The 57,671-nt window shown below is 32.1% G+C and carries 62 protein-coding genes and 3 pseudogenes (2 of these 65 only partly in view); 2 read left to right on the plus strand and 63 right to left on the minus strand.

The window, feature by feature from the left end:
* The 56 genes and pseudogenes from L6651_RS02830 to L6651_RS03105 all read right to left on the minus strand — a co-directional run.
* On the minus strand, positions 1-777 hold the 5' portion of the coding sequence (locus L6651_RS02830) for an efflux RND transporter periplasmic adaptor subunit (RefSeq protein ID WP_237036542.1). It extends 615 nt beyond the left edge of the window; only the first 777 of its 1,392 coding nucleotides appear in the window; it begins with the start codon at positions 775-777; its stop codon lies off the left edge, out of view.
* Positions 770-1,336, minus strand: coding sequence for a hypothetical protein (locus L6651_RS02835; protein ID WP_237036543.1), 567 nt, complete (start codon positions 1,334-1,336; stop codon positions 770-772). Before L6651_RS02835 ends, L6651_RS02830 begins: the two co-directional genes overlap by 8 nt.
* Before the next feature lie 176 nt (positions 1,337-1,512).
* Entirely contained in the window at positions 1,513-2,007 is a 495-nt protein-coding gene (nrdG, locus tag L6651_RS02840; RefSeq protein ID WP_237036544.1) for an anaerobic ribonucleoside-triphosphate reductase activating protein, read from the minus strand.
* Positions 2,007-4,127 (minus strand): anaerobic ribonucleoside-triphosphate reductase, encoded by a 2,121-nt coding sequence (gene nrdD / locus L6651_RS02845; protein WP_237036545.1) that lies wholly within the window; start codon positions 4,125-4,127, stop codon positions 2,007-2,009. Before nrdD ends, nrdG begins: the two co-directional genes overlap by 1 nt.
* 242 nt (positions 4,128-4,369) lie before the next feature.
* Positions 4,370-5,275, minus strand: coding sequence for a polysaccharide deacetylase family protein (locus L6651_RS02850; protein ID WP_237036546.1), 906 nt, complete (start codon positions 5,273-5,275; stop codon positions 4,370-4,372).
* Between the two features lie 15 nt (positions 5,276-5,290).
* On the minus strand, positions 5,291-6,493 hold the full coding sequence (locus tag L6651_RS02855) for a S41 family peptidase (RefSeq protein ID WP_237036547.1): 1,203 nt from the start codon (positions 6,491-6,493) through the stop codon (positions 5,291-5,293).
* Between the two features lie 112 nt (positions 6,494-6,605).
* Complete coding sequence (gene udp, locus L6651_RS02860) at positions 6,606-7,382, minus strand: uridine phosphorylase (RefSeq protein WP_237036548.1); 777 nt, start codon at positions 7,380-7,382, stop codon at positions 6,606-6,608.
* Positions 7,383-7,390: 8 nt separating this feature from the next.
* Positions 7,391-9,703 carry a S8 family serine peptidase gene (locus L6651_RS02865; RefSeq protein ID WP_237036549.1) on the minus strand — a complete coding sequence of 771 codons (2,313 nt, stop codon included), beginning with the start codon at positions 9,701-9,703 and terminating at the stop codon, positions 7,391-7,393.
* A 44-nt stretch (positions 9,704-9,747) separates the two neighbouring features.
* Positions 9,748-11,592: an ATP-binding protein gene (locus tag L6651_RS02870; RefSeq protein ID WP_237036550.1), complete on the minus strand. Its 1,845-nt coding sequence runs from the start codon at positions 11,590-11,592 to the stop codon at positions 9,748-9,750.
* Complete coding sequence (locus L6651_RS02875; RefSeq protein ID WP_237036551.1) at positions 11,592-12,533, minus strand: DNA double-strand break repair nuclease NurA; 942 nt, start codon at positions 12,531-12,533, stop codon at positions 11,592-11,594. The genes L6651_RS02870 and L6651_RS02875 overlap by 1 nt, the downstream gene beginning before the upstream one ends.
* Before the next feature lies 1 nt (position 12,534).
* Complete coding sequence (gene rsmI, locus L6651_RS02880) at positions 12,535-13,359, minus strand: 16S rRNA (cytidine(1402)-2'-O)-methyltransferase (protein WP_237036552.1); 825 nt, start codon at positions 13,357-13,359, stop codon at positions 12,535-12,537.
* A complete protein-coding gene (locus L6651_RS02885) occupies positions 13,316-14,062 on the minus strand; it encodes a tRNA1(Val) (adenine(37)-N6)-methyltransferase (protein ID WP_237036553.1) in 747 nt (248 codons plus the stop codon). Before L6651_RS02885 ends, rsmI begins: the two co-directional genes overlap by 44 nt.
* Positions 14,063-14,123: 61 nt before the next feature.
* Positions 14,124-14,957: a pyridoxamine kinase gene (locus L6651_RS02890; RefSeq protein WP_237036554.1), complete on the minus strand. Its 834-nt coding sequence runs from the start codon at positions 14,955-14,957 to the stop codon at positions 14,124-14,126.
* Between the two features lie 87 nt (positions 14,958-15,044).
* Entirely contained in the window at positions 15,045-15,212 is a 168-nt protein-coding gene (locus tag L6651_RS02895) for a DUF362 domain-containing protein (protein WP_237036555.1), read from the minus strand.
* 57 nt (positions 15,213-15,269) lie between these two features.
* Positions 15,270-16,115 (minus strand): PSP1 domain-containing protein, encoded by an 846-nt coding sequence (locus L6651_RS02900; RefSeq protein ID WP_237036556.1) that lies wholly within the window; start codon positions 16,113-16,115, stop codon positions 15,270-15,272.
* Positions 16,108-16,923 carry an AAA family ATPase gene (locus L6651_RS02905; protein WP_237036557.1) on the minus strand — a complete coding sequence of 272 codons (816 nt, stop codon included), beginning with the start codon at positions 16,921-16,923 and terminating at the stop codon, positions 16,108-16,110. The genes L6651_RS02900 and L6651_RS02905 overlap by 8 nt, the downstream gene beginning before the upstream one ends.
* Before the next feature lie 2 nt (positions 16,924-16,925).
* Positions 16,926-17,204 (minus strand): cyclic-di-AMP receptor, encoded by a 279-nt coding sequence (locus L6651_RS02910; RefSeq protein ID WP_237036558.1) that lies wholly within the window; start codon positions 17,202-17,204, stop codon positions 16,926-16,928.
* A gap of 8 nt (positions 17,205-17,212) precedes the next feature.
* A complete protein-coding gene (locus tag L6651_RS02915; RefSeq protein WP_237036559.1) occupies positions 17,213-17,539 on the minus strand; it encodes a cyclic-di-AMP receptor in 327 nt (108 codons plus the stop codon).
* A gap of 2 nt (positions 17,540-17,541) precedes the next feature.
* The gene (gene tmk, locus L6651_RS02920) at positions 17,542-18,162 is read right to left on the minus strand and encodes a dTMP kinase (RefSeq protein ID WP_237036560.1); all 621 of its coding nucleotides are present in this window, start codon (positions 18,160-18,162) and stop codon (positions 17,542-17,544) included.
* Between the two features lie 79 nt (positions 18,163-18,241).
* Complete coding sequence (gene rplA / locus L6651_RS02925; RefSeq protein WP_237036561.1) at positions 18,242-18,949, minus strand: 50S ribosomal protein L1; 708 nt, start codon at positions 18,947-18,949, stop codon at positions 18,242-18,244.
* A 39-nt stretch (positions 18,950-18,988) separates the two neighbouring features.
* Positions 18,989-19,414: a 50S ribosomal protein L11 gene (rplK, locus tag L6651_RS02930; protein ID WP_237036562.1), complete on the minus strand. Its 426-nt coding sequence runs from the start codon at positions 19,412-19,414 to the stop codon at positions 18,989-18,991.
* An 88-nt stretch (positions 19,415-19,502) separates the two neighbouring features.
* Complete coding sequence (gene nusG, locus L6651_RS02935; RefSeq protein WP_237036563.1) at positions 19,503-20,054, minus strand: transcription termination/antitermination protein NusG; 552 nt, start codon at positions 20,052-20,054, stop codon at positions 19,503-19,505.
* A gap of 25 nt (positions 20,055-20,079) precedes the next feature.
* Positions 20,080-20,274, minus strand: a complete 195-nt coding sequence (gene secE / locus L6651_RS02940) for a preprotein translocase subunit SecE (protein WP_237036564.1) — start codon at positions 20,272-20,274, stop codon at positions 20,080-20,082.
* A gap of 20 nt (positions 20,275-20,294) precedes the next feature.
* Positions 20,295-20,444, minus strand: coding sequence for a 50S ribosomal protein L33 (rpmG, locus tag L6651_RS02945; protein ID WP_237036565.1), 150 nt, complete (start codon positions 20,442-20,444; stop codon positions 20,295-20,297).
* Between the two features lie 145 nt (positions 20,445-20,589).
* Complete coding sequence (locus L6651_RS02950) at positions 20,590-20,901, minus strand: CD1247 N-terminal domain-containing protein (RefSeq protein ID WP_237036566.1); 312 nt, start codon at positions 20,899-20,901, stop codon at positions 20,590-20,592.
* Between the two features lie 11 nt (positions 20,902-20,912).
* Positions 20,913-21,470, minus strand: a complete 558-nt coding sequence (gene efp / locus L6651_RS02955) for an elongation factor P (protein ID WP_237036567.1) — start codon at positions 21,468-21,470, stop codon at positions 20,913-20,915.
* A 74-nt stretch (positions 21,471-21,544) separates the two neighbouring features.
* Positions 21,545-22,036 (minus strand): MogA/MoaB family molybdenum cofactor biosynthesis protein, encoded by a 492-nt coding sequence (locus L6651_RS02960; protein ID WP_237036568.1) that lies wholly within the window; start codon positions 22,034-22,036, stop codon positions 21,545-21,547.
* Between the two features lie 9 nt (positions 22,037-22,045).
* Entirely contained in the window at positions 22,046-22,393 is a 348-nt protein-coding gene (locus L6651_RS02965) for a YraN family protein (protein ID WP_237036569.1), read from the minus strand.
* Entirely contained in the window at positions 22,383-23,006 is a 624-nt protein-coding gene (locus L6651_RS02970; RefSeq protein WP_237036570.1) for a ribonuclease HII, read from the minus strand. The genes L6651_RS02965 and L6651_RS02970 overlap by 11 nt, the downstream gene beginning before the upstream one ends.
* On the minus strand, positions 22,990-23,856 hold the full coding sequence (ylqF, locus tag L6651_RS02975; protein WP_255784615.1) for a ribosome biogenesis GTPase YlqF: 867 nt from the start codon (positions 23,854-23,856) through the stop codon (positions 22,990-22,992). Before ylqF ends, L6651_RS02970 begins: the two co-directional genes overlap by 17 nt.
* Before the next feature lie 50 nt (positions 23,857-23,906).
* Positions 23,907-24,251, minus strand: coding sequence for a 50S ribosomal protein L19 (gene rplS / locus L6651_RS02980; protein ID WP_237036571.1), 345 nt, complete (start codon positions 24,249-24,251; stop codon positions 23,907-23,909).
* A gap of 9 nt (positions 24,252-24,260) precedes the next feature.
* Positions 24,261-24,965: a tRNA (guanosine(37)-N1)-methyltransferase TrmD gene (trmD, locus tag L6651_RS02985; protein ID WP_237036572.1), complete on the minus strand. Its 705-nt coding sequence runs from the start codon at positions 24,963-24,965 to the stop codon at positions 24,261-24,263.
* Positions 24,962-25,456 carry a ribosome maturation factor RimM gene (rimM, locus tag L6651_RS02990; protein WP_237036573.1) on the minus strand — a complete coding sequence of 165 codons (495 nt, stop codon included), beginning with the start codon at positions 25,454-25,456 and terminating at the stop codon, positions 24,962-24,964. Before rimM ends, trmD begins: the two co-directional genes overlap by 4 nt.
* Position 25,457: 1 nt before the next feature.
* Positions 25,458-25,688, minus strand: a complete 231-nt coding sequence (locus L6651_RS02995; protein ID WP_237036574.1) for a KH domain-containing protein — start codon at positions 25,686-25,688, stop codon at positions 25,458-25,460.
* Positions 25,689-25,704: 16 nt separating this feature from the next.
* On the minus strand, positions 25,705-26,025 hold the full coding sequence (rpsP, locus tag L6651_RS03000) for a 30S ribosomal protein S16 (RefSeq protein ID WP_237036575.1): 321 nt from the start codon (positions 26,023-26,025) through the stop codon (positions 25,705-25,707).
* Positions 26,026-26,041: 16 nt separating this feature from the next.
* Positions 26,042-27,385 (minus strand): signal recognition particle protein, encoded by a 1,344-nt coding sequence (gene ffh / locus L6651_RS03005; protein ID WP_237036576.1) that lies wholly within the window; start codon positions 27,383-27,385, stop codon positions 26,042-26,044.
* Positions 27,382-27,735 carry a YlxM family DNA-binding protein gene (gene ylxM / locus L6651_RS03010; RefSeq protein WP_237036577.1) on the minus strand — a complete coding sequence of 118 codons (354 nt, stop codon included), beginning with the start codon at positions 27,733-27,735 and terminating at the stop codon, positions 27,382-27,384. The genes ffh and ylxM overlap by 4 nt, the downstream gene beginning before the upstream one ends.
* Before the next feature lie 214 nt (positions 27,736-27,949).
* Entirely contained in the window at positions 27,950-28,447 is a 498-nt protein-coding gene (locus tag L6651_RS03015) for a methyltransferase family protein (RefSeq protein ID WP_237036578.1), read from the minus strand.
* 13 nt (positions 28,448-28,460) lie between these two features.
* Complete coding sequence (locus tag L6651_RS03020) at positions 28,461-29,399, minus strand: alpha/beta hydrolase (RefSeq protein WP_237036579.1); 939 nt, start codon at positions 29,397-29,399, stop codon at positions 28,461-28,463.
* A gap of 277 nt (positions 29,400-29,676) precedes the next feature.
* Positions 29,677-30,078 (minus strand): GNAT family N-acetyltransferase, encoded by a 402-nt coding sequence (locus L6651_RS03025; RefSeq protein ID WP_237036580.1) that lies wholly within the window; start codon positions 30,076-30,078, stop codon positions 29,677-29,679.
* A 76-nt stretch (positions 30,079-30,154) separates the two neighbouring features.
* The gene (locus L6651_RS03030) at positions 30,155-31,045 is read right to left on the minus strand and encodes a Fic family protein (protein WP_237036581.1); all 891 of its coding nucleotides are present in this window, start codon (positions 31,043-31,045) and stop codon (positions 30,155-30,157) included.
* Positions 31,046-31,207: 162 nt separating this feature from the next.
* Positions 31,208-31,825: a class I SAM-dependent methyltransferase gene (locus L6651_RS03035; protein ID WP_237036582.1), complete on the minus strand. Its 618-nt coding sequence runs from the start codon at positions 31,823-31,825 to the stop codon at positions 31,208-31,210.
* 378 nt (positions 31,826-32,203) lie between these two features.
* Positions 32,204-32,710: a GNAT family N-acetyltransferase gene (locus L6651_RS03040; RefSeq protein WP_237036583.1), complete on the minus strand. Its 507-nt coding sequence runs from the start codon at positions 32,708-32,710 to the stop codon at positions 32,204-32,206.
* Between the two features lie 179 nt (positions 32,711-32,889).
* The gene (locus tag L6651_RS03045; protein ID WP_237036584.1) at positions 32,890-33,189 is read right to left on the minus strand and encodes a hypothetical protein; all 300 of its coding nucleotides are present in this window, start codon (positions 33,187-33,189) and stop codon (positions 32,890-32,892) included.
* 413 nt (positions 33,190-33,602) lie between these two features.
* Positions 33,603-35,357: pseudogene (locus L6651_RS03050) on the minus strand (recombinase family protein).
* 55 nt (positions 35,358-35,412) lie between these two features.
* The gene (locus tag L6651_RS03055) at positions 35,413-35,550 is read right to left on the minus strand and encodes a hypothetical protein (RefSeq protein WP_023054952.1); all 138 of its coding nucleotides are present in this window, start codon (positions 35,548-35,550) and stop codon (positions 35,413-35,415) included.
* 392 nt (positions 35,551-35,942) lie between these two features.
* Positions 35,943-37,334, minus strand: a complete 1,392-nt coding sequence (locus L6651_RS03060; RefSeq protein ID WP_237036585.1) for an ABC transporter ATP-binding protein — start codon at positions 37,332-37,334, stop codon at positions 35,943-35,945.
* Complete coding sequence (locus L6651_RS03065; protein ID WP_094230354.1) at positions 37,331-38,059, minus strand: energy-coupling factor transporter transmembrane component T; 729 nt, start codon at positions 38,057-38,059, stop codon at positions 37,331-37,333. Before L6651_RS03065 ends, L6651_RS03060 begins: the two co-directional genes overlap by 4 nt.
* Positions 38,059-38,649 (minus strand): MptD family putative ECF transporter S component, encoded by a 591-nt coding sequence (locus tag L6651_RS03070; RefSeq protein WP_019034321.1) that lies wholly within the window; start codon positions 38,647-38,649, stop codon positions 38,059-38,061. Before L6651_RS03070 ends, L6651_RS03065 begins: the two co-directional genes overlap by 1 nt.
* Positions 38,650-38,674: 25 nt before the next feature.
* Positions 38,675-40,399, minus strand: a complete 1,725-nt coding sequence (locus tag L6651_RS03075; protein WP_237036586.1) for an ABC transporter ATP-binding protein — start codon at positions 40,397-40,399, stop codon at positions 38,675-38,677.
* Positions 40,396-42,165, minus strand: coding sequence for an ABC transporter ATP-binding protein (locus tag L6651_RS03080; RefSeq protein WP_237036587.1), 1,770 nt, complete (start codon positions 42,163-42,165; stop codon positions 40,396-40,398). The genes L6651_RS03075 and L6651_RS03080 overlap by 4 nt, the downstream gene beginning before the upstream one ends.
* A 107-nt stretch (positions 42,166-42,272) precedes the next feature.
* Positions 42,273-42,887, minus strand: a complete 615-nt coding sequence (locus L6651_RS03085) for a TetR/AcrR family transcriptional regulator (protein WP_237036588.1) — start codon at positions 42,885-42,887, stop codon at positions 42,273-42,275.
* A gap of 228 nt (positions 42,888-43,115) precedes the next feature.
* A pseudogene (locus L6651_RS03090) lies at positions 43,116-43,280 on the minus strand (sigma-70 family RNA polymerase sigma factor); the annotation flags it as partial.
* 9 nt (positions 43,281-43,289) lie between these two features.
* Positions 43,290-45,026 carry an ABC transporter ATP-binding protein gene (locus L6651_RS03095; protein WP_002837021.1) on the minus strand — a complete coding sequence of 579 codons (1,737 nt, stop codon included), beginning with the start codon at positions 45,024-45,026 and terminating at the stop codon, positions 43,290-43,292.
* The gene (locus L6651_RS03100) at positions 45,019-46,737 is read right to left on the minus strand and encodes an ABC transporter ATP-binding protein (protein WP_002836940.1); all 1,719 of its coding nucleotides are present in this window, start codon (positions 46,735-46,737) and stop codon (positions 45,019-45,021) included. The genes L6651_RS03095 and L6651_RS03100 overlap by 8 nt, the downstream gene beginning before the upstream one ends.
* Before the next feature lie 4 nt (positions 46,738-46,741).
* Complete coding sequence (locus L6651_RS03105; RefSeq protein ID WP_002837004.1) at positions 46,742-47,338, minus strand: TetR/AcrR family transcriptional regulator; 597 nt, start codon at positions 47,336-47,338, stop codon at positions 46,742-46,744.
* Between the two features lie 292 nt (positions 47,339-47,630).
* On the opposite strand from L6651_RS03105, the gene L6651_RS03110 reads away from it, so the two are divergent.
* Positions 47,631-47,987, plus strand: coding sequence for a plasmid mobilization protein (locus L6651_RS03110; protein ID WP_002836960.1), 357 nt, complete (start codon positions 47,631-47,633; stop codon positions 47,985-47,987).
* A gap of 1 nt (position 47,988) precedes the next feature.
* Positions 47,989-49,320 carry a relaxase/mobilization nuclease domain-containing protein gene (locus L6651_RS03115; protein ID WP_237036041.1) on the plus strand — a complete coding sequence of 444 codons (1,332 nt, stop codon included), beginning with the start codon at positions 47,989-47,991 and terminating at the stop codon, positions 49,318-49,320.
* Between the two features lie 7 nt (positions 49,321-49,327).
* On the opposite strand, the gene L6651_RS03120 is transcribed toward L6651_RS03115, so the two are convergent.
* The 7 genes and pseudogenes from L6651_RS03120 to L6651_RS03150 form a co-directional block, all read right to left on the minus strand.
* The gene (locus L6651_RS03120; RefSeq protein WP_035112629.1) at positions 49,328-50,047 is read right to left on the minus strand and encodes a TatD family hydrolase; all 720 of its coding nucleotides are present in this window, start codon (positions 50,045-50,047) and stop codon (positions 49,328-49,330) included.
* Complete coding sequence (gene qatC, locus L6651_RS03125) at positions 50,034-51,326, minus strand: Qat anti-phage system QueC-like protein QatC (RefSeq protein WP_237036589.1); 1,293 nt, start codon at positions 51,324-51,326, stop codon at positions 50,034-50,036. The genes L6651_RS03120 and qatC overlap by 14 nt, the downstream gene beginning before the upstream one ends.
* 1 nt (position 51,327) lies before the next feature.
* Positions 51,328-52,071, minus strand: a complete 744-nt coding sequence (locus L6651_RS03130) for a hypothetical protein (RefSeq protein ID WP_035112631.1) — start codon at positions 52,069-52,071, stop codon at positions 51,328-51,330.
* A gap of 15 nt (positions 52,072-52,086) precedes the next feature.
* Positions 52,087-53,898, minus strand: a complete 1,812-nt coding sequence (locus L6651_RS03135) for a KAP family P-loop NTPase fold protein (RefSeq protein ID WP_237036590.1) — start codon at positions 53,896-53,898, stop codon at positions 52,087-52,089.
* Positions 53,899-54,056: 158 nt separating this feature from the next.
* Positions 54,057-54,257: a helix-turn-helix domain-containing protein gene (locus tag L6651_RS03140; protein ID WP_035112633.1), complete on the minus strand. Its 201-nt coding sequence runs from the start codon at positions 54,255-54,257 to the stop codon at positions 54,057-54,059.
* Positions 54,258-54,402: 145 nt separating this feature from the next.
* The gene (locus tag L6651_RS03145) at positions 54,403-55,059 is read right to left on the minus strand and encodes a DNA-binding protein (RefSeq protein WP_237036591.1); all 657 of its coding nucleotides are present in this window, start codon (positions 55,057-55,059) and stop codon (positions 54,403-54,405) included.
* A 1,495-nt stretch (positions 55,060-56,554) separates the two neighbouring features.
* A pseudogene (locus L6651_RS03150) lies at positions 56,555-57,671 on the minus strand (Eco57I restriction-modification methylase domain-containing protein); its annotated part runs 5,075 nt beyond the window's last position; the annotation flags it as partial.

The raw sequence follows: 57,671 nt of genomic DNA on the forward strand, positions 1-57,671 counted from the left end.
GTAGTCAAACTCTGAAACAGTAGAAACTATTTTAGTCTCTTTTGAAACTATTTTAATAAGTGGATCCGTCATACCTTGACTTTGTTCCGCCTTGCTCTTGTCTAAGTAAACAGTTCCCTTTACCTTTGACTTTTCAACTTCATACTGTTTATTTTTTAAATTTGCAATCTGTTCACTAACTCCGTCCATTTGTGCCTTCGCCTCTGACACAGCTCTTTTTGAAGGTGAAATTTGTGCTTCATAGGCCTTTACTTCTTGTTTCGCACCTTCTATTGAAGCCTTTGTCTGTTCAATGTCCATTTGCGCTTTAGCATACTCTTCTGGATTATCAGGATTTAAAGACTTGTTTAAAGTGTTAAGCTTGTCTTGAAGATTTGAAAGATTTTTCTTTGCCTCTGCATAGTCGGAGTTTGCTTTTGAAAGGTCACTATTTGCAAAACCCAATGAGTTTTTCATAGAGTCATATTGCCTTTGAAGCTCGTCGATTTGTTCTTTAACTCCAGGAGTTTCATATTTAAATAGATTTGCTCCCGCTTCCACATCGTCCTTATCCTTAACATAGTACTCTATAATCTTTCCCTTTGAAGGATCATAAAAAATATTTTCTGTTTCAATGGGAACTGAATTTCCAGTAAATGTAATTGGAGCTTTTTTGCTCACAGTGTATAGATCATACTCCTTTTTCGTCTTCTTTTTAGGTAAAAAAAGATTTAAAAGAGCAGCTGTAAGTAAAACTACAGCCACTACTGAAATAATTATTTTATTTTTCTTACTCATATACTTCCTCTTCTTCAGGTAACTTCTTTAATTTAGAATTTAAAACAAGCATTCTAATTGAAGGAAGTAGTTTTATTAAAAGTGCAATAAGGGCTATAAAAACTGCTATACCAATTCCTGCAGCTAATGCGCCTTTTGGTACGTTTTCCATTGACTTAGTAACTTCTTCACTCATATTTGAAGTAGCTGCTCCAGTTTTATTTATAGATGTGAAAATTCCAGATACAAAGCTATAAGCTGCCAAAATTAATGTAAGGGCATAAGGTATGATGTCAACTTTTACCTTTTCTATAATCCTGTTTCTGTTTTTAAAAGCCACAACCACACAATAAATACCAATAATTACAGTTAAAACAAGTATTATTTTATCAAATGTTGTTGGTTCAAAGTCTGCAGGATTAACTCCTAAGTCTTTAAGTTGTTCCAATTGTTTTAAGTAGGACTTTGTAATAAAGGTGTCTATTATACTCTTAATTCCAAATAGCGCCGATATTACTGCAATAACCAAATAAAAGTTATTCCAAAATCCCATTTTTTTATAAATTTCATCTCTTTTCATAATTAACCTCCTTAGTGTATTAGCATTATGATACATTAATCATAACATCAATTTTTATTTTTGTAAACAACTTTACACATATTTTGCAAAATTTTTTTAATTGTTGAGGCGGTATGTTAATTCATACCCCCCCAACAGTTTCTTTTGTTCCTAAAAAAAGAGATGGATAACCATCTCTAAATTTTTATTTCTATGACTTCATTTGCTTTTAAAGTTTTTTTCAAGTCAATTAACCTTTGGTTTGAAGAACCTCTAAATTTTAATTTCAAATCTTTTAAATCTTCAACAAATGGACCATCCACCAGCACATCACAGTTTTCTAAAATCTTTTTAGAGTCTTTGTCTTTAATGAGTTTTTCATAGACGTATCCGGAAAAGATCCAAATATTTTTATCAGTGTTTTCTCTTATATATTCTACCTTTTCACAAAGCTCATGTGCATTGTCAAATGGTTCTCCTCCCAATATGGTAAGGCCTTCCACTTCTTCTTTAGAAAGATTTCTTAAAATTTTTTCAGTAACTTCATCTGTCCACAAATTTCCAAACTCAAAGTCTTGGTACTCAGGGTTAAAACAATTTTTGCAGCCTATGGTACATCCCGTTACAAAAATTGTAGTTCGTATGCCTGGGCCATTTGCCACATCATAATCTCTAATCTGAGCAAATCTCATTAGATGTGAAGAACCCTTTCTTTAATCTCTTTAGTTCTTCCTTCGTTCCAGAAATTTTCTCCAAGGTAACCACAGGTTCTTCTTGTTACATTCATCTTTGAAGTGTCTTGGTTGTGACATTGTGGGCAGGTCCAGTTATTATCTTCGTCTAAAACTATTTCTCCATCGTATCCACAAACTTGGCAGTAATCTGACTTTGTATTGAACTCTGCATATTGAATGTGATCATAGATGTATGAAACCATTGTTTCAAGAGCCTCTAGATTATGTGACATATTTGGAATTTCCGCATATGAAATACATCCGCCCCTTGAAAGGTCTTGGAATTGTGCTTCAAATTCAAACTTTGAAAATACATCTATATTTTCTCTAACGTCAACGTGGAATGAGTTTATATAATATCCCTTGTCTGTAACGTCTTTAATAACGCCAAATCTCTTTCTGTCGATGGAGTTAAATCTGTGAGTTAGTGACTCTGCAGGTGTACCGTATAATGCAAAGCCAAGTCCAGTTTCAGCCTTCCACTCACTTACCTTTTCATTTAACTTTTTCATAACCTTTAGGGCAAACTCTGTCCCCTTAGGATCTGTATGGCTAACTCCCTTAGTTAGTAAAGTTGCTTCATAAACTCCGATGTACCCAAGGGTTACTGTGGCATATCCATTTATTAATAATTCTTGTATTGATTCGTGCTTTCCAAGTCTTGCTATGGCACCATGTTGCCAGTGAATTGGACTTGAGTCTGAATTTGCTCTTTGTAACAATTCATATCTTAGCATACAAACTTTTTTACAAAGTTCCAGTCTCTTTTCCAAAATATGGAAGAACTTTTCTTCATTTCCCTCTGCAAGAATACCAATTTGTGGGAGGTTTATTGTAACAACACCCATGTTGAATCTTCCATCAAATTTATAGCTGCCATGTTCATCTTGCCATGGTGAAAGGAATGCTCTACATCCCATTGGTGAAAATACATTGCCTTCATAGTTTTCTCTCATCTTCTTAGCTGAGATATAATCAGGGTACATTCTCTTAGCAGTACATCTTATTGAAAGAGCAGTTAAGTAGTAGTACTTGCTGTCCTTATGGATATTATTTTCATCCAATACATATATCAGTTTAGGGAATGCCGGTGTAACATATACTCCAACTTCATTTTTTATTCCCTCTATTCTCTGTTTTAAAATTTCCTCAATTATTCTAGCAACTTCTTCTTCGTATTCGCTACCCTCTTCAATATGCATAAATAGCGTAACAAATGGAGCTTGTCCATTACTTGTCATAAGGGTATTTATTTGATATTGAATTGTTTGAATACCGGACTCTAAATCCTTTTGAGTCATTTCTTCAGCCATTTTTTCAGCTAGAGTAAGGTCCTTCATAACATTAAGTGCAAGATTTAGATTTTTTTCATAAGATCTTCTTAAATACTTTCCTAAGCACTTGATGTCAATACTTTGACCGCCATATTGATTTGATGCAATCTGTGCAATTATTTGAGTCATTACATTACATGCAACTTGGAATGACTTTGGAGATTCTATCATCTTGCCATTAACTACAGTTCCATTATCCAACATATCCTTCATGTTGACTAAGCAACAGTTAAACATAGGCTGTACAATGTAGTCCATGTCGTGAATATGTATTGCACCTTCGTCGTGGGCTTGAATAAGTTCTACTGGAATAATCTTTCTTCTAGCTATGTCCTTAGAAACTTCACCTGCAATTAAATCCCTTTGAGTTGAAGCGATGTATGCATTCTTATTTGAATTTTCCTTCATCAACTCATCATTTTCAGTTTCAAGCAGTCCTATTATACTATCGTCGGTAGTGTTCTTTTCTCTCTTATATGTCTGTACCGCTTTGTAGTTTTCATATGATCTTGCTGTAGCAGGGTTGTTGTTTTGAATAAGTTTATAATAAACTTGGTCTTCTATATCAAAAATAGACATAGTTCTTCCAGTGGTTTTTGCAAAGTCTTCTATTTCAGAAGCTATCTTTTCTGCCAGTCCCTCTTCATAAATTCCTGTGCTGGAATTCATTGCCTTTTCAATTGCAACAATTATTTTGTTTTTGTTAAATTCAACTAAATTTCCATCTCTCTTTTTTACTTTCATTTTAATCACCTGCTATTATTTTATAGGAAATAACTACATATAGCAACCACAAGATGTAGGACACACTACATATAGTTATTTGTCCTATGCAGTTCTTATGAATAATATTTACATTTAAACTACCCTTCAGCCATTTGTCGTGAGTAAATATGCATATAAAATAGTTTTAACAAATTTTCCTTGTGGAATTTTTTTAAACACAAGAAAACCGACAATTTTTTCAATCGTCGGTGTCTTTAATATTATTTAAATTTTCCAAACTTATAACCTAGGTCTTTGTAGTAGGCTATAATTTGTGGTAATGCTTGTATGGTTAGTTCCTTTGAAACATTGTCATGCATAAGTATTACTTGCATATTGGTTGTTGAACCCTCTGTAAGTTGTTTAACCATGTTGAACATACCTTCAGCTGTGGAAGGTCTTCTTGACTTAGGCTCTGCATCACCTGTCATATTGTTCCAGTCAATCCACTCAACGCCTCTTTCTTTTAAAGCAGCGTCTGCTCCTTCCAAATTTTGCCATGACATGTGCCCACCTGGATATCTCCAAGTATAATATTTGAAATCATCTCCCAAATATTTTTTTGTAACTTGGTCTATTTGATTAAACTCAGAAATTATATTTTCTGTATTGCCAACTCTACCTGGATATAAATAGCTATAATCATGGCTATAGCTATGGGCTGCAATGGTGTGACCATCATCATGAATTTGTTTTAAAATGTCCTTTGTGTTGTCGTTTACATACTTACCTTGAACAAAAAATGTTCCCGGAACCTTATTGTCGTTCAATATTTTTAAAATCCTTGGAGAAGATGATGTGTCCGGACCGTCATCAAATGTTAAGAAAACCACTTTTTCACCAGTGTATTCCTTTTGTTTTCTAATAATGTCGCTAACTTCTCCCGCGTCGTATACCGCATCCGCATATGGATCTTTTAATTTTGGTTCTGTAGGTTTAGTTTCAGAAGGTTTTTCTGTTTCTTTTTCAGTTTCTTTTTCTTTCTTCGCTTTCTTCTCTTCAATTGCAATCTTTTTTATTTCAGCATCCTTTTCTGAAAAAGACTTCTGCTCCTTCATAAAAATTCCTACGATTAGGGCTAGTAGCACTAAAGATAATGCAATTATCGTTCCCTTTACCTTATTCAACTAATCATCTCCTAGTTACTTCAATATTTCTATAGCTTTTTGTAATTGTGTATCTGTGTCTATGAAATCTGGGCCGAAGTTTATTATATCGTCAGGAAGCTTTACTTCAATGTCTGGCTTAACACCAATTTCATGAATTTTATTATCCTTAGGTGTAAAGTACTCTTGTACCGTTAATTTTATTGCACCATTGTCATCAATTCCAAAGCTCTTTGCTGGAGCAATTGTTTGAACAATTCCCTTACCATAACTATTTTCTCCAACTATGGTTGCCTTCTTATAATCCTTTATTGCCCCTGACAAAATTTCCGATGCTGAAGCTGAACCTCCATTTATAAGGACTACCATTGGAATGTTTTCTTCTTTAGCATCTGACATATCAACTTCTTCTTTTTTATTCTTGTCAACGGTCTTTACTATTGGTCCCTCTGGAAGTAAATAGTCTGCAATCTTAACACAGCTGTCCTTTAATCCTCCAGGATTATTTCTAAGGTCAATAATAATTCCCTTAACATTTTGTGACTTAAGCTCTTCATAATTTTCTGTGAACTCTTTATAAGTGTGCTCACCAAACTGTGATATGTGTAGATATCCCAAATCATCAATAACTTTAGACTCAACTGTCAATAGTTTAATCTTTTCTACTTTTAAATCCATATCAATGCTGTCGTACGCGCCAGTAGAGTTCTTTCTCTTAATAACCAGCTTAACTTCATCTCCGTCCTTGCCCTTCATAATGGCAGTGGCTTCGTTTAGTTTGTCTCCTGGATACACCTTTCCATTTACAGAATAGATTATATCGTCTGGTTTTATTCCCGCTTTAAAAGCCGGCGAGTCCTTAATTGGAGACACAACTTGTATTAAGTTATCTTCCGTTACAGTTATAAAGATTCCTATTCCCTTGTACTCTCCAGAGGTTGATTGTTTAAAAGAATCAAACTCCTCTTTGGTTAAGTACTCGGAATATGGATCATTAAGACCTTTGAAAAGCCCTTTGTAAACTCCGTCTTCAAGTTTTCTCTCGTCTACGTCAAAGAGAAAGTACTTGTCTATTACTGCCTTCATTTGATTGGTCTTAGAGTATATATTAAAATCACTTTTATTTAAAATAACTTTGTCGCCTGTTGTTATTGCCATTTTATTCCCCAATAAAAATGAACCTAACATCAGTGCAACAACCAATAGCGTCATGAAGACATATTTAAAACCCTTTTTCATATTTCACCTCTATTTATAGTAACACAAATTTACATTTGTAAATATTACAAATTTCTTACAAATTTAATTTGCATTAACATCCTTCTATATTATTATACAAAAAAAGTGTGACTTAATCACACTTATCTTTTTTTATTTGAATCTTCAAAGCTTCTATGCCCGCTTTTATAACCAGGTCCACATCTTCAAAAAGTTCATTTGATAGGCCTTGCTTTTGTCTTTCTTGATTATTTATACATAGAAATAACGCGCCTGCCTTAACTTTTCTATATGAAGCCACTGTGAATAGTGTTGATGACTCCATTTCAGATGCTAAGCATCCCAGTCTTAGCCATGCATTCCACTTATTTTGAAGTTCGTAATAAACTGGCTTTGTTTCAGGACTATGTTGTCCATAAAAAGAGTCTTTGCTTTGAACAACTCCAACATGGTGTTTTAATTTTAATTTTTTTGCCCCTTCAATTATTGAGCTACATACTTCAAAGTTTGAAACTGCAGGAAATTCCATTGGTGCATACTCCCTTGAAGTACCGTCCATTCTAATTGCTCCCGTAGCTATAACCAAGTCTCCTGCTTCTACGTCCAAATCCATTCCTCCACAGGTTCCAACCCTTATAAAAGTATGGGCTCCAATGTTTGCAAGCTCTTCAACTGCAATTGCTGTAGAAGGTCCACCTATTCCAGTTGAGCAAACTGTAACAAGCTCTCCATCTAAATATCCATTGTAGATTGCATATTCTCTGTTGTTTGAAACTTCCACAGGATTATCGAAGTACTGTGATATTAACTTTGCTCTCTTAGGGTCTCCGGGAAGAAGTACATATCTTCCCACGTCCCCTTTTTTAAGTTTTATGTGAAATTGTTCATTTCCTAAAATCTCTTTTGCCATTTTTACTCCTATTTTGTTATCATCTCAAAAATATTATATGAGTTTTGTACTGTAATGGAATTTGTTCCACCAAGTATATAAAAATCTGAAATAGTCTTTCCTCTGTAATATGACTTTATTCCCTCTGGTAAATAATCTTGAGGAATAATTTGTAGTGGTGCATTAAGACGACCAAGAACCGGTCCTATGGAAAGTGCATCGGCAACATTGTAGCCATTTGCAAAGAATATTGGATTATATTCTTCATAATAATTTTCATTTACCTTTGTTCCTGTTAGGAATCTGTCCTTGCCACTTAGTCTCTTTACTTCTTTTATACCAATTGACTTTAATTCATTTTCAACTGAGGTAGATACTGCGGAGTTTCCTCCAACAATAGTAACCTTGTTAACACCATATGACTTCAACATATTCTTTGCTGAAGCGCTCATTTTGTCCTTTGCCGTAAAGATTACAGGTACACCATCTCTAGATGATACTGAAACTATATTTATGGAGTCCGCTTCAATATAGCCATTTACTAAAAATACTTCCTTTGTGTTTTCAATGTCTGTTTTTCTTGCGATTTCCAAAGATGTTTCAATTCTATTTTTACCTGAAACTCTCTCCACTTCTGCATAGGACTTAAGCTCACTTTCAAGAGATTTTCCAATTGTAGATTCCCCACCAATGATAATTATCTTCTTCGGTTGAAGTTTATTTAAAGTAACCTTTGTGTCTACAGTTAAGTTATGGTTTGGAATTAACAATAATGGTCCATTTTGAAGATTTGTAAGTGAACCCATGCTAAGTCCATCTGCAAATGAGTTTTGATTTGTTACATAAACATAGTCTGAATTGTCATAGAATTTGTTTGCAATTTTTAATGATGTTTCAGATCTATTCTTACCACTTATTCTCTGTTCACCAGAAAAATCATTATATTTTAATGATAACTCTACAGCCTTCGCTGCATCCACAAGGCCATATCCATATCCCATGTTAGGGCTTGTTGGAAACTGACTATCTGTAAGTCTTTTTGCAGTTAAGGTTAAAATACTCTTCATTTGAGCATTGTCTAGATTTTTGTTAGCTTCTAGCATAAGTGCCATTACACCTGTAACTGTTGGAGTCGCAAGGGAAGTACCCTTCCATAATGAATAGGTGTTTTCTGAGTCAGCTGCATATACATCAACTCCTGGAGCAACCAATTCTGGCTTTATAACTGACTTTGAGTCATCCAGTGGTGATGGCCCAAGTTTTGAAAAATATGCTAAATCATTATTTTTATCAACGGCACCTACTGCAATCGTCTTTAGGTTTGATGCTGGATAGTCTATTGTACCAAGCTTATTGTTTTGCTCCTTATTTCCCGATGCAAAAACAGGAATGATACCTGCGTTTATCCAAGCGTCAATCATAGGATCGAACCATTTTTCCAATGTGTTTTTACCCCATGAGTTATTTACTATATTTGGCGCAAGTTCCGCTCTTCCACCGGGCGCTAAGAACCATTGTGCCGCTCTTAAAATATTGCTATTATTTGTTGTCTTTTCTTTAAAGGCCCTTGCCGCAATCCACTTTGCCTTTGGTGCAACTCCAATATTTTTACCAACCGCCAGTGACACCACTGCAGTACCATGGCCAGAGCTTGAAGAAATTGGCTCTTCAGACTCATCAAAAACGTCATACCAAGATGTGGATGCACCTTCTGTGTGGCCTCTCCAGTTTTCATATATTTCACTGTTCTTATATGTGGATCCTTGTAAATCCACGCCGCTATCTAAAAATCCGATTACTATATCTGTTCCATAAAGTTTATATTTATCTCTAACTTCTAAAACTCTAGTATCTTTAAGACTGCGTGTTTTATCGACTGATGCATAGTTAGAACTTCCTTTTTCAAGGTCTTTAAGTTCTACTTCTCCATTTTCAACAACTTCAATAATATTATCTAGTTTTATAACTTCCTTTATTAAAGATGTGTCTGCCTTAAGTCTAATGGAGTTTGTAATGTAAAAAGACTCAACCTCTTGAACCTTTTCACTATTTTTCTCGATTATCTCTAAAGCTTCTTTTTGTGAAATATCAGCATTTTCTTTAAGCTCTTTAATAAATTCTTTCCTTTGATTTACCTGAGACGTTTTTGAACCTGAAAGGTCAACTTTATTTTTATTGTCCTTTTCATTTTCAAAAGTAATCAGTACGTCAATGGCCTCTCTACTTTCAATCTTATTTAAAAGCTCATCTGAAATTATAAATTCATTTCCCTTACTCACCGTTACTGTTATGGTTGTTAAAAAAATTGTCAACGCCATTATAAACGAAATTATTCTCTTCATGTACTTCTCCTAATAATTTTATTTTTTTCATTAGAATAAAAATTCTACTCATTTAACATGTACTTGACCAAAAGCCCTTTTTCTTTTATCAAGTAGCCCTTGTCAGTTAAGTCTTCTAAAATGTTCTTTAATTGTTCAACTGAGTATACCTGTCCCCTATTATCTTGGATGTCTTTACATACGGACATCAAATTAAGTTCATTGACAGGCAAAAAATCTTTAATCAGTTCTATCATATCAGAAACAGCTTGTTCTTGTCTATCGTAAAGTTCATCAAAAGGGTTTTCTCCATGTGGTGTAAGTGTGTGGGATGCCCTTACTCTTACATACATGGTCCTTCCTATGGCAGACTCTGACAAAAATACATCTCCCGTCTTTAAATATGGAAGTCTTGCCGTCTGTTCCACTGAAAGGTCCGTCTCTTCTTTTATGGTTTGAATGTCTGTGGACCTCGTAGTTCTATAAATAAATTTAGTGTTTAGCTGTGCTGTTATGGTGCTGTCAAGTAGTGATGGCCTTTGGGTCGCTAGGACCAAAAATACTCCATATTTTCTACCTTCTTGAGCAATCTCTCTTAAGATGTACTTCGAGCTTAAATCACCATTGCCATCAAAGCTTTGAGGTGCAAAGTTATGTGCCTCGTCGGTGATTATAAAAAATGGTGGAAAGTAGTCCATGCTCTTCTCATTAATAATGCTGTCCTTATAATCCCTTCTAAGGTCGTAGAGACTGCTTATTATATAGGTGGAATACACTTGAATTATCTTTACAGAGCCTTGGATAACAGCAATCTTTCCCATTTTAATGCAGTCGTAAACAAGATTTGAATCATGCTCAAAAATCTTTAGCTTTAGTAGTCTATTAAATCTCCAGCTCACACCAAAAACAGAACTTGGTGGGCATTTGTCATTGTAGATGTTGTATACCTTTAAAATCTCTTCTAGATTTCTTCTCTCTTCCCCTTCTGAAGACAAAGCCATGTCTTGAATCTTTTGCGAGTTTCCAATTTTTTGTCCATCAATTAAACGCTTTAGTCTATTTGAAAAGCTTTCAAGGGAATCATTTGGCTTATGAAGGCTTTCTATAACAGACTCCATGCCTTCCGTAAGTTTTGATGATGTTCCTATAAGGGCCTTAAGCTCCCTTGTATTTATGTCCGTGAATCTTATTCCAGTATTTTCTCCAATGACAAACTTCGAAAAGTTTGCACTATAGTCAGGGCCATATCCATCTTTGGACCTTAATGTAAAATCCATTTCGTAATGAGGATCTAAAATAATTCCTGGAACATTTTTTTGCATTAGCTCTTCTATTAAAACTCTCAGTCCATATGACTTTCCCGATCCTGACCCACCAAATATACCTATGTGTGGATATTGATGCATGCCATATAGATTTAATAGATATGGAAGTTCTCTTTGCTCTTTAAACTCGCCGTCTTCTAAAGTTTCACATAGATTTTTATATTCATCGGGACAGGTCTTAAAAATATCGTAGGTATTTCTAATTAAACCGATATTCAAAGATTTATTTAGTGACTCTGTCATAAAATATTTTTTTACTTCGTCAAATAGTGGCACCCTGCATGATGATCCTGTTTCGATTGGATAATTGCTCTCTTCCAATAGCCTTATCTTTCCAAGATAGACCGTATCTTCTTCCAAGTTGAAACCAAGGGCAACTAGGTTTTCAATAAGTTCTTGATTTAGCATTTCCCCTTCCTTGGGCATGGTGATATAACGGTTGTAAGTGTGAACCTCTACAACCTCTCCCAGAATATCTCCCATGGGGTCTTCTATTATTAAAAACTCATTTATCCTAAACTTTCTGTCATTGGAACCAACATAGGCCTCCTGTTGATCCGTCATTCCAATTATTTTAATGTCCATTACATGCTCCTCTTGTCTCTTTGGCTATGAAATAAAAGCTCAAATCTGCCCTTTGTAATATAGCTTTCCGATAAATACTTCATCTTCTTATTTGTAAGTCTCGCCTTCATATCCACCAGGTCCAATATATAGGGAATTCCTCTGCTATTTCTATTTGTTAGCGAAAGAACTAAACTTAATATGTCTTTGATATTTGAAAACTGTTCCTCCATCATATCAACGGCAATTACCGCAGGCTCAAAGGAAGATCTTATAAATGAGGACCTTATTTTATAGCTATCTTTTCCCGAGTCTTTTTCATTTGGGATGTAGGCTTCTTTGTATTCAAGGCAATTAAATAAGAATTCTCTATCATAGAAAAAATCAGAATTATAATCCTCTTTTATGTTTTCGTAAACTATATTGGTCTTTATGTCTTCAATAACTCCGACGATGTAAATATTTTTTTCTATTGCAATATTTTTTAGTTTTTCCCATTTATTTTCATTTAGTATTCTATATCTTATTAATGAACCATCCATCATTATTACAGCTGGATTATCTGAGGCAGCTTCTATGGCAGCTTCAAGTTCCACCGACGCAAGAAGCTTATCCAAGGTCTTGTTTTCTTCGTAAATGTCTATGTCTTCAAGTAGCGGACAGTAAACTTCCACCGACTCCTTGCTCTCTTTAATATCCTTAATGGCAAGGCCACGAAAAATTTGAATATAATGTGGAAAGGCTCCACCATATCTATTGGTTGATCCATCCACCCCATAGACTCCTCCAAGCTCTCTTAGCTTTTCAAGGCTTTCTTTATTCATTGGTTCTATATTTTCAAATACCCCAAAACCATTTAATATTTTCTTTTTTTCAGGAATACTGAAAGAGTCCAGTAGAAAATATTTCTTATTTAACTCTTCGTTTAGCGTCTTTAATTTGGATATGATTTTATCTTCCATGTTAATCCTCTAATTCCAAACTGGCTTGGTATACTTCATTTTTTCTAAGATTATATTTTTTTGATACCTCTTTTACAGCCATCTTCTTACTAAGTCCCTTTTCAATTTCCGATTTTAAAAGCTCTGCAACATCATAAGAAGTCTCTTCTGAAGAGGCTTCTAAAACTATTACAAACTCTCCTTTAATATTTTCCTTATGACTATACTCTTCGTAAACTTCTTTTAAAGTACCCCTTGTAACTTCTTCATAAACCTTTGTCATTTCACGAATAACTGCAACTCTTCTTTCAGGAAATTTCTCTGATAACAATTCAAGACATTCTAGAACCCTATGCACCGATTCGTATATTATAGAAGTTTCTTTTCTATCCTCAAGATTTTCTAAAAACACTTCCCTCTCTCCCTTTTTTCTAGGGAAAAATCCTAGAAAGCTAAAGCTGTCATTTGGAAGTCCAGAAAGAACTAGCGCAGTTACTGTGGCGCTTGCCCCTGGAAGAACTTCAAAGGGAAGGTTCTCTTTAATAAGCTCCTTTATAATTACATGGCCAGGGTCTGATATACCAGGCATTCCCGCATCGGAAACTAGGGATAGAACTTTACCACTTCGTAAATTTTCTACGATTTCATCTACTCTGCTCTTCTCGTTGTGTTCATGGTATGAAACAAGATTTGCCTCTATGTCAAAATGATTTAATAGTTTTATGGTGTTTCTACTGTCTTCACAATAGACTATGTCTGAAGCTTTTAACACCTCCAAAGCCCTTAGTGTAATATCTTTTAAATTACCTATTGGTGTTGGTACTACATATAACTTTTTTTCCATCATAAAGTTCAACTATTTCCTTTCTATACTCTTCCCCGTCATATATTACAAGAGGCTTTTCATAAGTAAAAAACTCTCCGCCCCTTTTTACAAACTCCATTAGTATAAACCTTGGCTTTTCATTTTCCCTGGACATAACTGGAATCATTCTCTTTGGTTCTATTTTATAAGTCCTACCCAAATGCATCATATCAACTAGCCTTTCAGGTTTATTTATCATATAGAGTTTTCCCTTTTCCTTTAACTTTGCACTTGAAAACCTAAAAATATCTTCAAGCTTTAAACACTTTTCATACCGCGATATTAAATGATTTTCACTTTTGTTGTCTATACCACAACCGTACTTAAAATAGGGTGGATTTGTTACAATGCCGTCTAAACTATTGTCTTTAATAATTTCATAACAATCATTTAAATCCCTATGTACTGCATGTATGGAGTCTGAAAGTTTATTCTCATCAATATTTTTCTGTAGTATTTCAAAATTGTCATCTTGAATTTCAACTGCATATATTTTTTCAGGATTATAAAGTGAGTGAACTCTTAATGCTATGACTCCTGTTCCTGAACCAATTTCCAAAACACTGTCTTTCTTTTTAAATTTGCAAAATGAAGAAATGAGTATGGCGTCAATGCCAAATGAAAATTTTGATTTATCAGAATATATATCTAAATCCGTTCCCGGAATATAATTTTTTGTAAGCATCTAATCACCTATTATAATTATAGTATGAAAAAAGAATAAAAAAAAGAAAGCGAAAGCTTCCTTAATCATTCTTTAACATATGCAAATATTTTTCAATACTTATTCCCTCAGTCCTGTCAATGTGCTTCCTCTTTTCAGATTCAACAATGGCATGATAAATAAAGTCCCTTGCAATTATGGAAGAGTCCTTTAAAGGGTAGCCTTTTAATGTGTAAGACAGTATAATCGCCGAAAAAATATCTCCTGTTCCTGGATAGTTTACATCGATTTTTTTATATGGAACTTTAAAGTATTCGTTATTCTTTTCATCATAGCCTGCGATAAAATAGTTTTTATTATTGTCACACACAGAAGTTATAATAACAGACTTTGAGCCTATATGCCTTATGCCGTTGATAAGATCTTTAAGTTCTTCGTCACTATCCACATCAACGCAGTTAAACTTTTCATCAAGAAGCAAATAGCTTTCAGTAATATTTGGTATTGAAAGGTCTGCAAAGGAGATTAACTCCCTCATTATCTCTATTCTATCTTTTTCGATGCCATTATATAAAGATCCATTGTCTCCCATAATAGGATCCACCATAACATATGGATTGTTTTGCTTTTTTATAACCTCTTCGCAGATTTCAATCTGTTTGTAATTTGTAGTGTAGCCTATTCCCATGGCAGATATATTAAATCCAAGCTCTTCCCAAACCCTTAATGCGTTTTCCATGTATTTTGTAGTATCCAGTATAGAAAACTTTCCATAGTCCAAAGTGTTTGAGATAACCATGGTTGGTAAGCTTAAAACAGAATATCCCATGTAATACATAATTGGATTCATGGATGAAAGGGCAACTCTGCTATAACCTGGCCAGTCATTTACTAATAACACATTATCTTTTCCCATATTTCCCCCATTTATCAAAGACTTTCTTTTTGCTTTTAATATCAAAAAGGAGCCCATAGGCTCCTCTTTAGTTTACTTATGTACCCCTTATTTTGCTTCAATAGCGTCTGTTGGACAAACGTCAGCGCAAGCTCCACAATCAGTACATGCATCAGCGTCAATTACGTAAATGTCTCCTTCAGAAATACAATCTACTGGACATTCTGGTTGACATGAACCACATGCGATACAAGCGTCAGTTATAAAATGTGCCATTTTGTTACCCCCTTTTTAATATCTTCACCAATATTATTACATATATTTATAATAAAATCAAGAAATTTCATCTTCATTTTTTTTAGATTTAAACTTCTTAAATTCTATTTCATCAACGTGAAACGGAAGTATCTCTTCAGTTTCTTCATCTATTTTTATTTTGACCTTCACAAATTCAGTAAGTGTATTTGTATCAACAACTTCTCCATGTCCTAGGTCGGTCTTTACATGGTAACCAATTTTTGGCATTCTCTTTAACTTTTCTTCATAGCCTTCTTGTTCATATCTCAAGCAGCACATAAGTCTACCACACATTCCAGATATCTTTGTAGGATTAAGTGAAATGTTTTGATCCTTTGCCATCTTTATGGACACAGGAGCAAACTCAGATAAAAATCTTGCACAACAACATTCTTGTCCACAAGTTGCAAGACCAGATACAATCTTTGCATGATCTCTGACACCAATCTGTCTAAGTTCAATTCTCATTCTAAATATTGCTGCTAAATCTCTAACAAGCTCTCTAAAGTCAACCCTATCATCAGATGTAAAGTAAAAAATAACTTTGTTGTTGTCAAAAGTGTACTCACAGTCAACAAGTTTCATATCGAGATTATGCTCTTTAATCTTCTCTTTACAAATCTCCATGGCTTCTTTAGATTTTTTTAAATTTTCTCTATTTATATATTTATCCGTCTCGTCCGCCATTCTCAAAACAGGTTTTAAATCGGAAATTATTTCATCACCTGAAACCTCTTTGGTTTCAATTACACAATAACCATATTCGATTCCCCTTGCTGTTTCAACAATAACAGGATCATTCAGTTTTATTTCATAACCGTTAGGGTCGAAATAATAAACTTTACCGGCTTTTTTAAATCGTATGCCAACGACCTTAACCATTTTGTTCCTCCATTATATATAGTAAAAGCTTCTCATATGAAAGCTGAAAATTTACATTAGTTTTAAAATTATCCCAAATTTCCACTATTTTATCGAGAATTAAATATATATTCTCACGATTGAAGTTCGAAACATTTTTGTATATGGAAATATTATTTGGAATTATTAGTTCTAAGTTCTTTTTACTTTCTGTTTTATACAGGTATAAGTCATAAAAGAAGCTGTAGATATAGTTGTAGAGTCTGTCCGTTTCAGTTTTTAAGCTATTTAAATACTCTTTTTCATCAAACATTTCTAAGATGTCCCTTTTAAAGCACCTAATAAGTATATCATTTATCTCTTTCCAAGATTCTAACTTTTCAGTTTCACTAAAAAAGAAATTTATAATCTGGCATCTTGAATAAAGTGTTTCAATAATTGCCATCTCGTTATTGGTCTGAAGAATGAACAGTGCATAGCTTGGTGGCTCTTCCAGCACCTTGAGAAGTGCATTGGCAGACTCCTTATTAAATTTGTGAGCCTCTTCTATTAAAATAATTTTACGCTCTTTAACCGTGGGAGCTGTGTTTAAAAATTTAATAGCATCTCTAATTGATGCAATTTTAATCACATTCCCATCTGGTTTCACTCTCAATAAGTCGGGACTATAGTAATCACTTAAGTTTTTTTCGTTTGATTCCTCTTTAAAGATTTCTTTAATAAACTTTGTCGTATTTTTTTCTAATAGCCCTTCATCATAAGATTGAAAAATATAAGCGTGACTCAAATTTTTATTTTTTATTTGTGCATCTAGTACTCTATTTAACACGACTAAACCCTTTTCATGCTTTCAAGGTCTAGCACAAATATATTTATATTGTAAGAAGTATCATCATCTGGATCTCTAAGTCTATTTTTACTCATATCATCCATAAGATTTAAAATTTCATCTTCCATGTCCTCTTCATAACCTATCATAAGTGTGGTGTTGCCCTTTCGAAGAGCTCCCCCTGTAGATGAAAGTTTTGTACATCTCACTTTGCTAATTGCTAGCATCTTTATAATATCATGAGCAATGTCATCTTCGACAATTGCAATCATCAGTTTCATTAAATCACCTAAAATCTAAAATATTTATCAACATCTAATACAAATACTGTTGCTCCGCCTATAGTCACTTCTACAGGATATGGAATATATGAATCAACTGGAGCAGAAATATTTAAAAGTGATGAATCTGCTTGTCTTGATTTGCAATCTTCCTCTATTATTTGTAAACATTCATCAAGTCTTTCATCTTCCACACCAATTAAAAGAGTAGAGTTTCCTATCTTTAAAAAACCACCTGATGAAGATAGTTTTGTCATTCTGAAATCTTTTTTAGCCAAGTCCTCTCTTAGTAAATAAAGATCTTGATCTTGTACTATTGCTACAATAAGTTTCATTTTTACCTCCTATAATTATCTAAAATAATGGAAATACAATATGATGTAATCTCCGAAATGCCTTTATTTGCATCAACTATATAGAAGTTTTCATCATCTTGAAATTTCTCCTTAATATAATTATACCCTTTATAGACCTTTTTGTGAAAGTTAAGTTCCTCTTTTTCTAATCTATCAGATGTGTTCCTCTTTTTTCTTCTACTTAAAAGATTTTCTTCAGTAACATCAAAAAACAAAATCATATCCGGTTTAGTACCTAGCGTTGCAAACTCATTGAGTTTAAGAATTTTATCTATTCCTAAGTCTCTAGCATAACCTTGATACACAAGGCTAGATATTACAAATCTATCACATAGAACTATCTTTTTTTCATTTATGGCAGGTATGATGAGTTCCTCCACATGTTGGCTTCTGGAAGCTGCCATAAGTAAACTTTCTGTCACAGCCGTAAGCTCTTTGTTGTTCTCATCTAAAATAATATTTCGAAGTTCTTCAGAAATTCTCGTGCCACCAGGTTCTCTAGTTTTAATTGCGGAAATGTCTAGGTCAATTAACTTTTCATAAACTTCTTTTAATATAGTCGACTTTCCACATCCGTCAGGACCTTCAAATGTAATAAACATATAGCCCTCCATCTATTTAATACTAAAAAACCCTCAATATTCGATAGGTTCAATAATCAAATATTAAGGGTTATGTTATCTATTTGCTTCTATTAACAAAGTTAGCTGGATTTAAAGTAATTCCAGGTCCCATTGTAGATGAAATGGAAATTGATCTTAGGTATTTACCTTTTGATGAAGCAGGTTTTGCCTTTATAATAGCGTCCATTAAAGCGTCTAAGTTGTCTTCAATCTTTTCTTTACCGAAAGATACTTTTCCGATTGGTGTATGAACAATGTTAGCTTTTTCAGTTCTATACTCAACCTTACCTGCTTTAATGTCTTTAATAGCGTCTTCTACATCAAATGTAACTGTTCCTGATTTAGGGTTTGGCATAAGTCCCTTTGGTCCAAGGATTCTACCAATCTTACCTACAATGCCCATCATGTCAGGTGTTGCAACGGCAACATCGAAGTCAAACCAGTTTTCGTTTTTAATCTTGTCAGCTAGTTCTTCTCCACCAACATAGTCTGCTCCAGCAGCTTCAGCTTCTTCAGCCTTTGCTCCCTTAGCGAAAACTAAAACCTTAACTTCTTTACCTGTTCCATGAGGAAGAACAATTGCTCCTCTAACTTGTTGGTCTGCATGTCTTGAGTCAACTCCAAGCTTAACGTGAAGCTCAACAGTTTCGTCAAATTTTGCCTTTGCAGTGTCTAATAATAATTCTATTCCTTCTGAAGTATCATATAATTTAGTTCTATCTACTAATTTAGATGCCTCTTGATATCTTTTACCTCTTTTTGCCATAATAAACCTCCTTGTGGTATTAACGAATTTTTTCTCCCACTAATCTTCTACGGTGATACCCATACTTCTTGCTGTTCCTGCAACCATGCTCATTGCAGCTTCAAGTGAACCAGCATTGATATCAGGTCTCTTTATTTCAGCTATCTTTTCAACTTGTGCTTTTGTCAAAGTCCCAACCTTGTCCTTGTTAGGCACTCCTGATGCCTTGTTTAGTCCTAATTCCTTCTTGATTAAAACTGGAACCGGTGGAGTCTTTGTAATAAAAGTGAATGATCTGTCTTGGTATACAGTCAAAACAACCGGGATAATCATTCCCATTTGGTCTTGAGTCTTTGCGTTAAACTCTTTTGTAAACTGCATTATATTTACACCATGAGGTCCTAGTGCAGTACCTACTGGTGGTGCCGGAGTTGCTTTACCGGCTGGAATTTGTAATTTAACAATTGCTTGTACTTTTTTTGCCATTTTAGTCCTCCTAAATTAACTAATGTGGTTTTAGCGGTTTTTCCCTCCCACTGGAATATATAAAAACGATTAAATCATAATATTCAAATTAAATTTTTTCAATATCGGAAAAGTTTACTTCAACTGAAGTGTCTCTACCAAATATAGAAACTAAGGCTTTGACTTTTTTCTTTTCCTTATTTACTTCTTCAACAGTACCTATAACACCTTCAAAAGCATCTGAGACAATTCTTATGCTGTCTCCTACTTCTACGTCTATATCTACTACTGGAGCAGATCCAACTCCGAAGGATTTCATTTCTCTTTCTGTCAATGGTACCGGCTTTGAACCTGGGCCTACAAATCCCGTAACACCTCTGGTATTTCTAACTAGATACCAAGAAACATCATTGATTATCATCTTAACGAAAACATATCCTGGGAAGAGTTTTCTCTCTTTTGTCTTTGAAACGCCGCCAACCTTGGACACATATTCTTCTGTTGGTACCATAACCTCAAAGATATCATCTATATGTCCTCTGTTTTCAACCATCTTTTCAATATTTACCTTTACCTTATTTTCATGTCCTGAATAAGTGTGTACAACATACCATTTAGCATCTTTTTCTCTTTCGCTAAAGGTTTTGTTTTCATCGGTCATTTCATTTTCCCCCTTTATAATTCTACTACTTAATTATTAAACTAAATAGAAAATGGAAAAGTGAGTCCAGACCGAAAACTATAAGCGCTACTGCCAGTGATATAAGAATCACGACAATTGCATAGTTTAAAACTTCCTTTGGTGTTGGCCATATGATTTTTTTCCACTCTGACGCTACACCTTTGGCAAATGTCTTTTTACCCATATTTTTTTGAGCCATTTAAACCCTCCAATACTGACTTATCTTGTTTCCTTATGCGGAGTATGTTTCTTACAGAATTTACAATACTTTTTAAGTTCAACTCTATCAGTCGTATTCTTCTTGTTCTTAGAAGTTGTATAGTTTCTGTTCTTACATTCAGTACATTCTAAAGTTATAGAATCTCTCATTAGCACACCTCCATGTTAGATTTATGGAATATCCATACCCAAATACTTTACCATAACTTACATGCCATGTCAATTAAAACTGATATTTTTAGCGTTATTTGATTAAATTTAAAATCTCCCACCAAAGCAGGAGATTTTAATAATCTTATTCTTCATCTTCGTCTTCTAGATCTTCATCATCTAGAAATTCTTCATAGTCAAAGTCGTCATCAAAATCGAAATAATCTTCATCAAAATCGAAAACAACTTCTTCAACGTCAGTTAAATCATCATCCAGGAAGGTTAAATACTCTTCCACATCATCAAAGTCATAGCATAGGTCTTCAACTTCAGCAGTTAAATCTTCTAAGACATCGATGATACCAACTAATAATTTTCCCTCTTTAGATTCCTCTTCTACTGAAATTCCTTCAGCTAGTCCTCTTAAGTAAGCAATATTTTCATATAGATCTCTCATATTCTACCTCCCTATACTCTTGATAAGTACTCGTTGCTTCTTGTATCTATCTTTATAACATCACCTTCGTTGATGAATAAAGGCACTTGTACAGTTGCTCCTGTTTCAACAGTTGCAGGTTTGTTTGCTCCTGTTGCTGTATCTCCCCTAACTCCAGGTTCAGTTTCAGTTACAACTAACTCTACAAAGTTAGGTGGTGCAACGTTAAAAGGTTTCCCTTGATAGAACTTAATGGTTGCATTGTCATTTTCTTTAATGTATTGCATTGCTTCTTCCACTGCGTCCTTTTCAATAGGAATTTGTTCATATGTTTGTCCATCCATAAAGTAGTATAGGTTGCCGTCGTTGTAAAGATATTGCATCTCTTTAGTTTCAATTCTGGCTTCCTGGAATTTTTCTGACGGGTTAAAAGTTGTATCTTTGTTAGCGCCGGTCATGACGGATCTAATCTTTGTTCTAACAAATGCTGCCCCTTTACCCGGTTTTACGTGTTGAAAGTCAACTATTTGCCAAACGTCACCGTCCATTTCAAAAGTTGTTCCCTTTCTAAAATCTCCAGCTGAAATCATAAATATTCCTCCCGTTATTAAATTCTATTCTTATTATAACACCTTAATAGAATAGGCACAATTAATTATAGGTATTATTTTCTCGCACATTCAGAGTCCACACCCTTAAGTATTTTAAGGCCATGATCCAAATCATTAATTACATATTCCAGTGACTCTTTAACTGCCTTTGGACTACCAGGTAGGTTTACAATAAGAGTTTCGTTTCTAATTACAGAAACCGCCCTGGAAAGCATGGCTCTTTTAGTTATGGTCATTGAAAAAGCTCTTATGGCTTCGCTTATGCCAAAGGCATTTCTAGTCATAACTTCAAGGGTCGCTTCCGGTGTTACATCTCTTTTTGAAAACCCAGTTCCCCCAGTGGTTAAAACCAAATCACATTTAAGTTCATCAGAACATTTTATTAATTCTTTCTTTATATCTTCTACTTCGTCTGGGATTATGTTGTAGTAGTTCACTTCGTAACCAAAGTCTTCTACAATATCTTTTATTGCCTTCCCGCTCTCATCCACTCTTTCATTTCTAGATGCCTTGTCTGAAATCGTCAAAACTCCAACTTTAAACATAAATCCTCCTTATGGAAATGCATTTTCAATATGCTCAATATAATTATCTTCTATTAAAATTTCAACCACATCAAACCTTGGTTGATAATTATATAGTTCATTAATTGCAATATAATTTTGTGCAGTTTTTATTATCCTGTCCTGCTTTAATGGAGTTACAAAATCCCTTGGCCTTCCAAAGTCATCGTTTTTTCTTAACTTAACTTCTACAAAAACTAACATGTCTTCATGCTGCATGATTAAGTCAATCTCTCCAAGGCCCCAGGAATAGTTTCTCTCCACAAAATTATACCCTTTTTTCTCCAGGTATTCCTTTGCTAGGGTTTCACCTCTACTACCAATGTCTTTAGTTGTCATTTTTTGCTCCCAGAATCTTCTTTAAAAAAGTCTTTCTATGAATAGGCGTTGGGCCAAGTTCTAATAGAGCCTCTCTGTGTTTCTTTGTTCCATAGCCCTTGTTATTTAAAAAGTCATATCCAGGATATTTTTCATCAAGTTCTATAAAGTAGGAGTCCCTTAAAACCTTAGCTACAATTGACGCACATGATATTTCATATACTAGCTCGTCTCCTTTAATAAGCGATACCTGTTCAATGTCAATGTCTATATGTTCCGCATCAATCATAACAACATCCGGGCGAACTGCTCCCCCTTGCTTATCCTTTAAGTCTTCCACAGCTATTTTCATTGCAAGCCTTGTGGCCTGTTTAATATTGATTTCATCAATGACTTTTTCGTCAATTACTCCAATGCCAATGGCCTTTGCCTTGTCTATTATCTCTTTGTTGAGAGCTTCTCTTTTCTTTGCAGAAAGTTTTTTTGAGTCCTTAACTCCCTCTATCTTTTCTTCACCCATGATAACGGCGCAGGCTACCACGGGACCTGCAAGTGGCCCCCTGCCAACTTCGTCAACACCACAGATTAATTTCCCTGAATATTTTTTTAATACATCATTATCCATTGTAATCATCTGGCCCTTCAAGGGTTATTCTACCTAGAACTCCCTTTCTAAATTCATCTAAAACTATATTTGAAATTTTTTCATAGTCGAACTCTCCGCCTCTAATTAGGCAGCCTCTCTTTTGTCCTATGGCTTCCATAGTTTCTAATGTGCTAAGTCCTTCAGTTTCAATTTTGTATCTTGTTTCAATAATACCTTTGTCTATGTGGTTTAGTTTCTCAATAAGTTTAAATGCAAGGGTCTCTGTGTCCATAATCTCATCTTTTATGGCTCCAGTAAAGGCAAGGTCTAAGCCGATTTCTTCACTTTCAAACTTTGGCCATAAAACTCCCGGCGTATCTAGTAGTTCAAAGTCCTTTCCAGTTTTTATCCACTGGTTTTGTCTTGTAACTCCAGGTCTGTTTCCAACCTTTGCAGATCTTCTATTGGCGATTCTATTTATTAATGTGGACTTACCTACATTTGGCACACCAACAATCATTGCCCTAACTCTTTTTAAATTTAAATTCTTCTCTTCCAGCTTTTTAAATTTTTCTGTCAGAAGCTGTCTTGAAGTGCTTTCAATTTTATTTAAGTTAGTGCCTTTAACAGAGTCGATTAAAATCGCTTCATATCCCTTTGCTTTAAAATATTCCAGCCATTTCTTATTCATGGATTCATTTGCCAAATCCATTTTATTTAAAAGCACAACCCTTGGTTTGTCCCCTAACACTTCATCAAGAAGTGGATTTCTTGACGCTATAGGAATTCTTGCATCAACAATCTCTAAAACCACATCTACAAGTTTTAAGGAAGATTTTATATTGTCCATGGTCTTTTTCATATGCCCAGGGTACCAGTTAATATTTAGATTTGTCATTTTTTCCTCCTTAACCAAATCAAGCACTCAAAAAATGAGTGCTTGTAAAACTAGTTTTTCTTTTCTTTTACCTTAGCAGCCTTACCTACTCTGTCTCTTAAGTAGTAAAGTCTTGCTCTTCTTGCTCTACCTCTTCTTGTTACCTTTAGAGCTTCAATTCTTGGTGAATGAACAAAGAAAGTTCTTTCAATGCCTGTTCCATAAGCAACTCTTCTTACAGTAAATGTTTGTCTAAGTCCGCTTCCTTGAATCTTAATAACAGTTCCTTCAAACTTTTGAAGTCTTTCTTTTCCACCTTCTCTGATTCTGTAGTCAAGAACTACAGTGTCTCCAACATGAAAATCATAATTTTCTTTTCTTAATTGTTCATCTTCAATTTGTTTAATTATATCCATTCTATCCTCCTAAAATCCTTTATTAGGACCATGTTCTTCTAAATATTTTTTGTATAAATCAGGTCTTTTCTTCTTAGTATTTTCTAAGGCCGACTCTTCTTTCCACTGTTCAATGAGTTTGTGATTTCCACTAAATAAAACTTCTGGCACTTTGTGTCCCATAAAGTCCCTTGGTCTTGTGTAAATATTATGTTGTAATAAAAAGTTGTAGTGGGAATCCGTAAGAGGACTCTCTTCGTTTCCAAGCACTCCCTTTACAAGTCTTGAAACAGAATCGATAAGTACAAGTGCTCCTATCTCTCCACCTGACAGACAATAATCTCCAATAGAGATTTCCATGTCGACAAATTCATCGGTTATACGAGAGTCGATTCCCTCGTAATGGCCACATAATAATGTCATTTCATCAAGACTTGCCAATTCGTTACAAAGCCTCTGATTAAGCACACGCCCCTGTGGAGAAAGATATATTACAGGAACCCCTTCCTTTTTAACAGAATTTATACTGTCATATAGAGGTTGAGGCGTCATAAGCATACCTGCGCCACCGCCATATAACTCATCATCCACTCTCTTGTGCTTGTCCGTAGAGAAGTCTCTAATGTTTATCTTGTTTATTTCAATAACTTTTCTTTCGATTGCCCTGCCAATAACTCCATAATCATCTAACAAGTTAAAAAACTCTGGAAACAGTGTGAGTATATTAAATTTCATTCCAACATTCCTTCAATTAATTCAACATAGAGTTTTTTATTTTCAACATCCACATCTTTAACAAAAGCCTTTACAGCAGGAATCATAAATTCCTTTCCGTCCTTTGAAACACATCTGTAAATGTCGTTAGTTTGATTAAACAAAACTTCCTTAACCACTCCAACACACTTACCACTATCAATAACATCCATCCCTTCAAGGTCGTGGATGAAATATGTGTCCTCTGGCAACTCAACCAAGTCATCTTTCTTAACATAGATGTACTTGTCCTTGAATTTCAAAACTTCGTTTATGTTGTCGTAATCTTTAAGGCTTACATATACCAATCCTCTGTAGTATCTTACCTTGGTAATATTTACCTTTACCTTTTCATCAATATAAAAGTCTATATCTTCTTTAAATCTCTCAGGGAAATCCGTTAGCGGATAGATTTTTATATCTCCCTTGATACCATGAGTATTAGTTATATATCCTACTTTAATAAACTCCATATTATTGAAGAATGTCAACTGCTACCTTTGTGCCATCTTTAATAGCAGAAGCCTTTACAACTGTTCTTATAGCCTTAGCTATACGTCCTTCTTTTCCTATAATTCTTCCAAGATCATCCTTGTCAGCTCTTATCTCAATTACAAAGGTGTTTCCTTCTTGCCTACTGGTAACAACAACCTCTTCAGGCTTTGTAACCAATTCCTTGGCAATTAGTTCAACTAATTCTAACATAATACCCCCTAAAGGATTACTCAGCTACCTCTTGTGAAGATTCTTCTGTTTCTACTTCTTCTACTACTTCCTTCTTAGCTTCTTGCGCCTTTTCTTCATAAACGCCATTTTCTTTGAATAATCTGTGAACTGTGTCAGTTGGTTTTGCACCATTCTTAATCCATTTGTTAACTTTTTCTGCATCTACCTTAACAACCTTTGGCTCAGTTAGAGGATTGTAATATCCAATCTCTTCAATGAACTTACCATCTCTAGGTGCTCTGATATCTGCAACTACAATTCTGTAAAAAGGATTCTTCTTTGAACCCATTCTCTTTAATCTTATTTTTACTGCCATTTAAATACCTCCAATTTTATCTAAAGAAAGGCATTTGGAATTTACCTCTCTTTTTCATACCTTTACTCATATTTCCAAATTGTTTCATCATTTTTCTGGTTTCCTTAAACTGCTTTAATAACTTGTTCAGTTCAGCAACCGTAACACCAGATCCCTTTGCTATTCTCTTCCTTCTGGAAGCGTCAATAATTTCGGGATTTTCTCTTTCCTCCAAGGTCATAGACTTAATCATCGCTTCAACCTTTCCTATCTCCTTACCATCAAGGGATAGTCCTTTTAGGGCCTTGGAATTCACACCTGGAATCATCCCTAAAAGTTCTTCCAAAGGTCCCATGCTCCTAATCTGTTCCAGTTGATCCAAGAAGTCATTGAAAGAGTACTTTGAAGAACGAATCTTTTGCTCAAGTTCCCTTGCCTTCTTTTCATCAATAGCAGCTTCCGCCTTTTCAATAAGAGATAAAACATCTCCCATGCCAAGAATTCTTGAAGCCATTCTGGAAGGATAAAAAGGTTCCAGTTGATCAAGCTTTTCACCTACACCTATAAACTTTATAGGTTTTTCAGCAACCCTTCTAATTGATAGAGCAGCTCCGCCCCTTGCATCACCATCAAGCTTAGTAAGTATAATACCGGTAATATCAAGTCTGTCATTAAATGTCTTTGCAACATTTACCGCGTCTTGTCCCGTCATAGAGTCAACAACAAGTAAAATCTCATCAGGGCTAACTTCAGTTTTAATATCTTGAAGTTCCTGCATAAGTTCGTTGTCAATATGAAGACGTCCCGCAGTATCTATAATAACAAGGTCATTGCCCTTTGCCTTAGCTTCCTCAATACCCTTTTTTGCAATCTCCACAGGACTTACTTTGTCCCCCATGGAAAACACCGGAACCTCTACAGAGTTTCCAACTACTTGAAGTTGCTTTATAGCCGCAGGTCTGTAAACATCACATGCAACAAGAAGAGGCTTCTTTCCTTTTTTCTTAAAATGTAATGCAAGCTTTCCTCCATGGGTAGTCTTACCAGCACCTTGAAGTCCACATAACATAACAACAGTAGGTGGTTTAGAAGAGAAATTTATCTTAGCTTCTTCTTCACCCATAAGCGCCGTAAGCTCTTCGTTAACTATCTTAATAACCTGTTGGCCCGGAGTTAAAGATTCCATAACATCCGCTCCAAGAGCCCTTTCCTTTACAGTCTTTGTAAAGTCCTTTACAACCTTGAAGTTAACATCGGCTTCCAGTAGGGCAAGCTTAACCTCTCTCAAAGCTAAGTCTAAGTCTTTTTCAGAAATCTTTCCCTTACCAGTAAGTGTGGACAGGGCGTTTTGTAACTTGTCAGATAAATTTTCAAATATCATAGCTCTCCCATATCCTCCTTTATGAAATCATCTATCTTCTTTAATAGAGTTTCCCTTTCTTCTGTTTCAAATGACTTCGAATTTTTTAAATCTTCCTTTATAAACTCCAAAAACTCAGTAGTCCTTTCAGACCTCTTCTTAAGATGAAGTTTATTTTCAAAAGAATAAAGTCTTCTCTCGGCTCTCTTTATATTTTCAGAAACGGCCTGCTTTGAAACATCATACAAGTCTCCAATTTCATTTAAAGATAGATCTTCGTTATAGTACTTGTCCACCATGGACCTCTGCCTTTCAGAAAGAAGAGAGCCATAGTAGTCAAATAATATTCCTACTTCAACTAATTTTTTCATTTATAACCTCTTGTCTGTCAACCTATTACGTTGACCTTTAATATTATAAGGGACCATCAGGCATAAGTCAACACTTTGTTGACATTTTTTTCGGTTTTTTAAACAGATTGCTGCTTTTATTATTTTGGTATATTTTTTGTAAGTTAACTACAGAAATTATATCAATCGATTTTGGAATAAAATTAGCACCTACTCTTGTAGATGCTAGTTAAAGTTAATTACTTTTTCTTCTGATACATGGTATTACTCTATTTACTTCCTTTAAATATATTTCGTATTCTTTTCCAAATTCATTTTTTAACCATTTTTCTTCTGTGTTTTTCATTAATATTGTTAAGAAGGCCCAGAATATAAATGGTAATATTAATAAGAAATAGTTTTCTGTAAATAATAAAACACCTGTAAATATAAAAATAAATGCCGAATAAACAGGGTTTCTTACCATGCTATACACTCCCGTTGTAATCAACTTATTCTCTTTTACATTTTTGTTTATTTTCTGAACTATAACTGCTTGTACCCATAAGTATAGGCCAAATAATATTAAGAGAATTCCAAGAAGAATAAAAAATATTTTTCCTTTGTTTATTTCTCCCATACTTAGGTATCCTTTAATATACAAATATATTCCTGCTATTGTTAAAAATAAACAGATTATAACATATATTGGTCCAACTCCAAAGGATGGCATTTTAAATTCTTGCGATTTCATTTCATGTCCTCTATCAGTATTTTAACAGTTCAATAATTTCATCCTGTGCCTCTCTGCCTTCTTTAAAAAATCTCGCCAGTGGATAGCAGTGGCACATTCCCTTTCCAACAATAATTTCATATGGAGCATTATATTTTTCCATTGCTTTTTTAAACTCTTCTGCAAAGGCATAAAGGCATTCATTTTCTCCAAAATAATAATAAGTTTTCGGAAATTCGGTAAAGTCTCCTACAGTTCCATCTAACATATATTCAGGTAAATCTTTATCCCCCTTTAAAATTTCTCTTGCAGTTTTAATATACGTAGGTTCAATCATTATGTCTTTATTGTTAAGTTTTTTTAGTTTCTCCCATAAATCTCTATTTTCATCGAGAGTTACATCGGGTATTCCTCCCGGAGAAACTGAAATAATCTTGCCTGGCATTGGAAGTGGTCTTCCTAAAGCATTATTATGTAAAAAAATCCCAAGTGATAAACAGGCTCCTGAAGAAAATCCCAGTACGCTTATATTTTGTTCATTATAAGTTTCTGTCATCAACCTATAGGTTTCAAAGCAAACTTCATATGTCTTATCCACCTTTACATCTTCCGAGCAAAGAGGATAAAATAAAAACCAAACATCTTTATCAGTTTGTTCCATTATTCTTTCCGCTAATTTAAAATCTAGTTTATTTGGTTGTGTAATCATGCCACCACCAAAGAGATATAGAACTGCCCCCTTTGAAAAACTTTTATTTTTTTGATAAGAGAGAAGTCTATATCCCATAACATCTCTGTCAAAAAGAAAATAGTTTTTTCTTTCTGCTCTCTTCATCGCCCTTTCTAAATCAAAAACTACTTTAGCATTTTCTCCTTTTGCATACTCAAGCATCTCTTCTTTGTATTTTAAAAACATTTTTTTGACTCCAAGAAGTTTCACTATTTCTGCAGCTATTTTATAAGTCAAACTCATTATGTCCCTCCATTCACCTTAAATTATTAACGTTAAACAACTTTCACTTAACATAATTAGATCTTTTTGAATATTTCTACAATCTCTTAGACATTTTTATCTGATTGATATTAGTTATCATCTATATTATAGCACTTTTTTTCTTCAAGTTTAATGTAATATAAGCAATATCGCAACAAAGCATTACCCTATTATGAATCACAGTGATCCTTGTATTTATTAAATAAAAAAGCCCCGAAGTCAAAATCTCCAAGGCTTATATCAAATTATATTTTTATTATAGTCTCATAAACCCACAGCAATCTATTTCCGAAAGCTCACTAAATCCTACGGACTTATAAAATGCTATTGTTTTTGGATCGATGTCAGTAGTCAACTGAATCTGTCTAACATTTGGATAGGAATCTAACATAGCTTTAATAAGGGCTTTGCCGATCCCCTTCCCCTGTTCTTCGGGAAACACCAAAATATCTTGAATAAAAACAACAGTGAATCCATCACCTACTGCACGTATTATTCCTAATAATTTATCATCTTCATATGCCGCCAGTATTTTCAAAGAATTTTCATAGCCTTTCTCTAAAGAACCCATATCATCTGTATAAGCTGTCCAACCAACTGCATCATAAAGCTTATTTATCTCATCAAAATTAAACTTGGTATATTCTTTAATCTGCATACTTACCTCCATGTACTTTAATAATTTTAATTTATTACATTAATAGCAGGTTGAAGTGTATTGCCTACTATGAATATCAATCCAAAATTGACAGGTATAAATCAAGTCTTTGATTTAAATACACTGCAAACATATCTGCCATTGCCGAAATATTATTCCTTACATGATATTCATCAAAAGCTTCATAATATTTCAAGCGATCTGTAAACTTTATATCTATTGGTGGATAACCTGCTTTCATTAGCTCTAAATTAACTAATAGCCTTCCTGTTCTTCCGTTTCCATCAATAAAAGGGTGAATACTTTCAAATTCTATATGAAAACGAGCAAGTTTGGTTACAATATCTTCCCTACTATTTTCATACTGTCTCAATAACTCTTCCATTTTTGGAATAATTAAATATGGTTGAACAGGTTCATGTGCTGCCCCCATGATTCGAACAGGAATTTTTCTATATATTCCTCTATCCTCTTTCTTATCAGCTAAAACCAAATAGTGGATATCTTTTATTACCTTTTCCGATATTTGTGCGTTTTCACTAACAAGTTGTCGGACATAATCAAAGGCTTCTTTATGTCCAATGACCTCTAAATGTTCTTTTAATGATTTTTGATCAATTGTAAGTCCTCTAAGAACCATATCCGTTTCACGCAAAGTCAATGTGTTACCTTCAATGGCATTTGAATTATATGTGTATTCGATTAGAAACTCTTCATTTAGTCTTTCCAACTCTCCTTCGGTTAGAGGTCTTCTTTTTTTAAGAGCTTCTAATTTATCTTCTATAATTGGAATGAGTGATTTGTTATTTTGATATCTCCCATCGCTGGGCTTTACAGCATCGTTTGGTATCTTCCAAGCTCTTCCATCTCGGTATGCTCCAGGAATTTTTCCTTCTTGACATAGAGCCCTTACTCTCCTGTCGGATATATTCCATTTTTCTGCTGCTTGTTTTACAGTTATGTACATAAATCATCCCTCCAATTTCTTTTATTATACCATTTTATCGGAACAATATTAATTTATCGGAATGACATAAGTCATTTATCGGAATAATACAGTTTTCCCTAAGTAATTTACAAATAAAAAGCACCTACCAAAGTAAGTGCTAACTCAAAAATTTTATTAACTTTATTTTTTCAATGTAATTAATCCTGCGCAGTCTGAAAATTTTTCAAATTTCATTTCTGGAAAATATTTCTTCATCTCAGCTGCCACAAAGTAGAATTCGTCTTCGTCCCAAGCTTCCCCTACTTCGTTTCTACATTTGTCATGGTCAAGACGGGTTTCAAAGGCTACATCGCCAATATATATAACTCCACCTTCATTTAATTGATTAAGCAGATCTTTTAAAAATGTAACTTTTTTATCATCGGTTAAATGATGAAGTGAATATGTGGCAATTATTGCATCGTATTTATTTTCTAATAGTGGTTCTACCAGTCCATTAGAAATATCTCCAATAAAAAGTTTGGCATCGGGCATTTTCTCTTGTGCTATCTCGAACATTTTCTCAGAAAAGTCCTGTCCATAAATTTCACATCCATGTTCATATAGTTTTGATATCAAAGTTCCTGTACCAAAACCAATGTCTAAAGCATTTTTATGATGCGCGTCTAATATACGATTATATATTTCATTTAGTATTATCTTATATCCTGCAAATGGATAGGAATTTTCTTCGTCAGAAATATCTACGCTTTCATCGTAATCATCCGCCCATAAATCAAATCCTTTGTTACTTAACATTTTCCCTCCAATTTTTATTTTTTGTCAACAATGACACACTAACGATAACTTGTCATTAAAGATAAACTGTTTGTCACCCTCTCAAGTTTGCCATTTCGAACCATATCTGTAAGATACCATGAATCTATGCTATTCTCCGCTACTTAAGATGCTGTGACTATACCATTATTTTTTTCTATTATCTTTTTTATTTTACTTTTATTCATAATAGTACTTCCTTTCAAGCTTTATTATATGAATTGTAAAGCTTGAATACAAGAATTGACAAAAAATTATTTCTCATCTAACCAAAACAATTCCGACAATAATTCAAAAGATTTAATATCGATGTCTTATTAAGAAATATATCTGTCCCAATATTTTTCCCTAACCTTTTACCTAACTAAAATAATATACGTTTCCTTCTCCTCCCAAATCATCAAAATCTCTATTGTATTTTAAACCTAATGACTCTGCAGTTTTTCTTGAAGGAATATTTTTATTTAAAGTCAACGCGACTACTTTGTATTCGTTATTTAATTCACTTGTAATAATATCAATTATTTTAGTAGCCGCTTCTTTTACAAAGCCTCTCCTCATCTTAGATGGATCTATTCTGTAATACAAGTTCAAATACTTTTTATCATTAATTGTTGTAAATCTTAAACCGCACAGACCGAAAACTCTATTGTCAGCTTTATCTACTAAAGCATAATATCCGAAGCCATGCTTTTTATGGTGGTCAATCATTGTGTTTAATGTCTCTAAAAATTCTTCCCTACTTGGCTTTTCCCATCCTGGATTAAAAATATTTGTTTCAGGATTTGCATGAACCGAATATAATTCATCAAAATCATCAAGAGTGGGAACTCTAAGTATTAAACGTTCTGTTTCTATTATTTTCATATTTAACTCCTTCGCAAAGTTTATTTTCTTAATTTACGAAATTCATCCTGATGACATGTCCTAAATTAAAATATCTAAATGATTTTTTAAACGACTTACGAGTGTTATCTCTTAACACCAACTCGTATATACCAAAATTATATTCTATAGGTCGTGTCAGTTACATATACTGGGTTTTATTAGTCAAGATATTCTCCATTATTTATTTTCTCTAGTTGGTTAATTAACTTAGGAAATTTAGAAATTAATTTATCTGGTATCTTCCCATCTAAAACTTCAAACCTAATTATTCTATCAAGAATATGATTAGAAATCATACTTTTATATTCCTTTGAACTTTTATAAAGATTAAGAATAATATTACCTGCTTTAACTTCATCCATTAAATAACCATATAAATCATCAATTTTTATTTCTCTAACTACCACTGTTGGATGCTCTGAAACTAATTCCGGTTCCCAACTTGTCATGCCTTTCATAAAACCATCATCATCTAACTCATATATTGAGCAACTTTTATTACTGTAAATTTCTTTGAAGGCATCTTTATAACATTCATAAACAATAGGTTTGCCATCTATCTCATCTAATATAAAATCAAAATCATCTTTTTTAGCACCAAATAATAGGGCTGTATCTACATTTTCAATAGCATAAACATATGGAATTTTATGTGTAGATTTTCTAGGTTCTATAATTTTTTAAATCACTTGTTTTAGATACATGATACAACATATTTTTGCCTCCGCAAATTTATGCTTGTTTAATTAATTTATTTTGTTTCTAATAATTAATTTTTATTAACTCTATCCCACCATCTTAACTACTTGCTACAACCTAATCAATATCTAAAAGGTGTTAAGTTTAAAGTTTGGACAATAATGCCACACACTCACAATGCATTGTCTTTTGCTTGGGAACATAATTTTTTATCCTCGTCATTCTTGTAGGAACACAATTTATTAATGTCATTGTCTTTGGCATTTTTTCTTTTATCTTTGAAATTATTAGAATCTTGACTATCTTTAACTCCTGTTTTGAAATAGAATGTTAAGTCATAAGGATGAACTGTTCCGTCTTTATCAATTCTCCCCACTACGACTTTATCAACTATGCTTTCAAATACTGTTCTATTAAATTCCTCTATAATTTCTTTATTTTCTAATATCTTTTTAAATTGCTTTAGTCTTTCTTTAATAGAGTCTTCATCTTTTATCGTTAGTTCCAGTGTTTTCTTTTCATCAAGTAATTCTTCTTTTTGTTTTGTCAGTTTTTTATACTTTTTAGCATAAACTTCTTCGTCTATACTATCTTCTAAATGAAGATCAACTAACTTTCTTTCTTAACTAATGATTCTGTTTAATTGGTTTTCTAACTTTTTCAGATCCTTGACTAAAGATTCATCATTTATTTCTTCTTCTACAATTTTTAAAAAGTCATCTATTACTGTTGAATCTGCATGGCATAATTGCCTATAGCTTTCAACAAATGCTTTTTCTATTGCTGCTTCTTGTATTCCTTTTGAATGAGGACAATATTTTTTACCTTTTTTTGTTGATTTTACACATTGCCAGTTAATTTTTTTATAAATTGAACTAGTGTGCCATGTTCTTCTTGAAAGTATTTCACCACAAAATCCACATTCCAGCATACTTGAAAAAGCGTATTGTCTTGATAGTTTTTCTCTTTTTCTATCCTTATTAGCAATAGTGTTTCTATTTTGTGCTCTCCTGAGTCTAATCTCCTGTGCCTTTTCAAAATCTTCTTTTGATATAATTGGCTCGTGATGATTTTCAATGTGATATTTATCAGATTCACCAAAATTTGCTAGTCTTCTTTTTGTTATAGGATCGACTGTAAAGGTCTTTCCCATTAGTATATCACCAATATACTTTTCATTTTTAATTATTCCTAACACTGTAGTATCAGACCATTTTGTTTTACCTCTCGGGGTGAGATATCCTTGCTCTTCTAGTTCCCTGCCAATGACTGAGCCACCATTGCCCTCTAAATATCTTTTAAAGATGTATCTGACAATTTTGGCTTCTTCTTCATTTATAGAGATACTTTTTGTTGTAGGGTCATAATCGTATCCAAGACAACCTTGAAAACCAATAAGCTCCCCCTTTTCCATCTTCATTTTCAGTCCTTTTTTCACATGGGCTGAGGTATTTTCTACTTCTTGTTGAGCTACTGAACTTAATATTGTTAATAGTAACTCTCCATCCATTGTCAAAGTATCTATATTTTCTTCTTCAAATACTACACCAACATTGTTTTCCTTTAATAGTCTTACATACTTTAAGGTATCTAATGTATTTCTAGCAAATCTTGATATAGATTTAGTAATTATCATGTCTATATCTCCATTTTGGCAATCACTTATTAGCCTCATGAAATCAGCTCTTTTAGTAGCAGTTGTTCCTGTTGTTGCTTCATCTGCATATATACCAGCCAGAGTCCAGTTCTTATTATTTTTTATTAGATTTGAATAATAATCAACTTGCGATTTATATGATTCAAGTTGGTCTTTACTATCTGTACTTACTCTACAATATGCTGCAACGCGTTTTAGATCTAAATGTAGCGCATTTCTATTTCTTGCTCCTGTATTTGAAGCTTTTATTACTTTTACTTTAGTATTCATTTTACCTCCTTCCCATTTTGTATCTTTCTACAGTGTTATTATATCACAAGATTAACTACTTTCTATCTCTCTTTTTATAATCATTTTCTATTCTATTTTTTATTTTTGTATATTCCTTATCATTAATTAATTTAAGATCATAAAGTCTACATAACATAGCAACTCTCATGCTATAAACTTTTATTGCTTGCATTTTAACCTCCTATGTAAGTTGAATTTTTTTCCTAGATAAGTGAATTAAATATGAAATATGCTAATTTCATCTAAGCATTTTCAAGAATATTCACACTTCAAAGTATTTGGATTTTTATAGCAAGATGACAAAATACCCCTCACTTTATAAAGTGAAATTTGCCCTCTTTGGTAACCAGAATTTTTATTTTTCTATAGCATTTTGAAGTTTTAATGATTAATTTGAGCATAAAAAAAAAAGAGGACTTATGCTATTAGGCATAAATCCTCTAAAATGAAAAAATATTATAAAATTTATTTTATGGAGTATCATGAAAAATACTATTTACGACTTCTCGTTTTTCTTGCTTATTTATCATATGTCCCTCTTGTAATTTACTAATGTATGCATTTTCATAAGTAAGTAAAATCAATCACTTTATCACAAACTGAATCTAAAAACTCAACATCATGGGATATTATTAAAATCAACTTATCTTCTTCCTTTACTTTCTTTATGTTTTTAGCTACTATTTTCATATTTCTATAGTCCAATCCACTGGTTGGTTCATCGAAAAATAGAATTTTCTTGTCGGATAGTAAAGCGGATAAGATAATTACTCTCTGTTTTTGTCCTCCTGACAAGGTGTGAGGATTCCTATCACTGATATTTTTCAACTCCATATCTTTTAACCAAGTATCTAAAGCATTATCATCTTTAATATTTGATGTTAATACTATTTCATCTTTAACGCTGTCCGTGAATAACTGACAGTTCACTTCCTGCATAATAAGCAGGCTCTCATTTAGCCTACTTTTTATATTTAAATTCTCATCATCTTTTAAAATTTTACCTTTATTTTCTTTGTTTAAGCCACATATAATTTTTGCTAATGTAGACTTCCCAATTCCATTTTCTCCAACAATTCCAATAATATTCCCATAAAAAAATTTAAGATCCTCAATGGACAAAATTATTTTGGTATTTCTTTTGAATATTAGATTTTTTAACTCTAATAAAGTCCCTTTATTTGAAGTTTCAAAATCATCAAATCTTTCAATAGCTTTATAATCAGAATGCCTAAGTCCTGTTCTCATTCGTTCATCTTCACTTAGATTTTCAATTTCGTCCATACTATATTCTCTGATGATTTTTCCATCCTCTAAGTATATTGCTCTATCAACAATGTCTTTTAAATACCACAACCTGTGTTCTGCAATAATAATAGTTTTTCCTAAAGATTTAAGCTTTTTTATTGTAAGCGATAGTTCTTTCATTGACTTTATGTCTAAGCTTGAAGATGGTTCATCAAGAATAAATATCTCAGGGTTTAATGCGTAAATGCTTGCTATAGCAATCTTCTGCTTTTCTCCTCCAGAAAGATTGAATATATTTTTATTCATCAAGTTTTCAAGATGAAGCTCTTTTTCAACTTCTTCAATCCTTTTGTTAATTACTTCTCTTTCTATTCCGTAATTTTCTAAACCAAAAGCAATCTCATCTGTAGTGTTTGTTGTATAAAATTGTGTTTTAGGATTTTGAAAAACCGAGCCTACATTATTAGATAATTTATAAATTGGTGTGGTAAATGTATTCATACCATTGACCATAACACTGCCAGAAATGTCCCCATCATAAAACTCAGGTATTATACCGTTCATAAGCTTTAATAGAGTCGACTTTCCGCAACCGCTCCTACCACATAGAAGAATGCATTCCCCTTTTTTGATTTTCAAGTTTATATCTTTTAATGAGTAATCAGATCCTCCCTTATACTTAAAACTTAATTCTCTAATTTCAATCATAAGTCCCACCCTGATACTTTCATAAATATTACTATTGATAAAATTAAAATCATAAGAATTAGAACACCAATATCATTTTTTCTAAACTTAATTAGGTGTCTACTTGTTTTGTTAACAGGAGCATCGAGTCCCCTTATAATGGCTGATTGAGAGAGCTCATCCCCAATTTCTATCACACTTACGAACAATGGCACAAAAAAATATTCCATAATTAATGTTGGTCTTCTTGTTAAATTGATTAAGTTAAAATTAATTCCTCGAGTTTTCATCGCCATATTTATATGACTCCATTCGTCTTTAATAGTAGGCAAACATCTAAATATTACAGAAATCATTATGAGCGAGTCTTTTGAAAGTTTTAATTTTTGTAAAGTTGCCACTGCACTGGAAACAGATGTTGAATTTAAAATCCATTTACCCACGATAATACATGGCAGAAATTTTCTTCCAATTGCCAAGATAAATAAAATTAAATTCAAAAGAAAATTCATATTAAAATAGGCTAAAGATTTTTCCAATACTACACTTATTACAAAAAATAAAATATACCTTATAGCGGATTTTTTATAACCATCGCTAATAATGATGACAAGGAAAAATAATGTAATAAGGCTTTGATAGATCCAATCAAACCCTAAAAAAATTAAAATATTCGCACCCATAAGCAAGATAAGTTTTGTTCTGAGGTCATATTTTGACCCCAGAACAAACTTTGAATTTTCCATTATAAAACTCCTGCGGATTCCAACTTTTTATTTAATATTTTTTTTGTAAAATAAGAACCAATCAAAGAGAATATAAATGTTCCTATAATCATAACTGGTAACATCCATATTGGTGTCCATGCTCTTACTGTGTTACAAAAGCTTTGATCTAAGCCACCTTTTATTACACTTTCAAAAAACGCTTCTCTCATAACCCAAATTGGTAAAAAGCCTCCAAATAAGTTTAGAGAAAAAAACATATGACTAATTGTATTTTTCTTAAAGTCTGTATAATTTCCACCTTTTGCTATGAACATAGCAATTATTCCGGCAGGCACTGCCACTAATGGTGCAATTGGAATATGCCCAGTTGCAACTAATAAAATACTTGGTAAAATAGCTGCGATTACAATAGCAGTAGCTGACTTTGTCTTTGCAAGAAGCATATGATAGGTTGGTGCAGCAAATAGTGCTACAAGCATAGGCATTAGTAAAAATAAAACAGGGACAGGCATAGATATTGCCCCAATGACTGCATATGTTACAAAGTAAAGTGCAATTAAAACACCGGCTGTAACTGCATTTTTTGATGATTTCTTTTGTGTTTTCATAAATTTCCTCCTTTAAAATTGATTGTTACTGTACAATCTTCCATTCTTTAGACTTTTCTTGATAATTCCATAAGTCTTTATATAGTCCTTCATTTTTAATAAGTTCTTCATGTTTCCCAACTTCTTCTACCTTTCCTTTGTTTAAAACAACAATTTTATCAGCTCCCATTACGCTCCTTAATTTATGAGCTACAACCACAACTGTTTTATTTTTAATTAAATTTGATATTGCTTCTTGTATAATAAGTTCATTTTCAGGATCAAGCGAAGATGTTGCTTCATCAAGTAGTATTATTGGGGCGTTTTTTAATATTGCTCTCGCTATTGATATTCTTTGTTTCTCACCTCCAGACAGAGTCGCACCTCCTTGTCCAATCATAGTGTCAAATCCATCATCTTTATTGACTATAAAGTCATAAGCTCCTGCCATTTTTGCAGCATTCATGATTTCATCTTTACTTGCATCTTCATTTCCAAATTTTATATTGTTATAAATTGTGTCTTTAAAAAGATACACATCTTGAAAAACAACAGAAAATTTATCCATTAATTTATCAGGGTCGGCTGTTAGCAAATCTACTCCACCAATTTTAATTGTCCCTTCATTAGGATCATAAAATCTGGAAATTAATTTAATTAGTGTAGATTTTCCAGAGCCAGAGTAACCAACAAAAGCAGTTAATTCATTTTCATTAATGTCTAATGAAACATTATCGATAACCTTAGATTCCTTGTAAGAAAATGAAACATCGTGGATTTCAATTTTGTTGCTTTCGTTTACAACGGAATTTCCTGACATAGGTTTAGCGTTAAGTAAGTTAATGATTCTCTCTCCTGAAACCGATGCCATTTGTAGACCTGTATAATTTACAAGTGCAAGCTCCAAGGGATCAAAAATCCTTGTGCCTACAAATAAGAACATTAAAAATGTATCAATTTCCAAAGATCCATTTATAAACAAATAGGAACCCGCTAAACTCATCAAAGGAAGTCCTATTCTTAAAATCATACTTGCTATAGTAGTTAATGAACCAACTCCTTTCTCACTCTTAATATTTGCGTCTCTCGAGTTATCTATATCTTCTTCAAACTTTGTTAATGTATCATCTAAGCTGTTATAAGCTTTTAGAGTCTTAATAGCATCCAAATATTCGTTTATATCTTCTTCCTCTTTTATCCTCATTTTCTTTGTTTTCAAATAAATTTTTTTCTGAAAGTTTTGCATGAGTGTAAGAAGTAGAACAGAAATCGGCAATCCAATAAGTGTTGCTATTCCCATTTTTACATTAATTACCAAAAATAATATTGAGCAAAGAACCGCTACACATATACCACTGAAAAATTGAGGTAATTGATGAGTTACTGCCGTTTCAACTTTGAAAAAATCATTCATTAATGTATCTAAGATCTCTGCTGAGCTTTTCCCTGAGATATAACCTATTGGTAGTTTTCTTATGTGGTCTGCAAGCTCTATTCTCCCATCTGCACTTGTCTTGTAACCAAGTTCATAGGTATATTTTGTAGCTAAATTTTCCAATAAGAATGTTACAAAGAAAAATATTGCCATTATCCCAAAATACTTCCATAAAATGCTCGTATCTATACTATCTGCACCTCTATTTAAAAATAGTGTTTCTACAATTTTCGCCAAAGCAATAAATGGTATAAGGTTTGAAATAGATGCCAAAACATTTAATATAATGGATTTTCTTATGTTATTCATCTTCCCTAAAGTAATATTTCTTATCATTCATTCTCACTCCCTTCTATATCCATTTGCCAAATATTTGTCTTCTTATAAATATCAAAGAGTCTCTTATATATTCCATCTGCAACGATTAAATCTTCATTCTTACCTCTTTCTGCAATTTTTCCATCAGATATTACTAAAATTTGATTTGCATGCTCTATGGTATTTAACCTATGAGCAATCATGATAACTGTCTTATCTTTAACCAATTCAGACAAAGCTTCCTGCATAAGATATTCATTTTCAGAATCAGCAAAACTTGTTGCTTCGTCTAATACTAATATTGGTGCGTCCTTTAAAATCGCTCTTGCTACGGCAATACGTTGTTTCTCTCCTCCAGATAAATAAGTTCCTTTACCCAAAACTGTGTCATATCCTTCAGGAAGTTTTATAATAAAATCATGACATCTTGCTTTTTTACATGCTTTTATGACATCTTCTTTTGTAGAGCCTGTTTTTGCCATAGCAACATTATTGAAGACTGTATCTGTGATAAGATCACTATCTTGAAAAACGAATGCTATCCTGTCCATTAAGGCGTTCATCGGAATATTTTTTAAATTAACTCCACCGATTTTAATAGAGCCTTCTGAAGGATCGTAAAATCTTGGTATTAGCGTTCCAATGGTAGATTTGCCTGCTCCTGAATAGCCAACTAATGCTGTAACTTCTCCTTGTTTAGCAAAGAAGCTTATATTCTTTAAAACCTCTTCATTTCCATAAGAAAAGCTTACATTCCCAAATTCAAGATCATGACCTTTTATCTCTTCGTCACTATTTTCAATTTCCAATTCTTTTTCATCTATAATTTCATAGATCCTCAAAACAACTTCATTTAGTAAATTCATCCCTTCTGCAAAATCTCTGAGTTTTAATGCAGGTACACTAATAGCAGGTGCAAGAATCAAATAGAAAATAAATACTGTAGCAAAATCCAAATTATTATTTCGTGACATTAAAAGTATTCCTACAGGAACTATGAATGTAGCAACAGATAGAATAAACATTCTAAATGAGACAAATCCCGGTCTTATCATTGATGTCATCGAACTTGTAAAGTCTCTATATTCTCCTACTGACTCTGAAAAAGTTTTAAATGATTTTGCTCCTGTTCCAAAGATTTTCACTTCCGGCATACCTTTAACATATTCAGTAGTTGCTGAATTAATTTGATCCAGAATCGCAAAGTTTTTCTCAAGTCCACCCGACTTTATAATCTTTGCCATGATTGCAATCTGAATTCCTAAACCAACAAATATAATTAACAAAGTCGTAAGACCTAATATTAAATTCATCTTCAACATAACAATTATCATTGCTAAAATTAGTGCTAAAGTTGAAATTAAATTTGGTAATTGATGAGAAAAATATCCCTCAATTTGATTCATGTCTGATCCTAATACTTGCCTTATTTTTGACTTGTTGTCTCCGGTAAAAAACCCTAAAGGAAGATTCCCAATATGAAATAATATCTTCTTTTTTAAGTTAGCTATTAAAACATATGAAAACTTATGGCATAAAATACCGCCAATGTAAGTTAAGCAATATGACAATACCACTGCTGCAAGTCCATAGATGCAAAACTGTATTGTACTTTGTTCTAATTTCCCATATAAAAATAGGGATTTTATAACTTTGTATATCACCAAAATTGGACAAATACTTAATAGCATACCAAGACTAACAAATAATATTCCTCCTACAAGTTTTCCTTTTTTTATTTCACTGTAGGAAATAATATCTTTAATAGATTTCTTCTTTTTCATATAAAACATACCTCCTTACCGAACGAGTTCGTTCATTTGCCCTAAAACTAATACAAGGAAAACACTGTTGATGTTTCCCTTGTAAAATACTTATATTTTATTTTTCTCTAATGAGGTCTTTGAAATAGTTCGCTTATTATTCCAAAGGCTTCACTTGAATTTGTTTTGTTTTCTCCCTTAATAATATAGTCGTTATATATTGTTCCAACAGCTCCGTATAAAATAAAAGCTGCAAAACTTCTCACATTTCCTCTATTTATTCCCATATTATTTTCTATTTTTTTATTTTCTATTCCTTCAATTATAAACTCTGAATAGACATCTATAAATTTCCCAATGTAATGAATCAATTCCCATAGCCTGTAAGAGTTATCTGTAATTGAATTCTCTTTTGAAAAATTATATCTTGTTGTAAATTGACTGATATCTTTTACTATGAGTTCTCTAAAAATCTTTATTCTTTCTTCGTAATCTATTTCCTTGTTTTGAAGGATACCTAACTTATTTTTTAATTTTTTATCAAAGTATGTTTCCATACACGCCAAGAAAATATCTTCTTTTGATTTGAAATAATAATAAAACATTCCCGGCGCTCCATTAACTTCTGCGAGAATATCTCTAACAGAAACTTTCTCATACCCATACTTTTCAAAAAGTCTGGATGCTATGTTTATAAGCTCCTGTTTTCTTTCTTCTGGATCCTTTACATTTCTCTTTGCCAAAACCTCACCACCTATTGACCGACACTCGTTCTTTAATAAAGAATATCATTTTCTTATACTTTTGTCAATAGTGCCCTGAAATTATATTCTGAGTATGGTATAATTTTATTTACTATAAATAAGCACGCTTAACGCTTATAGTCTTAATTACACAATAACAGGGTCTGTAAATAATTTTGTGTATCAACCTAAATCCTGTTTAAAGGGTAATGGTTGATACATTTTTTATGCTTCAATCATCATTGGTGTAGCTACAACTTTTTCTACATCAACATTTTTATCTTCTAGATTATCTTCAAAATTCCCATATTGATTTAGGAACGAAAAAAAGAGCAAGTGGTTTTTCTTGTCCACCTGCTCTAAATATTTTTCATGTTCAGAGACTTTAAATATTTCTTCCTATCAATTATTTAATTTCCATGATTCCGCCTTAGTTTTTGCATTGATAAGGTCAGAATAAAGTCCATTATTTTTAATCAGTTCTTCATGATTACCACGTTCTACTATTTCTCCATCTTTTAAGACTAAAATCTGGTCAGCATTTCTAATTGTCTTTAGTCTATGAGCAATCATTATTACTGTCTTATTTTTTGTTAATGATTCTATTGCTTCTTTAAGTTTATCTTCATTTTCTGGGTCTATATTTGCTGTTGCTTCATCAAAAATAATTATGTCTGCATCTTTTAGCATGGCTCTGGCTATGGAGATTCTTTGTTTTTCTCCACCAGATAGACTTGCTCCACCTTCCCCAATGATAGTGTTATATCCATCTGGTAAAGCTTCTATAAATTCATGACACCTTGCTTTTTTAGCAGCTTGAACTACTTCTTCATGGCTCGCATTTTGTTTTCCAAATTTTATATTGTTTTCAATTGTATCCTCAAATAGGTATACATCTTGAAATACCATGGAAATTGAATTCATAAGGTTTTCTATCTTATAGTCCTTAATATTCTTTCCACCTATTAAAATTTCTCCAGAATTTACATCCCAAAATCTTGCTATTAGATTACAAAATGTTGTTTTACCAGATCCAGATGGTCCGACAATGGCAGTCATAGTATTTTCTTTTATCTCTGCTGATACATTTTTTAAAATTTGTCTATCATCATAAGAAAAGCTGACATTTTTAAATACAATATCATGATTTTTTATTGGCTCTGTAATACTTCCTTCTTTCATATCTTCCATATCATTTACATAAGAATAAGAATCTATTGCATTCTCAACCATTCTTAGCATAGCCATAGCAGAGCCAGATGTTATAAGCCCATCAAATATTACAAAACTTGCTATAAGTATCATAATAGTATTAACTATTTGACCATTTTCAACAAAATATAATTTTATTGAAATAAACAACATCAAACAAATTGTTATAGCTATTATGATTTTAGCTAATAAACTATATGGCATTATAGTTTTTTCTAAATCAAAAGAATATTCACTAGCACTATCAAAGCTCTTGTCAAGTTTTTTATTATTACTTCCTCGTAGATTATATGATTTTATAATTTGCATTCCTTGCAATGTTGATAAGACTTCTTTGGTAAGTGATACCTGAATCTCATGAATCTTATCTGCATTTTTACTTGACCTTTTTTGCATACGAGCAATGATCATTAAAAATACAATAGAACCAACTATTGCTACAATACCTACCTTATAAGAAAACAAAAATAAGGATAAGATAAAAACAATAGCATTAAGCATGCCACCGAAAACCATAATACACAAAGTTGGAACCCAAGTCTCTACATTATCTAAGTTAGTAGTCGCAATAGTTGTTAAATTTCCTAAACTTAAACTTGAGAAGAATCCCATGGGAACTTTTTTTATTTTTTCACCTAATTCAATTCTCTTGTGTCCAGCCATAAAATATCCGGCATGTGTTTGTTTGAGCATAGAGGAATTTTTTGAAATAATTACTCCGGCTATACTAATTAATAAAAATAAACTTGATATTCCTATTGTTTTAATGCTTATATCCTTGTTTACTATCCCAAAAATCGCATAATAAATGGCTGCAAATTGTAGAGCATTAAAAATAGAACCGAAAAAATTAGCAAAGATTGATTTTTTTAGATACACTTGTTCTTCAATAGAAAAATTCCATATTTTTTTAAAAACACTAAGCATTTTCTTCTCCTTTCAAGGCAGTTTCCCAAAGATTGTGATAATCTTTTGATTCCTTCAAAAGCTCTTCATGACTCCCTTTACATGCAAGTTCTCCATTTTTAATTACAAATATATTATCTACATCTGTTATTGTCTTTAAACGATGGGCAATTATAATTAGAGTTTTCCCTTTGACAAGCTCTGATATTGCATCTTGAATCAAGGCTTCATTTTCAGGATCGATATAAGAGGTAGCCTCGTCTAAAATAACTATTGGAGCATTCTTTATCATAGCTCTTGCAATTGATATTCTTTGCCTTTCTCCTCCAGACAAATGTTTACCAGCTTCTCCTACTCTTGTATCATATCCATCTGACAACTTCATTATAAAATCATGGCAGGCTGCTTTCTTACATACTTCAATTATTTCCTCATCACTAGCATTTTTATTTCCTATTCTGATGTTATCTTTAATTGACATATCAAAAAGAAAATTATCTTGTGCTACATAGGAAATAACAGTAGATAACTTTTCAAGGGACATATCTTTAATATTTACATTTCCTATACTTATAGAACCACTATCTACATCCCAAAATCCTGAAATTAGTTTTGCAATAGTCGACTTTCCCGAACCCGATTCGCCTACTAAAGCATTCACACTTCCTTCTTCTATATTTATATTTATATTGTTTAGGACTTGCTTATCTTTTTCATAAGAAAAATCTACGTTTTTTATCTCTATATTATAATTTTTTATATCCAAATTTTCATTTTTATGAGATAATTCTCTCGCAGAAAGTATATTTTTAATCTCTTCGAAAATAGTTGACATTCTTCCAATATCATCTTCAAAAGTCATTACTCTCATAATATTTTGGATAGTCCCAAAAGAAAGGATTATCAATGTTAAAAATACACCACCATCTAGTGAACCATTCATACAGAAATATAAACCAAATGGTATAATTGTCAAAATACCAACTGGAGCAATAGACATACTTATCGCATAGTCTCTTGTATTTTCTCCCATCCAATCATAATAGTAATTTGCCTTTTTATACACATTGTCCCTGTATTTTCTATAAGATTTTTCGCCTTGATTAAATGTTTTAATAACCTCTATTCCATTTATATATTCAACCACGGAATTATTCATATCTTGGCCAATTTTAACTGCTTGTGGAAACTTTACCTTCATTCTTTTCATCGGCCCTGTCATAAAAAATCCACCAATAACTAATGGAATTAAAGATATTAAACTTAGTCTATAATCTAAAACTAACATGTAAACAAATAATATTATAGGTCCGACTAAATTAGCTGTCATCTCAGGTATCATATGAGCCAATGTTGTTTCAGTATTATCGACTTGATTTACAATTATGTCTTTTAACTTACCAGTAGATTCATTCAATATATCTCCTAATGGCATATTAAATAATTTTTCCATAAGGCTTTTTCTTATATCTCGTATTATTTTATAGGCTGTTTTATGAGAAATCATTGTTGACAAAAACATAAACACTTCTTTGATTATAAGACATAAAAGTATAAAGAAAATTTTATTTATATAGTAATAAAAATCTTGGCTACCATCAATTAATGATATAATCATCTTACTTAGAATAATATATACAAAAAGATTTGAAATTACTCCAAGTATTGCAAACAAGACAGAAATAAAATATGGTGTTTTATTTCTCTTAATATATTTTTTTAATAGATCCATAAATTTAACTCCTTTCATCATCTTTTTTCATTACATTTGTAAAATAAGTCTCTATCATTTCAGTTAGATATATCTTATTTTTTACAAAATTCTCACGTGCATTCAAAATTTCGCAAGCCATCAATCCAGAATTCATAATATTAATCATAAATTCAAATGTTTCATCAGAAGGTAACTCGTTAAACAAAGTAGAAAACAATTCTTTAAATACTTGTATGGACTCTTTTTTTATTTTCACATATAGTTTTTTCAAATCATCATTTTCTTTTAACTCACATAAAAACATAACATAAAGCTTTACATAATCATTATCTGCAAGTATCTTGTCTATAATCATTCTTGAAAACAACTGTGGACTTAATATTAATCCTTCATCATAACTTGATTTTTGAACAATATCTTTTCTATTTAAATTACCTTCCATCATAATGTCGTATAAGATTTCATGCGTAGAACCATAATGATGATACAAGCCACCTCTAGAAAGCCCAGTAGCTTCCATAATGTCATTCATAACTGTATTTCTAAATCCCTTATCCAAAAAGACTTTAATAGCTGCTTGTCTAATCTGCTTTTTTCTTTCATCAGCTTCCATTTTCATTTCATAAATAACCTCCAAACCGACACTCTTGTCGGTATTATTGTATCAGAACTGATAATCATTGTCAATAGCTTCGCTTATACTTCTTTATTAATTTTTTTAAATGCGGTATAATTAATAAAACCTAATAAACGCTTAACGCTTATAACTTTAATAGCAAGCACAGTAAGTGAGTACCCACTTACTAAAAATTGATGGAGCAGAACTTTTATGGACTGCTTCTTTTTTTATCAATTTTACCTTGTTAGGGAGAACCCTAAGACCCCAATATTTTATGATAAGGAGATATACTATGGATAATAGAAAAAGAAATAATCAACTAAAAATATATTTAACAGATGAAGAAAAAGAAATCTTTGAAAAGAAAATGAAACTTGCTAATTGTAAAACTATGTCCCACTTTCTTAGAAAGTGTGTATTAGAAAAAGAGATTTATGTTGTAGATTTAGAACCATTTAGAAACCTACAATGGCTACTTTCGAATGCAACAAATAATATAAACCAGATTGCAAAAGCAACTAATACAACTGGTGTTATATACAAAAATGAAATTGAAGCAATGAATAAAGAAATAGAAAAATTATCAAGAAAAATATGGCAGATCCATTCCCTACTTCTTAATAAATCAAAAGAAAGCTATGGTGACTAATATGGCAATTACAAAAATACATCCTATAAAATCAACTCTAAATTTGGCAATAGATTATATAACTAAGAGTGAAAAAACTAATGAAAAAGTCTTGGTATCTTCATTTAAATGTTATCCATCTACTGCCCATATTCAATTTATGAAAACACGAGAAGACAATGATACTAAAGGTACAGTCTTAGCTAGACATTTAATCCAATCTTTTCTACCAGGAGAGGTTGATCCTATAAAAGCTCATGAAATTGGAATGGAATTATGTAAGAAAATTTTAAAAGAAGATTATGAATTTGTTCTTGCAACTCATATAGATAGAGGGCATATCCATAACCATATTATTTTTAATAATGTTAATTACAAGACTGGTAAATGCTACCAATCTAACAAAAAAACTTACCATAAAATCAGGTATCAAAGTGACGAATTATGTAAAGAAAATAAGCTTTCAGTCATTGATGAATATTATGAAGCTTACAAAAGAAAATACAAAACTGCTGGTAAATCTTGGTACGAATATGACCAAAATAAGAAAGGAAATTCTTGGAAGTCTAAACTGCAATTTGATATAGATAGAATGATTAATAAGTCTAAATCGTGGGAAGAGTTTTTAGAAAATATGAAGTCTCTTGATTATGAAATTAAGTTTGGTAAACATATTGCTTTTCGTCATAAAGATAAGCAAAGATTTACAAGAGCTAAGACTATCGGTGAAGATTATACTGAAGAGAAAATCAAAGAAAGAATAGATTTAGCTATTAAAAACAAAGCTAATCCTACTAAAAAACGAGTGGGAAATGTTATTGATATATCTACTAATGAAAAAGTACAATCTTCTAAAGGTTATGAAGTTTGGGCAAGAAAACACAATATCAAAACAATGGCTGATTCAATAATTAAACTTAGAGAACAAGGAATTAATTCAATTACACAACTCGATGATCTTATTAAAAAATCTGCAGATGATAGACAAGACTTGTTAGATGAAATAAAGAAAATTGAAGCTGAAATGAAGAGTCTATCTCAAGATATGGAAAATATAAATACTATAAATAAGTATCGTGAAATCTATAAATACCACAAGAAAAATCCTGAGGATAAACAATTTGCAGAAGAATATTATAGTGAACTTTCCGTCTACAAAATAGCTGCTAAAGAAATTTTAGAAAACTATAAAAAACTACCAAACACAAAAGAAATACTAGCAAACCTCGATAAATTGCAAGAAAAAAAGAACACCCTTATGCAAGAGTATTCTTTGAATAAAGAACAATTTTCTGACCTTGTTCAGTATAGAAAAAACTATGAAAATTATTATGGGAAGGAAGTAGAGAGGTAACTACTTCCTATCCTAATATCTTCTTTGAATTAGCTTGGATTTGAATAGTAACATCTTCTAAATTACATTTTTTTATTTTTGCTATTTGAGCAATAGTATCTTCTAATATTTTATAATCATATCTTTTTTTACTTTCTTTTGTAAAAGGAGCATCTGTTTCTAAAACAATTCTATCTATAGGTACACTGTGAATTAAATCAGCACCTTTTTTTGTTGTTGTCATATCTAAATTGACAGATATATATATGTTTTGATTTTTCATCATACCATCTAGGAGTCTTTTAAGAGTTCCTGTGTACCAATGTAGAATGTATATATTATTGTTATTAATTAATTCTTCAAATATAGAACTTTCAGCTTTTCTTGAGTGAATTGATATAATCTTACCATCACTTTTATTACACTCATCCATTATTTCTCGAAATATTCTTAGTTGTTTTTCAAAAGATTCTTTATTTCTTTCAGAATTATCTAGACCTATTTCCCCTACGAACCTTGTCTTATACAAATTTTGTTTAAATTTTTCAAAATAATTAGGGTACTCTTCAATCAATTCTGGATGATAGCCTAAAGCTAAAAAATTATTTTTAGAATCTTTATATTTTGGATAGTATCTTTCAAACAAAACTGGTAAATTTGTCATAAAAACTATTTTATTACCATTGTTTAACATTTTAAAATTGTCATTATATAAATCTGGATGGCAATGAAAATCAATCAACTTCATTCATATCTACCTCATTAAATATTTTATTTAATTCTTCTATACTCCTATTATAAACGTCTGCAAACTCAAATAAGTTATCTGTTAATGGACCAGATTTCTGTATCTCAAATACCGCTTTTTTGGGATTATGCTTTTCAAGCATTTGTAAAAAAGCATTTCTGTTTAAGATTCCAGCTTCAGATTTTTCTAGGTTTTTATGTCTATACTCCGTTTCATCTTTCCCATAAGCTGATATTATAGCTGCTTTTCTAACTATGCAAGGGATGCAATCTCCACAGTGTTTTGATGTTTTTTCTTTTTTAAATCTACCATTATCTGGGTGTGAGCAAGACATAGTATTAACATACTGCTCTTTTAGGAAGCTACTATTTTTACACTCTTTCATCATTTCACCTTTAGTTTTGAATTGATATGGATTAATGATTCTAATATCTAAATTCATATTATTTATTAAAGTTTGTAATTTTTTCATGTAGTATGGATGTGTAGTTCTTGTACTGCTGCTCCCAAACCTTGATCCAGATAAAGGAACATTTAAAGAGATATAACCATTTTCAGGGATATATAGCTGAGTTTTTCTACCAAAAGCTGAGGCATAAACAATTGCATGCGAAAAAAACATAAAAGATCTTGTTCTAGTTGTATCTTCTTTACCATTCTTAGCAACAACATATGATTGCACCTGATCTCTATCATCTAACTTATATTTATTCTTTACAGCTTTAAAAATATCATCTTGATAGCTTTTAGTTCCTTTTCCTCCGCCATAATGACTAACTAGTAATATTGAAGAGGTTGAATCTTCAAGCAAGTCTATTGCTCCTATAAAAGAGTCTAAACCACCTGAAAACATACAAATTTTGTCATAGCTCCTCTTATTCAACTCTTTATACTTTTTAGATGAATAGTATATTTGCTCTTGATACACAGTTTTAGGTCTAAATTCAAAAGTCCAATTGTCACCACTTAAAAAATTCAACATATCAGTTACTAATACTTTTTGAGAGTTCCAAAAATCAATGTCAGATACAGGAATATTTAGTTTGATAGTCCTAGTCCAACCATCATTTTGAGTATCTCTTTTTACTATTCGATCAGCTACAAAAACAAAAATCGATAAATATAATAAATCAATGGCTAATTTTGAAAAATCTTTCTCTAACTTAATGTAATTATCCCAGAAATTAAAGCCAATATCTTTTTTATTTGTTATATCTAGTTTTTCATCAAATCCTTCAGGAATATTATCAATTGATTCATTTGTACAATATATTCTCATTTTATTCCTCCATAATCTCTAAGCAAGAAGTTAAAATCTTATTAAATGAATCTTCAGTGAAATAATTATCTTTATATGAATTAAATCCCACCTCAACGCAAGCTTGAATATATTCCTTAATATCTCTTTCAATCCTAATAGCTTCTTGAATATTGCTTCCCTTTTTTTCAAATGAATATCCGTAATCAACTAACATTAATTGCCAAATTAATTCCCTAGTAAAATACTGAAGTAAGTATTTTGATTCAATTTCAGTTAAAGAATCTTTGTCACCTAACAATAAGTTCATTTCTTCCAAAGTGTTTACTGTAGCACTCCTTATAGCTATATCATCTTTTGATATAGAATTTTCTACTACATAATTTGCCAAAAGCGATATAGATTCTACCGTGGATTTATTTATAAATTGATTTCCTAATGAAGCAATCGTAGTAGTAAATCCATTTTTTGTTATACTACTCAATAAATTAGAAAAATTATTCCCTGCGGAACTTATCCCTTGCCTTGATGAGAAAGCTTTAGCTCCACCATTTGCCCCAATATAATTACTGACAACTTTCTTCGAACTTCCAATGTTCCCACCAGAAGAAATATATTTACTCATGGATGTTTTGGCTGATGTCCAATTCGGTTTATCTAAATCTTTTTTATTGTCTTTATCATCGTTATTGTTATCTTCTTGTAAAAAGTCATTTGGTAATAATGCATTTCCTTTTTTACCTTTAAAAGAACTTGATGTACCCAATACATACCTCCATCTTTATTTATCATTCCAACTATTAACAACTTTGCTCATTTCGCTACTTGCTGGTATTTCTAAATCTATTAGATTATTAGCGTACATCTTCATTGGTTTAGTCATATAATTTATAGGCAACTCAGATATTTTTCTTACTACAAAATCTGCACACTCATTTCTTTTAGTGCTTAAATCGATTAAACCTTTAAATACGCCTAACCTCTTATCTTCAGGCTGTTTAATAAACTCTTCAGAAAGTTGCTCAACTATTAAGTTAAGTTCGACAGAAGAAAGATTATTAATATTTTCCTCAGCGTTTAATTTAGCAATGTCATTCCCTGATAAATAAGCTCTAATAACTTGAACAGCATCGTTAGATAATGCTTTTCCGAATGTAATTGAGTCTAACCCTTTATTACGTGATAAGTAGAAATAAGGTTTGAGATCATGATCTATAAGATTGGGCTCTATTCTAACCCATTGCTCAAACCATTCATCTTTCCATTTTTTATCTATCTTTTTCTCTTTTTTTAGATTGTTTGCTTTAGATTTAATATTTTGATCTTCATCAGATTCTTTTTCATTCTCAATCTCTTGGTAATAGCTCAAAATCTCATCTAATTTGTTCTCTTGTTGTAGCTGAATAAAATCTGTAAATATCGATGGTTTTACATATTGAAGGACCATTACCTTAACTAAAACTTGATCATCAATCTCAATGTTTTTTAATTCAGCAGTTCTTTTTCTTAATTCAAATTCATTTAAAAATCTTTTAAACTGTCTAGGATTACCATTTAATCCCGAATTTAAAAGTTCTGCTATCCTTTTTGCTAATGTAAAATTTTTAACTATAAGTTCATTGTCTTTGCTTTCTTCTGGTAAAGATACCCTTGATAATTTTTCTCTATATTGTTTGATTAAATCCATTTTTAATGATGAAAACTCATCTTCATCTACTATATTCTCGCTTAATAATAATGTTATATAAATCTCTGTTTCAGCAACATTCATTCTAGGAATACGCACAGGATATTGAATGATTTTTTCTAAATATTCTTTACCAATATCTATTTTTGAACCATTATCCGATATATCTTCCGAGTATTTTTGCTTTATTGCATAAGCAATTTGCCTTTCATCTGCTCCATATATAAAAGCTACTTTACCAGAAAACATAAATAGTCTCATCGCCTCAAAAAGCTCTAAAATCGTATCAGTAGAACATCTATCAATTTCATCTATATAAATTGCTACACGGGTAATGTCTGTTGTATCAATTAACTCTCCAAACTTTTCTCTGAACATTGATATTTCATTTCTAATTTTCTCATCAGATGTCGCTTCAATATAATTATCTTTAACCGTGTTAATAAACTCTTTTATATTCTCAGACTGACCAAGGATTAATTCTGATTTACTTGCAGAGGGATTGGTACTAAATGTAGACAGTGCAGCAAAAAAACCTTTTGATATGACTGGTATTAAGTTTATATTTAACAAACTTTTCCTCAATCCTTGCAAGATTTCTTTTGCTGTATTTCCCAACTTTTTCTTTTCTTCTATTGAGTCTAAAAGATAGTTAATAATTGTTGTTTTAATATCATCGTAACCCTCAAACAACCATGCGTTGAAATTAACAATCAAAGCCTTATCATCTTCATCTTGCAACCTTTTTTGGCTTATTGACATAATGCTTGATTTTCCACTGCCCCAATCTCCATACACCCCAATACTTGCTGGTAGTAAACTATCTTCTAAAATTATATAATTTACTAGATCTGCTATATATTCAAAATCTATATAGTCAATTTTTGATTCACTATCTTTCCACATTATATTTTTAACCTCCAAACTTTTTTTGATAAAAAGTTATTTAAATTTTACAATTAGTTTGTTCTTCTTCCAGCTTTTTAAAATCAATAGATTTTCCAAATACCGTTGATGAAAATAACAAATATAAGTAAGAATCTTATTTACTATTTGCCTCAACTCTATTTTTTATATTCAATAATATCCCCAATATCACATTGAAAATACTCACAAATCTTTCCTAATGTTTCCAAACTTACATTTTCATCTCTTCCCATCTTGGCTATTGTCTTGGGAGTTGTTGCTATTGCACATTGTAAGTCTGTTTTTTTCATATTTTTATCTATTAATAACTTCCATAATTTGTTATATGAAAATCCCATATCATTCTCCAATACTATATTTTACCTTTCTAAAGGTATAGATTAACTACCTAATTATAGCATATAACACAGATTCCTTTCAATTATATGATTTACTGCGTTAAATTGAACAAAAAAATAAAGGCAGTCCGAAGACTGCCGATATTTATCTTTCTGTGCCTTTGCTATGATTTTTCTTATTAGATTTAGTTTTATCGTTTGTCTTAAAGCTTTTTATTTGCCCTATTATGGACTTTTTATCCTTGTCTTGACTCTTTACTTGTTCTTTTGCTTTTAATAGCTTAGAAGACAAAATACGAATATTTTTATGTTCCTTTCCGTTGTTGTCAATACTGGTTTTTACTTGTCCGAAGATTTTAACAAAATCTCCTTGTTTTAAGTCCTTTAAATCTTTTGTCTTATCTCCATAGGCTGAACAATTTGTATATACCTTATTTCCATCGTCATCTTTTGAAACAATTGAAAAATTACTTACTTTAAACTTTTCTCCATTTGCATTTTCTCTTTCAAGATTTTCTACTTTGCCTGCTATATTACCGACAAGATTAATAAGATCATCTTTTTCTTCAATATCACTGACATTTTCAACAATCTTACCTTGTTCTTTCATATCATCAATCATATAGTTAAAGTCATCACTTAGTAGACCTGTTGTGTCATTGTTCATATATAAAACATAGACTTCTTCAAGTGCCTTTTCATCATTAACACCTTTTTCTATGCTCACAAGTGCTTTTATAAAATCCTTGTAGTTATCATTCATCATTTCTTCTAAGTTTTCTCTAATACCTTTGTATTCCATAATTTCCTCCTTGTATTAAATAAGGAGAGCCTTTCGCCCTCCTCTATCTTTCTTGTCCTTTTTCGTTTTTTTCTTGATTTTTATCTTTTTCTTCTTCAGATTTGAATTTTGATATTTGTCCCAATATTGATGGTTTATCTTCACTTGCGTGTAGATTATCCTCTACATCATAGGTTGATTCAAAGTAATCACTATCTTTAAAATCATTGTCATACCTATCTGGTATTCCATCATTGTCAAGATCTTTTGCTAGCGGATCATAGAAGTTTCCATCATCATCTATTTCTAATCCTAAAGCTTGTTTTAAATCTTCTTCATCTACTGATACCAGATCATCAAAACTTGACATCTTTATGGCTTCAGTCATATCTTTAAGAGCTTGTGAATTAGATATATCTTCCTCTACAAAAGATTCTGTTCTAATAGCTACATTATCTACATACTGAGTCCATGTTTTTTCTTCCAAATTTACTTCATATTGAATAGAATGCTTACCATCAGGTGTTTCTGTATAGGCAAGTCCTATATGACTTAAATCAGGGTATAGTTTGTCAAAGTCTTCATAGTTATTAGATTCTGAAAACTCGTAGTTAGAATAATCAACTATCGCCCTTTTTAAATCTTCTAATAGTGGTGATTGATTTTCTAATTCTTCTACTTCTCCCATATCTAAAAGTTTATTAATTTCAGCTAGTCTTAGTGTCTTGTCCCTTAACTCATCTGCTTTTTCAAATGGTTTAGTTAATTCTACTTTGGCATTTTCTAAAGATTCTTTATAGTTTTCAAGGTTTTGATTTAACCTTTCAAGTCTTGAAGGCATTTTTTCAATTGCATTATCAAGTCTTGTTATATTACCATCAGTAGAGTTTGAAAACTCTCCGAAGTATTCTGCTTTTCCTAGGAGTTTAAAAGTGTGAGTATTAGTCATAAAGTTATACGAAACTTGTAAATCTAGATTTCTATATTTACCAATAACCTTACTATCATTTATCTTTACCTTTTTTATTTCTTCTAATAGCTTCTCTCCAGCCTCTTTCTTATCTAAAATCTTATTTCCACCAAGACTTATTGAAGTGAATTTTATGTCTTCTTCTCCTAATTTCTCAATACTTGCAATATCTTCCTTGACCGCTTGTATTTCCATCTCAGTTTTTAAAATACTTTGAGGATAAATTTTATTTACCTTATCTTCAAGCTTGTATTTATTAGACTTGTAGTTTGCTTCCAGCATTTTTAGCTTTGTAACTTCGTTATCTAAATCCATTTTTTCTTTAATTATAGGATTGCCTGTAGCCAAAGCCTTAATTTCTGAATAAGATAGACTTGCTTCATCAACATCTTCTGCAACACGCACAGGTGTCTTGCTTGTCATAATTTGGGATATAAATTTCTGCTTATTTTCTATTGTCTGCCACAAATAAGCATCAAAGGTATTCTCTGTTACATATCTAAAGATATTTACCTTATCATTTTCATTGCCTTGACGAACAATTCTACCACTTCTTTGCTCTAGGTCAGACGGTCTCCAAGGGACGTCTAAATCGTGTAAGGCTATTAGTTTGTTTTGTACATTAGTACCTGCACCCATTTTTTGAGTAGAGCCTAATAATACTCTTACTTCTCCCCTTCTTACCTTAGAGAACAATTCATCTTTTTGTTTGTCTGTATCTGCTTCGTGGATAAAGGCTATTTCTTCTTTAGGTATTCCCATATTCACTAGCTTATTTCTAATATCATCATAGATATTAAATTCTCCATCTCCTTTTGGTGTAGACATATCTGAAAATACTAATTGTGTCGATGAATTTTCTTTTGTCTTATCCCAGATCGAAAAGATATTTTTTACACATACATTTACCTTTGAATTAGGATCATCGGGTAGTAGTGGATTTATTAATCTTTGGTCAAGGGCAAGTTTTTTACCATCATTTGTAATCTTTAACATATTATCTTCTGTTGGTTCTACTTGGTTATTTCTAACTGCGTCAGCTCTTTCTGAAATAGCTTCTAATATTTCTTTTTGTTCTTCAGTAGGTTTTGTTTTAATAACTTCAAAATTTGCTTCAGGAACTGGCAAATTTAACATATCTGAAGTCTTTATATCTGCTACTTCTTTAAACATAGACATCAACTCTGGCAAGTTATAAAACTTCGAAAATCTTGTCTTTTGCCTATATCCAGTGCCTTCTGGAGATAATTCAAAGGTGTTTTCTGTTTCTCCAAAAGTAGAAGCCCAAGCGTCAAAATGTTCTAATCCTCTTGCCTTTAAATCGTCATATTGAAGATATCTTTGCATTGTATAAAGCTCTGTCATTGAATTTGATATCGGTGTACCAGTAGCAAATACAACTCCCTTTCCATCTGTCATTTCATCCATATACCTACATTTCATATACATATCTGAAGACTTAAAGGCTTCACTTTGACCGATACCCGCAACATTTCTCATTTTAGTATGCAAGAATAAGTTTTTGTAATTATGAGCTTCGTCTATAAATAACTTATCTACTCCTAGTTCTTCAAAGGTTATTACATCATCTTTTTTAAAGTCATCATTTAGTTTTTCAAGTCTTACCAAGAGTTTCTTCTTTGTCTTTTCCAGTTGTTTTACT

Origin of the sequence: Mediannikoviicoccus vaginalis, assembly GCF_928097925.1 — a bacterium.
In the GTDB taxonomy this organism is placed as follows: domain Bacteria; phylum Bacillota; class Clostridia; order Tissierellales; family Peptoniphilaceae; genus Mediannikoviicoccus; species Mediannikoviicoccus vaginalis.

What these genes read in the sequence shown, in the direction of transcription:
- rimM (WP_237036573.1), bottom strand. Translation starts at nt 25,456, where the DNA reads ATGGAGTTTATTAAAGTAGGATATATAACTAATACTCATGGTATCAAG.
- secE (WP_237036564.1), bottom strand. Translation starts at nt 20,274, where the DNA reads ATGGCTCAAAAAAATATGGGTAAAAAGACATTTGCCAAAGGTGTAGCG.
- L6651_RS02915 (WP_237036559.1), bottom strand. Translation starts at nt 17,539, where the DNA reads ATGAAACTTATTGTAGCAATAGTACAAGATCAAGATCTTTATTTACTA.
- L6651_RS03105 (WP_002837004.1), bottom strand. Translation starts at nt 47,338, where the DNA reads ATGAAAATGGAAGCTGATGAAAGAAAAAAGCAGATTAGACAAGCAGCT.
- L6651_RS02950 (WP_237036566.1), bottom strand. Translation starts at nt 20,901, where the DNA reads ATGAGAGATCTATATGAAAATATTGCTTACTTAAGAGGACTAGCTGAA.
- L6651_RS03030 (WP_237036581.1), bottom strand. Translation starts at nt 31,045, where the DNA reads ATGTACATAACTGTAAAACAAGCAGCAGAAAAATGGAATATATCCGAC.
- nrdG (WP_237036544.1), bottom strand. Translation starts at nt 2,007, where the DNA reads ATGAGATTTGCTCAGATTAGAGATTATGATGTGGCAAATGGCCCAGGC.
- L6651_RS03080 (WP_237036587.1), bottom strand. Translation starts at nt 42,165, where the DNA reads ATGAAAAAGAAGAAATCTATTAAAGATATTATTTCCTACAGTGAAATA.
- efp (WP_237036567.1), bottom strand. Translation starts at nt 21,470, where the DNA reads ATGATTTCAGCTGGAGATTTTAGAAAGGGAACAACTTTTGAAATGGAC.
- L6651_RS03020 (WP_237036579.1), bottom strand. Translation starts at nt 29,399, where the DNA reads ATGAGTTTGACTTATAAAATAGCTGCAGAAATAGTGAAACTTCTTGGA.
- L6651_RS03120 (WP_035112629.1), bottom strand. Translation starts at nt 50,047, where the DNA reads ATGAAGTTGATTGATTTTCATTGCCATCCAGATTTATATAATGACAAT.
- L6651_RS03025 (WP_237036580.1), bottom strand. Translation starts at nt 30,078, where the DNA reads ATGCAGATTAAAGAATATACCAAGTTTAATTTTGATGAGATAAATAAG.
- L6651_RS03100 (WP_002836940.1), bottom strand. Translation starts at nt 46,737, where the DNA reads ATGGATCTATTAAAAAAATATATTAAGAGAAATAAAACACCATATTTT.
- L6651_RS03095 (WP_002837021.1), bottom strand. Translation starts at nt 45,026, where the DNA reads ATGCTTAGTGTTTTTAAAAAAATATGGAATTTTTCTATTGAAGAACAA.
- nrdD (WP_237036545.1), bottom strand. Translation starts at nt 4,127, where the DNA reads ATGAAAGTAAAAAAGAGAGATGGAAATTTAGTTGAATTTAACAAAAAC.
- ffh (WP_237036576.1), bottom strand. Translation starts at nt 27,385, where the DNA reads ATGATATTTGAAAATTTATCTGACAAGTTACAAAACGCCCTGTCCACA.
- rplA (WP_237036561.1), bottom strand. Translation starts at nt 18,949, where the DNA reads ATGGCAAAAAGAGGTAAAAGATATCAAGAGGCATCTAAATTAGTAGAT.
- L6651_RS03115 (WP_237036041.1), top strand. Translation starts at nt 47,989, where the DNA reads ATGGCAATTACAAAAATACATCCTATAAAATCAACTCTAAATTTGGCA.
- L6651_RS03055 (WP_023054952.1), bottom strand. Translation starts at nt 35,550, where the DNA reads ATGCAAGCAATAAAAGTTTATAGCATGAGAGTTGCTATGTTATGTAGA.
- L6651_RS03035 (WP_237036582.1), bottom strand. Translation starts at nt 31,825, where the DNA reads ATGTTAAGTAACAAAGGATTTGATTTATGGGCGGATGATTACGATGAA.
- L6651_RS03065 (WP_094230354.1), bottom strand. Translation starts at nt 38,059, where the DNA reads ATGGAAAATTCAAAGTTTGTTCTGGGGTCAAAATATGACCTCAGAACA.
- L6651_RS03075 (WP_237036586.1), bottom strand. Translation starts at nt 40,399, where the DNA reads ATGATAAGAAATATTACTTTAGGGAAGATGAATAACATAAGAAAATCC.
- L6651_RS02870 (WP_237036550.1), bottom strand. Translation starts at nt 11,592, where the DNA reads ATGGACATTAAAATAATTGGAATGACGGATCAACAGGAGGCCTATGTT.
- L6651_RS02900 (WP_237036556.1), bottom strand. Translation starts at nt 16,115, where the DNA reads ATGGTTAAGGTCGTTGGCATACGATTTAAAAAAGCCGGTAAAGTTTAT.
- L6651_RS02865 (WP_237036549.1), bottom strand. Translation starts at nt 9,703, where the DNA reads ATGAAGAGAATAATTTCGTTTATAATGGCGTTGACAATTTTTTTAACA.
- L6651_RS03070 (WP_019034321.1), bottom strand. Translation starts at nt 38,649, where the DNA reads ATGAAAACACAAAAGAAATCATCAAAAAATGCAGTTACAGCCGGTGTT.
- L6651_RS03060 (WP_237036585.1), bottom strand. Translation starts at nt 37,334, where the DNA reads ATGATTGAAATTAGAGAATTAAGTTTTAAGTATAAGGGAGGATCTGAT.
- trmD (WP_237036572.1), bottom strand. Translation starts at nt 24,965, where the DNA reads ATGAAATTTAATATACTCACACTGTTTCCAGAGTTTTTTAACTTGTTA.
- L6651_RS02875 (WP_237036551.1), bottom strand. Translation starts at nt 12,533, where the DNA reads ATGGAAGATAAAATCATATCCAAATTAAAGACGCTAAACGAAGAGTTA.
- L6651_RS02995 (WP_237036574.1), bottom strand. Translation starts at nt 25,688, where the DNA reads ATGTTAGAATTAGTTGAACTAATTGCCAAGGAATTGGTTACAAAGCCT.
- L6651_RS02965 (WP_237036569.1), bottom strand. Translation starts at nt 22,393, where the DNA reads ATGACAACTAAAGACATTGGTAGTAGAGGTGAAACCCTAGCAAAGGAA.
- L6651_RS03040 (WP_237036583.1), bottom strand. Translation starts at nt 32,710, where the DNA reads ATGAAAATAATAGAAACAGAACGTTTAATACTTAGAGTTCCCACTCTT.
- L6651_RS03145 (WP_237036591.1), bottom strand. Translation starts at nt 55,059, where the DNA reads ATGGAATACAAAGGTATTAGAGAAAACTTAGAAGAAATGATGAATGAT.
- rpsP (WP_237036575.1), bottom strand. Translation starts at nt 26,025, where the DNA reads ATGGCAGTAAAAATAAGATTAAAGAGAATGGGTTCAAAGAAGAATCCT.
- ylxM (WP_237036577.1), bottom strand. Translation starts at nt 27,735, where the DNA reads ATGAAAAAATTAGTTGAAGTAGGAATATTATTTGACTACTATGGCTCT.
- L6651_RS02895 (WP_237036555.1), bottom strand. Translation starts at nt 15,212, where the DNA reads ATGGCACATTTTATAACTGACGCTTGTATCGCATGTGGTTCATGTCAA.
- L6651_RS03045 (WP_237036584.1), bottom strand. Translation starts at nt 33,189, where the DNA reads ATGAAAGGCATGACAAGTTGGGAACCGGAATTAGTTTCAGAGCATCCA.
- L6651_RS02885 (WP_237036553.1), bottom strand. Translation starts at nt 14,062, where the DNA reads ATGCTTACAAAAAATTATATTCCGGGAACGGATTTAGATATATATTCT.
- rpmG (WP_237036565.1), bottom strand. Translation starts at nt 20,444, where the DNA reads ATGAGAGATTCTATAACTTTAGAATGTACTGAATGTAAGAACAGAAAC.
- L6651_RS02855 (WP_237036547.1), bottom strand. Translation starts at nt 6,493, where the DNA reads ATGAAAAAGGGTTTTAAATATGTCTTCATGACGCTATTGGTTGTTGCA.
- L6651_RS02835 (WP_237036543.1), bottom strand. Translation starts at nt 1,336, where the DNA reads ATGAAAAGAGATGAAATTTATAAAAAAATGGGATTTTGGAATAACTTT.
- udp (WP_237036548.1), bottom strand. Translation starts at nt 7,382, where the DNA reads ATGGCAAAAGAGATTTTAGGAAATGAACAATTTCACATAAAACTTAAA.
- L6651_RS03110 (WP_002836960.1), top strand. Translation starts at nt 47,631, where the DNA reads ATGGATAATAGAAAAAGAAATAATCAACTAAAAATATATTTAACAGAT.
- L6651_RS03140 (WP_035112633.1), bottom strand. Translation starts at nt 54,257, where the DNA reads ATGGGATTTTCATATAACAAATTATGGAAGTTATTAATAGATAAAAAT.
- ylqF (WP_255784615.1), bottom strand. Translation starts at nt 23,856, where the DNA reads ATGACAAATCTAAATATTAACTGGTACCCTGGGCATATGAAAAAGACC.
- rsmI (WP_237036552.1), bottom strand. Translation starts at nt 13,359, where the DNA reads ATGATGGAAAAAAAGTTATATGTAGTACCAACACCAATAGGTAATTTA.
- rplS (WP_237036571.1), bottom strand. Translation starts at nt 24,251, where the DNA reads ATGGATATAATTAAACAAATTGAAGATGAACAATTAAGAAAAGAAAAT.
- L6651_RS02970 (WP_237036570.1), bottom strand. Translation starts at nt 23,006, where the DNA reads ATGATTACAATGGATAATGATGTATTAAAAAAATATTCAGGGAAATTA.
- qatC (WP_237036589.1), bottom strand. Translation starts at nt 51,326, where the DNA reads ATGAGAATATATTGTACAAATGAATCAATTGATAATATTCCTGAAGGA.
- L6651_RS03015 (WP_237036578.1), bottom strand. Translation starts at nt 28,447, where the DNA reads ATGAAATCGCAAGAATTTAAAATGCCATCCTTTGGAGTTGGACCAATA.
- L6651_RS03135 (WP_237036590.1), bottom strand. Translation starts at nt 53,898, where the DNA reads ATGTGGAAAGATAGTGAATCAAAAATTGACTATATAGATTTTGAATAT.
- rplK (WP_237036562.1), bottom strand. Translation starts at nt 19,414, where the DNA reads ATGGCAAAAAAAGTACAAGCAATTGTTAAATTACAAATTCCAGCCGGT.
- L6651_RS02910 (WP_237036558.1), bottom strand. Translation starts at nt 17,204, where the DNA reads ATGAAACTGATGATTGCAATTGTCGAAGATGACATTGCTCATGATATT.
- tmk (WP_237036560.1), bottom strand. Translation starts at nt 18,162, where the DNA reads ATGTTTATTACATTTGAAGGTCCTGACGGATGTGGAAAGTCGACTATA.
- L6651_RS02960 (WP_237036568.1), bottom strand. Translation starts at nt 22,036, where the DNA reads ATGTTTAAAGTTGGAGTTTTGACGATTTCAGACAAGGCATCTAGAAAT.
- nusG (WP_237036563.1), bottom strand. Translation starts at nt 20,054, where the DNA reads ATGACCGATGAAAACAAAACCTTTAGCGAAAGAGAAAAAGATGCTAAA.
- L6651_RS02890 (WP_237036554.1), bottom strand. Translation starts at nt 14,957, where the DNA reads ATGGGAAAAGATAATGTGTTATTAGTAAATGACTGGCCAGGTTATAGC.